We start from the raw sequence: 55,567 nt of genomic DNA, 5'->3' as shown, positions 1-55,567 counted from the left end.
GTCGCGCACCAGCGCCGAGACCTTGCCGCCGCGCTGCCAGGAAATGCTCTGCACCTCGCAGGCAGCAACCGCATGGCCGCGCCGCTGGGCTTCGCGCATCATGGCAAAGGTGGTGTCCTTGTGGATCTTGAAGGACTCGAGGGGGTCGGCAATGAAAAGAAGGTTCATGGTGGTGTCAACGGTTGCAGGCTCAGGCACGCGAGCGCCCTACTGTTGCACAAATAAGGGCGGCCTGCCGAAAGGCCAGCCCCCGGCCACTCACAGTTCGATCTTCGAGCCCAGCTCCACCACCGCATTGCTTGGCAGGTTCAGGAAATCCGACACGCGGCTGGCGTTGCGGTGCATCTGCGCAAACAGCTTCTCGCGCCACGGCGCCATGCCCTGGTTCATGCCCGGGATCACCATGTCGCGCGAGACGAAGTAGCTGGTGCCCATCGGGTCCAGCGGATAGCCCAGGCCCGAAAGCTGCCCCAGCGCCCGGGGCAGGTCGGGCTCGTTCTTGAAGCCGTAATGCACCGTCACCTGCCAGCAATGGCCGCCCACCGCTTCGGCCTGCACACGCCTGTCCATGCCCACCCAGGGAACTTCATGGGTGCGCACCGTGACGAACAGGTTCTGCGCATGCAGCACCTTGTTGTGCTTGAGGTTGTGCAGCAACGCCGGCGGCACCGTGCCGGGCTCGCCCGTGAGGAAGACGGCCGTGCCCGCAACGCGCTGCGGCGGGTGCAGCGCCAGCGAAGCAAGGAAACCCTCGAGCTCTATCGACTCGCTCTGCAGCCGGTCGTGCAGCAGCTGGCGCCCGCGCCGCCAGGTCATCATCAGCAGGAACACGCAGCTGCCGATCGCCAGCGGGAACCAGCCACCCTGGAACAGTTTCAGCAGGTTGGAGCTGAAGAAGGCGAAGTCGATCAGGAAGAAGCTGCCGGTGGCGGCCCAGCACAGCAGCCAGGGGTAATGCCAGCGGTAGCGGATCACGAAGAAGGTCAGCACGGTGGTGATCAGCATGTCCAGCGTGACCGCGATGCCATAGGCCGCCGCCAGGTTGCCGCTGGTGCGGAACAGCATGACGGCCAGCGCGATGGCGGCAAACAGGCTCCAGTTGACCAGCGGGATGTAGATCTGCCCGGCTTCCCTGGCGCTGGTGTGGCGGATTTCCAGCCGCGGCAGGTAGCCCAGCTGGATCACCTGGCGCGTGACGCTGAAGGCACCGGTGATCAGCGCCTGCGAGGCAATGACCGCAGCCAGGGTGGCCAGCAGCACCAGCGGCATCAGCGCCCAGGCCGGCGCCATGCGGAAGAACGGGTTCTGTACGGCATCGGGCTGGGCCAGCAGCAAGGCGCCCTGGCCGAAGTAATTGAGCGTGAGCGCGGGCATGGCGATCGCGAACCAGGCCAGGCGGATCGGTTTCTTGCCGAAGTGCCCCAGGTCGGCATACAGGGCCTCGGCGCCCGTGACGCACAGCACCACTGCGCCAAGGATGATGAAGGCCACGCCCGGCTGGCGCCAGATGAAGCCCAGCGCATGGTGCGGGCTCAGCGCGGCGAGGATTTCGGGGTGGCCCAGGATCTGCCGGATGCCCAGCAGCGCCAGGCAGCCGAACCACAGCAGCGTGATCGGGCCGAAGAAGCGGCCGATGCCCGCAGTGCCGCGCTTTTGCACGGCAAACAGCGCCAGCAGCACCAGCAGCGCCAGCGGCAGCACGAACCTGCGGAACTGCGGCGACACCACTTCCAGCCCTTCGACCGCCGACAGCACCGAGATGGCCGGGGTGATGACGCCGTCGCCATAGAACAGCGAGGTGCCGAAGATGCCTATGGGCAGCAGCACAGCGCGCAGCCGCGGCTGCTCCTTGACGGCCTGCGAGGCCAGCGCCAGCATCGCGACCAGCCCGCCCTCGCCGTTGTTGTCGGCGCGCAGCACCAGGGTCACGTATTTGAGCGAGACGATCAGCGTGAGCGTCCAGAACAGAATGGACAGCACGCCATAGACGTTGGCATGGGTGAAAGGCACATGGCCGGAGCCAAAGACTTCCTTGACGGCATACAGCACGCTGGTGCCGATGTCGCCGTACACCACTCCAATGGCACCCAGGGTGAGCGCCGCCAGCGAGGATTTTGAATTGGTCACTGCACGCACCCGCAGCCGCCTGGGCACCGGGTCTCCCTGTCTTGGTTCTGGGCCATGGGGTGCGGCCTGCCGGCGATGCGCCAGCCGGCCGCGTCAGCACATCAATCGTAGATCTCGGCGTCGGGGTTGGTGGCTTCGAGCTCGTAGCTCGCCGCCAGCATCGCCAGACGGCCGATGACACCGTACATGTAGAAGCGGTTGGGTGCGCTGGCGCCCGGGCGCGCGCCCAGCTGCGGCAGCTGGGTGCTGTGCTCGAAGGCCAGCGGCACGAAGCTCGAGCCGGGCGCGTTGAGGTTCTCGTCGATGCCGCGCTCGGGGTGCATGCGATAGAAGCCGCCGACCACATAGCGGTCCATCATGTAGACCACGGGCTCGGCCACCGCGTTGTTCATGCGTTCCTGGGTCGCCACGCCTTCCTGGATGATGACGTCGTGCACCGCCTGGCCGTCCTTGATGACGCCCATCTTGTTGCGCGACTTGCGCGTGAGCGCTTCCAGGTCCTTGGCATCGCGCACCGTCATCACGCCCATCCCGTACGTGCCATGGTCGGCCTTGACCACGACGAAGGGCTTTTCCTTGATGCCGTATTCCTTGTACTTGCGCCGCACCTTGGTCAGCAGCATGTCGACCTGGGTGCCGAGCGCTTCCATGCCCGTGCCCTCGTTGAAGTCCAGCCCCTCGCAGTGCGTGAACATCGGGTTGATCAGCCAGTGGTCGATGCCCAGCAGCTTGCCGAAGCGCTTGGAGACTTCCTCGTAGCTCTGGAAGTGGCGGCTCTTGCGGCGCACGCTCCAGCCCGCGTGCAGCGGTGGCAGCAGGTATTGCTCGTAGAGCTCCTCGAGGATGCCCGGGGCGCCGGCCGACAGGTCGTTGTTGAGCAGGATCGTGCAGGGATCGAAATCCTTGAGACCGAGGCGGCGCTTGCTGCGGATCACCGGCTCGAGCGTCACCGATTCGCCGCTGGGCAGGTCGATGACCGTGGTCTTCTTGATCTCGCGGCTGATCGAGCCCAGGCGCACGTTGAGCCCGGCCATCTTGAAGATGCGCTGCAGCTGGACCACGTTGTTCAAATAAAACGTATTGCGCGTGTGGTTTTCCGGAATGATCAGCAGGTTGCGCGCCTCGGGGCAGATCTTCTCGATCGCCGCCATCGCCGCCTGCACCGCCAGCGGCAGCATTTCCTCGGTCAGGTTGTTCCAGCCACCGGGAAAGAGATTGGTGTCCACAGGGGCAAGCTTGAACCCCGCGTTGCGGATGTCGACGGAAGAGTAGAACGGAGGCGTGTGCTCCATCCATTCGAGGCGGAACCAGCGCTCGATTGCCGGCATGGATTCCAGAATACGCTGTTCAAGCTCGTTGATCGGGCCGGTCAGAGCCGTGATGAGATGCGGAACCATTGGTGCCCTCGGGAGACGGTGGTGTATTGGATTGTAGGGATGTGGCAACGCCGTCGGAATTAATCCACCTGTAACCGTGGTCCGGCGGCGTTGCTTCAGCGTCGCCAGAAGGAGGGTGTCAGCAGCGCCATGAAGCTCAGGATCTCCAGCCGCCCCAGCAGCATGGCCAGCGTGCAGACCCAGATCTGGAAGTCCGTGAGCCCCGCATAGTTGGCCGCGGGCCCCACACTGCCCAGGCCCGGTCCCATGCAGTGCACACTGGCCAGGATGGCGGTGAACGCGGTCACGGGATCGAGGTCGGTGAGCAGCAGCAGCATGCTCAGGATGATCACCGTGGCGCCGTAGACCAGCATGAAGGCCAGCACGGAGAAGATCATGCGATTGTCCACCACTGCGGATCCCAGGCGCACGGGTTGCACCGCGCGCGGGTGTACCAGATGCGTCAGTTCGCGCCGTGCCTGCTTGAGCAGGATCAGCATGCGCACCATCTTGATGCCGCCGCCGGTCGAGCCGGCGCTGGTTGCCACCCCCGACAGCAGCAGCATCATGACCGGCAGGAACACCGGCCAGGCCAGGTAGTCGACGGTGGCAAAGCCCGTGGTCGTGGCTACCGAGACCACGTTGAACACGCCGTAGCGCAGCGCCTCGAGCGGCTCATAGACATCCTTGAGCCACAGCAGCAGCGCGCCGAACAGGCCGCTGCCCACGAGCACGCCGATGGTGGCGCGCATTTCCGGGTCCCGCCAGAAGCCGTGCAGCTGGCCCTTGCGCATGGCGACGAAGTACAGCGCGAAGTTGCAGCTCGCCAGCAGCATGAACACCAGTGCCACGGCTTCGAGCAGCGGCGAATCGAAATACGCGAAGCTGGCATCGTGCGAAGACAGCCCGCCCAGGCTCACGGTGGTGAACATGTGCATCAACGCATCCATCGGGCCCATGCCGCCGGCCCAGAAGGCCAGGCCGCAGGCGATGGAAAACACCGCGTACACGCCCCACAGGCCCTTGGCGGTCTCGGTCATGCGCGGGGTGAGCTTGGTGTCCTTGATCGGGCCCGCGGCCTCGGCGCGAAACAGCTGGCTGCCGCCCACGCCCAGCAGCGGCAGCACGGCCACGGCCAGGATCAGGATCCCCATGCCGCCCAGCCACTGCAGGAAGGTGCGCCAGATGTTGATGGACAGCGGCAGGTGGTCCAGCCCGACCAGCACCGTCGCGCCCGAGGTCGTGAGCCCGGAGACGGCCTCGAAATATGCATGGGTGAACGACACCGGGATGCCGATCCGGTGCAGCGCCAGCATCAGCGGCAGGCTGGCGCACAGCGGCAGCACCAGCCAGACCAGGCTCACCAGGATCACGCCGTGGCGCGGCTGCAGCTCGCGGCGGAAGCGGTTCATGCCCAGCCACAGCGCCCCGCCCACCACGGCCGTGGTGGCAATCGACAGCGGATAGACCAGCCAGATGCCTTCGTGCTGGTGCCATGACACGGCCAGCGGCAGCAGCATGGACAGCGCAAACATGACCAGCAGCATGCCCAGCACGCGCAGAACGGGAAACAGGTCGCGCATGGCCGGGCGTCAGAAGAAGGTGGCGCTCACGCGGAACAGCTTTTCCACGTCGCGCACCAGGCGCTTGTTCGGCAGGAAGAACACCACATGGTCGTTGCTCTCGATCACCGTGTGGCTGCGCGGGATGATGACCTGGGGCTCGCGCGCGTTCGGGTCGGCCTCGGCATCGTCGAGGCCGCGCACGATCAGGCCGATGTGCACTTCCAGCGGCAGGCGCAGTTCCTCGACGCGCCGGCCCACCACGCGCGAGCTCTTGCGGTCGCCGCGGGCGACGATCTCCAGCGCCTCGGCCACGCCGCGGCGCAGGCTGTGCACGGCCTGCACGTCGCCGCGGCGCGCATAGGCCAGCAGTTCGCCGAGCATGGCCTGCGCGGGCGACAGCGCGATGTCGATCTGCGTGCCGTGCATCAGGTCGGCGTAGGTGCGGCGGTTGATCAGCGACAGCACGCGCGTCGCGCCCATGCGCTTGGCCAGCAGGCAGGACATGATGTTGTCCTCGTCGTCGTCGGTCAGCGCCAGGAACAGGTCCACGTCCTCTATGCCTTCGTCGCCCAGCAGGCCCTCGTCGGTCGGGTCGCCGTGCAGCACCAGCACCTCGGTGGGCAGCGTGGCCGCCAGATCGGTGCAACGCTGCTCGTTCTCCTCGAGCACCTTGAGGTGGAACTGGCCTGGCACCTGCGACAGCTGGGCCGCCAGGCGCTGGCCCACGCGCCCGCCGCCGACGATCATGATGCGGCGCACGGGCTTGGTCCGCTGGCCGCGCGGGCGGTGCAGCGCGCTGAGGATCTGCGGCAGGTGGTCGCGCGCGGCCAGCACGAAGACTTCGTCGCCGGGCTCGATCAGCGTCGTGCCGTCGCAGCGCACGAAGCGGTCGGGTTCCTCGGCGAAGCGCCGGTAGATCGCGACCAGGCGCATGGCGACATCGGGCATGCTGTCGCGCAGCTCGCCGATGCGCAGGCCCACGGCCGGCGCTCCGGCGCGCGCGCGCGCCGATGCCAGGCAGGCGCGGCCACCGGCGAACTCGCGCACCTGCAGCGCCTCGGGGTACTCGATCAGCTTGCCGATGTAGCGCGTGAGCGACTCCTCGGGGCAGATGATGCGGTCGACGGCAAAGCCTTCCTTGCCCAGCAGCGGCGAGTCGGGCGCGAAGCCCGAGGAGCGCACGCGCGCGATGCGCGTGGGCACGCTGAACTCCATGTCGGCGACCTTGCAGCACACCAGGTTGGTCTCATCGAGCGCCGCGCAGGCGATCAGCAGGTCGGTATCGCGCGCGCCGGCCTCGGCCAGCACGGCCGGCTCGGTGCCGTTGCCGACCACGCCGCGCAGGTCGAAGCGGGTCTCGAGCTCGCGCAGCCGGCGGCTGTCGGTGTCGATGACGGTGATGTCATTGCGCTCGGACACCAGGCTCTCGGCCACACTGAAGCCCACGCGCCCCGCACCCAGGATGATGATTTTCATGGAGTTCGCTGGTGATGCCGGACGCGGGCAGCCTTCAGATGCGGATCTCGCCGTCGCCCAGCACCACGTATTTGAGCGAGGTCAGGCCCTCGATGCCCACCGGGCCGCGCGCATGGAACTTGTCGGTACTGATGCCGATCTCGGCGCCCAGGCCGTATTCGAAGCCGTCGGCAAAGCGGGTGCTGGTGTTGACCATGACGCTGGCCGAATCGACCTCGCGCAGGAACTGCTGCGCATGGCGGTGGTCGGTCGTGAGGATGGCCTCGGTATGGCCGCTGGAGTAGCGGTTGATGTGCGCGATGGCTTCCTCCACGCCCGCCACCACCTTGATGCTGATGATCGGCGCGAGGTATTCCTCGCTCCAGTCCTGCTCGCTCGCGTGCACGAGCTGCGCGCCGTCCACGCCCTGCAGCAGGGCCAGCGACTCGGCGCAGCCGCGCATCTCGACGCCCTTGGCGGCGAAGATCGCGCCGATGGCCGGCAGGAAATCGGCTGCCACGCCGCGCGCCACCAGCAGGCTTTCGCTGGCGTTGCAGGGACTGTATTTGCTGGTCTTGGCGTTGTCCGTCACCTTGACGGCCATGGCCAGGTCGCAGGGGTCGTCGACATAGGTGTGGCAGTTGCCGTCGAGGTGCTTGATGACCGGCACCTTGGCCTCGCGGCTGATGCGCTCGATCAGGCCCTTGCCGCCGCGCGGGATGATCACATCGACATATTCGGGCATGGCGATCAGCTGGCCCACGGCCTCGCGGTCAGTGGTCTGCACCAGCTGCACCGCCTGCTCGGGCAGGCCAGCCTCGGCCAGCGCCTGCTGCACCAGCCGGGCCAGCGCCTGGTTCGACGCTATGGCCTCGGAGCCGCCGCGCAGGATGCAGGCGTTGCCGCTCTTGATCGACAGGCTGGCGGCTTCGATGGTGACGTTGGGGCGGCTCTCGTAGATCATGCCGAACACGCCGATCGGCACGCGCATCTGGCCCACGCGGATGCCGCTGGGCTGCTGCTTCATGCCCAGGATCTCGCCGATCACGTCGGGCATGGCGGCCAGCTGCTCGCAGCCCTGGGCGCAGGTCTCGAGCACCTTGGGAGTCAGGCGCAGGCGGTCGACCATGGGCACCGACAGGCCATTGGCTTCGGCCGGCGCGAGGTCGCGGGCATTGTCTTGCTGCAGGGCGGCGGTGTTCTCCCGCAGCAGCCGGGCCAGCGCCAGCAGGGCCCGGCTCTTGGTGGCGGCCGAGGCGCGGGCCATCTGGGCCGAGGCGACTTTGGCCTGGGCCCCCAGGGTGTGGGTGTATTCCACGATATTGAGCGCGTTCATGGGCGCGATTTTGACCGAGTTGCAGTGCGCCGGGTGCCTGGTGGCGCAGAAGCCTCACTTCGGTATGCACGTCGCACGCCGGCTTGACGGCACCCAAGCCACGACACTCACGCCTTGAAGGATTGCACCGTTTCAAATGCCAGCCGGCGCAATGCCTGCCAGCCGTCCTGGGGCCAGCCGGGAGCCTTCAGGCCCTTGACGATGCCGTCCACCGTATGCGCGGACTGCAGCAGTTGCGCCACGGCCTGGTCGCCGAGCCGCGGCACGATGCGCTCGAACAGGCGCTCCTTCGCGCCCCAGATGCGCTGCTCGCGCAGCGCCATCGGCAGCGGCCGGCCGGCAGCCATGGCATCCTTGACGCGCTTGAGCGCGCGGATGTCCTCGGCCAGCGCCCAGTGCACCAGCACCTCGGCCACGCCCTCGGCCTGCAGGCCGTCGAGCATGCGCTGCACACGCGCCAGCTGGCCCGAGAGCACCGCGTCCGACAGCTTGAACACGTCATAGCGCGCGACGTTCAGCACCGCCTGCTCGATCTGTTCGGCCTGCAGCTCGCCGGCCGGATAGAGCAGCGCCAGCTTCTGTATTTCCTGGTGCGCGGCCAGCAGGTTGCCTTCCACGCGGTCGGCAAAGAACTGCAGCGTGCGCTGGCCCTCCTCGCCCGCTGCCACGCGCTGGCCCTGGGCCGCAAGCCGCTGCGCGATCCAGGACGGCAGCGCGGCGCGCTCGATCGGATCGATCTGCAGCGTGACGCCATTGGCATCGAGCGCCGAGAACCAGGCGCCGCTCTTGGTGGCCTTGTCGAGGCGCGGCAGCATGACCAGCGTCAGCGTACCGTCATTGCCGGCCGCGCTTTCGGCCAGCTGCTGCAGCGCCTGGCTGCCGTCCTTGCCCGGCTTGCCCGAGGGAATGCGGATCTCGAGGATCTGCCGGTCGGCAAACAGCGACAGCGAACCGCCTGCGGCCAGCACCGCGCTCCAGTCGAAATGCGCGCCGGCCACGGTATGGCTGCTGCGCTCGCTGTAGCCGGCGGCGCGCGCCGCCGCGCGGATGGCATCGGCAGCCTCCTGCTGCTGCAGCGGTTCATCGCCATGCAGGGTGTAGAGCGCGCGCAGCCCCTTGCCCAGATGGGCCTGGAGCTGGTTCAGGCCAAGCTGCATCGCGCGCTCACAGTGTCTTCACCGCCGCCAGCCGGCGCAGCAGCTGCTGCACCAGGTCGGTGCGCATGTTGCGGTAGAGCAGCTGCTCCTCGGCTTCCTTGGACAGCGCGAGGGTCTCGTTGTAGCTGATGTCGCGCTGCTGCAGCAGTTCGGTCTCGGGGATGAGTTCATCGCCATTGGGCTTGCGCAGCCTGAAGCGCAGGCGCAGCCGCAGCTGCAGCTCGCGCACCTGGCCCGAGGCGTTGAGGCCCACGACCGCGCGCTCCTGCTGCTCGCTCAGCAGCTCGAAGATGGCTTCGGCTTCATCGGGCGAACGCGGGTCGCGCAGCACCGTCAGCTGTTCATTGGCCGCGACCAGCGTGCGCTCGAGCTCGCGCGCCAGCAGCGAACCCCGGCTGGCCTGGATGAACAGCGAACGGAAGGCGAACTGCGGCACGCCGCGCAGGCGGAACCCGCACGCCGCCAGCACAGGCACCACGGACACCAGGGAGAGCAGCGTGCGTTTGCGCATGTCAGACCACCACGTTGACGAGACGGCCCGGCACCACGATCACCTTCTTCGGGGTGGCGCCAGCGGCCTGTTTCAGGAAGGCGTCGCTGGCCAGGGCCACGCGCTCGATTTCGGCCTTGTCGGCCGTTGCCGCCACATGGATCGAACCACGCAGCTTGCCGTTGACCTGCAGCATCAGCTCGATCTCGTCCTGCACCAGCGCCGCGGGGTCGACTTCGGGCCAGGCAGCGTCGAGCAGCTCGCCCAGATGCTGGCTGTAGCCCAGGCCGCTCCACAGCGCATGGGTCAGGTGCGGCGTGGCCGGGTACAGGCAGCGCAGCAGGATGCCGAAGCCTTCGATGGCCGCGATCCGGCCGTCGGGCGTGTCCGCGCCCTTGAAGCCTTCGAGCGCGTTGATCATCTTCATCGCGCCCGACACCACAGTGTTGTACTGCATGCGCTGGTAGTCGTAATCCACCTGCTTGAGCACCGTGTGGATCTCGCGGCGCAGCGCCTGCGCGTCCTTGCCGAACGTGACGTCCTGCAGGCCGCGCGCGCTCGCGCCGATCGCGTCGGCGACCACCGCATGCTCGCCGCCCAGCAGCTTGAAGCCGTAGTTGTAGACGCGGCGCAGGAAGCGGTAGCTGCCTTCGACGGCCGCGTCGTTCCACTCCAGCGTGGCCTCGGGCGGCGCGGTGAACATGGTGTACAGGCGGGCCGTGTCGGCGCCGTACTTCTCGATCAGCTCCTGCGGATCGATGCCGTTGTTCTTCGACTTGGACATGGTGCCCACGCCCTCGTAGTCGATGTCCGTGCCCACCGGCAGCAGGCCGTCGGCGCTCTCGACCTCGGCCTTGAGCTTGGCGCCGACGATCTTGCCAGCCTCGTCGAACACATGCTCGACGTCCTTGGGCCAGAAGTATTCCTTGGCGCCCTTGGCGGTGCGGCGGCTGTAGATGTGGTTGAGCACCATGCCCTGGGTCAGCAGCTGCGCGAAGGGCTCGTCGATCTGCACCAGGCCCAGGTCGCGCATCACCTTGGTCCAGAAGCGCGCATACAGCAGGTGCAGGATGGCGTGCTCGATGCCGCCGATGTACTGGTCCATGCCGCTGCCGCCGCGCGCCGCGTTGGGGTCGCGCATCCAGTAGTCGGTGCCGGCGCCGACCATCTGCTGGTGGTTCTGCGCATCGCAATAGCGCATGAAGTACCAGGAGCTGTCGACGAAGGTGTCCATCGTGTCGGTCTCGCGGCGCGCGCTCTTGCCGCAGCAGGGGCAGACCACGCCTGCATGGAAGGCCTCGCTCTTGACCAGCGGATTGCCCGAGCCATCGGGCACGAGGTCCTGCGGCAGCACCACGGGCAGGTCCTTCTCGGGCACCGGCTGGGCGCCGCAATCCTCGCAGTGGATGATCGGGATCGGCGTGCCCCAGTAGCGCTGGCGGCTCACGCCCCAGTCGCGCAGGCGCCAGGTGGTCTTCTTCTCGCCCAGGCCCTTGGCGGCCAGCAGCTCGGCGACCTTGTCGACGGCCTGCGCATGCGTCAGGCCGTCCAATTCACCGGAATTGACGCAGGCTGCCCGCTGCTTGTCGCCGTACCAGTCGGCCCAGGCGTCGGTCGAGAAGCTTTCGCCGGCCACGTCCACGACCTGGCGGATCGGCAGGCCGTACTTCTTCGCGAACGCGAAATCGCGCTCGTCATGCGCGGGCACGCCCATGACGGCGCCGTCGCCATAGCCCATCAGCACGTAGTTGCCGACCCAGACCTCGACCTGCGCGCCGGTCAGCGGATGGGTCACGAACAGGCCCGTGGGCATGCCTTCCTTTTCCTTGACCGCGAGCTCGGCCTCGGTGGTGCCGCCCTTCTTGCATTCCTCGATGAAGGCCGCCAGCGCCGGGTTGCCGGCCGCGGCATGCAGGGCCAGCGGGTGCTCGGGCGCCACCGCGCAGAAAGTCACGCCCATGATGGTGTCGGCACGCGTGGTGAACACGTACATCCTGCCGTCCTGGATCAGCCGGCCCTGCGCGTCGTGGATGTCATGCGTGAACGCGAAGCGCACGCCGCTCGACTTGCCGATCCAGTTCTCCTGCATCAGCCGCACCTTGTCGGGCCAGCCGGTGAGCGTCGCCTTGTCGTTGCCAACCTGCACGTGCTCGAGCAGTTCCTGCGCGTAATCGGTGATCTTCAGGTAGTAGCCGGGGATCTCGCGCTTTTCGACCAGCGCGCCGGTGCGCCAGCCGCGGCCGTCGATGACCTGCTCGTTGGCCAGCACGGTCTGGTCGACCGGGTCCCAGTTCACGACCTGGGTCTTGCGGTAGGCGATGCCCTTGTCGAGCATCTTCAGGAACAGCCACTGGTTCCAGCGGTAGTACTCGGGGTCGCAGGTGGCGATCTCGCGGCTCCAGTCGATGGCCAGGCCCATCGACTGCATCTGCTTCTTCATGTAGGCGATGTTGTCGTAGGTCCACTGCGCCGGCGGGACCTTGTTCTTCAGCGCCGCGTTTTCCGCGGGCAGGCCGAAGGCGTCCCAGCCCATGGGCATCAGCACGTTGTAGCCCTTCATGCGCAGCTGGCGCGTGAGCATGTCGTTGATGGTGTAGTTGCGCACATGGCCCATGTGCAGCTTGCCGCTGGGGTACGGCAGCATCGAGCAGGCGTAGAACTTCTTCTTGCTGTCGTCCTCGGTGACGCGGTAGGCGTCGCGCGCGGCCCAGTGCTCATGCGCTGCGCGCTCGAGCTCGATGTGGTTGTATTTGTCTTGCATGGTGGAGAGCGGGTTCCGGCCGCGGATGCGCCGGTGAAAGCCAAGGTCAGCCGGGATTTTAGGCCGTACGCCGCACCGCACCGCCGTGCGCGGCTATCTGCCGGCGCAAACGCGCGCGCGGCGCATGGAACTTGCACTGCGCGATCCGGTCTCACCGCCTTTTCTTTTCCCCCGTTTTCCGAGGAGCCACTTCCGGTGCGTTGGTCATTGTTTTTCGAACTCGAGCCATGGATGCAATCCGTCCTGGGCCTGGCCCTGCTGGCGCTGCTGGCCGTCGCCAGCCGCCATGTGGCGCAATTCCTGCTGCAGCGCGTCGCGCGCCGCGTGCGCCTGGGCCTGGCCGCGCACTGGGCCGACATCCTGCTGCACGACAAGGTGCTGCGCCGCCTCACGCAGGCCGTGCCGTGGCTGGTGGTGCAGATCGGCCTGGCGGACGTGCCGCATCTGCCGGCCCGCCTGCATGGACTGCTGCTGAACCTGGCGGCCGCGGTCACCATCGTGCTGGTGCTGCGCAGCTTCAACGCGCTTCTCGATGCAATGAACGAGACCCACGACCGCCGGGAGCGGCTCAAGCTCTCGACGCATTCGATCAAGAGCTATGTGCAGCTGGGCAAGCTGCTGGCGGCCATGGTGGCGATCGTGCTGATCCTGGCGACGCTGCTGGACCGATCGCCGCTGCTGCTGCTGTCGGGCCTGGGCGCGTTGTCGGCGGTGCTGATGCTGGTGTTCAAGGACACCATCCTGTCCTTCACCGCGGGCGTGCAGCTGGGCTCGAACGACATGATCCGCGTCGGCGACTGGGTCGAGATGCCCCAGGTCGGCGCCGATGGCTTCGTCATCGACATCGCGCTGAACATCGTCAAGGTGCAGAACTGGGACAAGACCATCACCACCATTCCCACCTGGAAGCTGATGAGCGACAGCTTCAAGAACTGGCGCGGCATGTCGCAGTCGGGCATGCGCCGCATCCGGCGCGCGCTGCGCATCGATGCCGACACCATCCGCGTGCTGGACGAGGCGCAGCTCGCACAGCTGTCGCGCATCGCGCTGCTGCAGGAGTATCTGGTCGAAAAGCGCGCGCAGGCCGCGGCGCTGCCGGCCTCGGCCCTGGCTGAAGCCGCGCCCTTCCATCCGCTGCAGCTCACCAACCTGGAGCTGCTGCGCGCCTATGCGTATGCCTATCTGAACGTTCATCCCGGCATCCAGCACGACACCTATCTGCTGGCGCGCACGCTCGAGCCGACCACCGAGGGCGTGCCGCTGGAGCTCTACTGCTATACCTCGACCTCGGTCTGGATCGAGTATGAAAACATCCAGGGCAGCATCTTCGACCACCTGATCGGCGTGCTGCCGGAGTTCGGGCTGCGGTTGTATCAGCGGCCTTCGGGCAGCGATGTGCTGGCGGGGGTTCGGGGGATGGGACTGGGGGCAGGGCCGGGCTGAGCGGCGCCGAAAGTGCGACCAGGAGCTTTCTTGAGGGCGGCCCTTCATCCTTCGACAGGCTCAGGACGAACGGTCGACATCCATTCGCCCGAACTTGGCGCGCAGCGAACGCAAAACACCGTTCGTCCTAATCCTGAGCCTGTGGAAGAATCGATGGGTGGGATTGACCGTTCGCCCTGAGCCTGTCGAAGGGTGGACGGCCGCACTATAGACAACCATTGCCTTGATCCAAGCTCACGCTCCTAGAGCAACGGTTTTCTTAACGTTTGCTCTGCGTTTGGGCAGGTTCCGCCACAAACCCAATGCGCGTAAGCCCCGCCGCATGCGCCCAGCCCATCACCGCCACCACGCGCCCATAGGGCACGGCGGCATCGGCGCGCAGTTGCAGTTCGGCCTGGGGATTGGCAGCTGCCAGTGAGGCCAAGCGTTCATGCAGCGCGGCTTCTTCCACTGCTTGGCCGTCGATCCACAAAATACCCTGGGCATTGATTTCAAGTGCCAGCGCCTGCTGCGCCGCCGGTGCTGCAATAGGTGCCGTGCCCTGGGCCTGCGGCAGCTGCACCCGCAGCGCGGCCGCCAGCACCGGCGCGGCCAGGATCAGTATGACCACCAGCACCAGCATCACATCCACCAGCGGCGTGACGTTGATGCCGCTCAGCGGTTCGGGCGCTGGCGTGGTGCGGTGATCGAAGCGGCCAAATGCCATGGAGCCTCCATCACGGGGCGGGCTGCGCAGGGTCCCCGAAAAACGCCTGCAGATCGTGCGCGAAGCCTTCGAGCTCGGCCTCGATGCGGCTGGCGCTGCGGCCCAGCAGGTTGTAGCCCAGCACCGCGGGAATGGCCACGGCCAGGCCGGCCGCGGTCATCACCAGCGCCTCGCCGACGGGCGCGGCGAGCTGCGCGATGCCTATGCTCTGCGCGTCCGCCAGCAGCGTCAGTGCATGGTGGATGCCCCAGACCGTGCCGAGCAAGCCGACAAAGGGCGCCAGCGTGCCGACCGAGGCCAGCAGCACCTGGCCCCATTGCAGGGGAACGCTTGCGCGCTGCAGCGCGGCGCGCAGGCCGCGCGTGAGTTGGGCCGGCGCCGCCCCTTGCTGCGCAAGCGGTGCGCCGCCCTGGGCGGAGGCGCGCGGGGCCTGCAGCGCATCGACCAGTGGCAGCACCAGGCCGCCGCCATCGAGCGCCGCGACCTGTGAGCGGGCCGTGGCCAGATCGGGTGCCTGCCAGAAGGCGGCCACGCAGCGCGGCACCTGGCGCCGGCTGCGCGCCAGCAGCCAGCCCTTGCAGGCCATGACCACCCAGCTCGCGACCGACAGCGCCAGCAGCAGCGTCGCCGTGCCCTGCGTGACCGCATCGCCTTGCTGAAGCCAGAGCCAGCGGTCCATGGGGTGGTTCAGCGCAGGCCGAGCACGTCGAACATGTCGAACATGCCCTGCGGTTTGTCGGCCAGGAAGCGCACGGCGCGCAGGCTGCCCTGGGCGTAGGTCTCGCGGCTCGAGGACTTGTGCGTGATCTCGATGCGCTCGCCGGTGCCGGCAAACAGCACCGTGTGGTCGCCGACGATGTCGCCGCCGCGCACCGTGGCAAAGCCGATCGACGAGGGGTCGCGCGCGCCGGTGTGGCCGTAGCGTTCGTAGACCGCGCACTCGTTGAGATCGCGGCCCAGCGCGTCGGCGATGACCTCGCCCATCTTCAGTGCCGTGCCCGAGGGCGCGTCGACCTTGTGGCGGTGGTGCGCTTCGACGATCTCGATGTCGTAGCCCGTGGACAGCGCCTTGGCCGCCATCTCCAGCAGCTTGAGCGTGACGTTCACACCCACGCTCATGTTGGGAGCGAGCAGCACCGCAACCTTTTCCGCACCTTCGGCCAGCGTCTTTTTCTGTTCGTCGCTGAAACCGGTGGTGCCGATGACCAGTTTCACGCCCAGTTCCTTGCAGGCCTCGAGGTGGGCGAGCGTGCCCTCGGGGCGCGTGAAATCGATCAGCACCTGCGCCCGGGCCAGGCCTTCGCGCAGGTCGGAGGTGATGGGCACGCCGCTGGCGCGACCCAGAAAGGCCGTGGCGTCGATGCCCAGGGCCGGGCTGCCGGGCACGTCGAGCGCGCCGGCCAGCACGCAATCATCGCTGTTGTGGATGGCTTCGATCAGCATGCGGCCCATGCGGCCGGAAGCGCCGGCAACGGCTACACGGTAGCGCCCGGAAGCGGGCGTGGAATTCGCGGTCATGGAGATTTTCCTGGGAAAGCGGCCGGCCGCGCACCCAGGCGCGATGCCGGCATGGGAACTCAGCGGCCGGGCGCTTCGAGCGGCGGGTACTGCCTGGGAGCATCGGCGGGCGCCAGCGCTTCGCTGCCGGCGGCCGGCTCGGCGGGGGCGGGGAAGCGCGCGAGCTGCTCGGGCGTGGCCTCGAGCACCGGCACCTTGCCGCCGGCGCGCTTCGAGCCCAGGGTCGCGACGAATTCGGATTCGGAGGGCATCTCGTCGCCTTCGTGGCGCACCAGCTGGTCGCCGTCGAAGAACACCGTGAGCTTGCGGGTCTGGATTTCCACGTCCTTGCGCTTGAGCGAGAACACATATTCCCAGCGATCCGCGTGGAACACGCTGGTCAGCAAAGGCGTGCCGAGGATGTCGCGCACCTGCTGGCGGCTCATGCCGGGCGCCAGGGCCTCGACCTGCTCCCGGGACACGAAATTGCCCTGGACCACTTCGACCTTGTAAGGAGTGACTGCGCTCGCGGCGCTGGCGATGCGTTGGCTCGCGTTGTCCAGGCTGCCACAGGCAGCCAGTACGGCAGAGACCACCACAGTCAGCGCCAGGCGGGCACTGCAACGGGCTTGGACATGCATGGGTATGGCTTAGGGGATATGATTCAAATCATTGTAGCGGCTGGTCCTTCCAGGGCTCGACATTCTCCACACCCTCGTGCGAGGGCCATTTTCCGTTGCCTGTGCTGCGCCGGTGCCGGATACGCGCAGGCACTCCCAAAAGACCCTGTCATGACGAATATCGACGAACTCAAAAGCACCGGCCTCAAGGCCACCCTGCCGCGGCTGAAGATCCTGGAGATCTTCCAGAAGGGCACGCAGCGCCACATGACGGCCGAAGACGTGTTCCGCGTGCTCCTGGACGAGCGCTCGGACATCGGCCTGGCCACGGTCTACCGCGTGCTCACGCAGTTCGAGCAGGCCGGCATCCTGATCCGCAGCAACTTCGAGAGCGCCAAGGCGGTCTACGAACTCAACGAAGGCCAGCACCACGACCATTTCATCTGCACCGTCTGCGGCAAGGTCGAGGAGTTCTACGACCCCGAGCTGGAAAAGCGCCAGGTGCAGATCGCTAAGGCCAAGGGCTGGGTCATCCACGACCATGCGATGTCGCTCTACGGCCAGTGCACGATCTGCGCCAAGGGCGCGGCGCCCGGCCACCGCTGAACTGGCCATCCGGATATGACCAAGGCGCCTGCGGGCGCCTTGTTAGTTTTTACCGCCCTGCTCCATCGCGCGCCGGTGGCGGTCGATGAATTCCTGGTAGGTATCGATGCCGCGCAGCTGCAGGATGGTGTTGCGCACCGCGGCCTCCACCAGCACGGCGATGTTGCGGCCGGCCACGACCTGGATCACTGCCTTGAGTACCGGCACGCCCAGCACGTCCTGGGTCAGCGGCTCATAGGGCATGCGCTCGTATTCGCGCTCCAGCGTCTCCTTGCGCACCAGGTGCACGATCAGCTTCAGTCGCATCTTGCGGCGCACCGCGGTCTCGCCGAAGATCGCGCGGATGTCCAGCAGGCCGATGCCGCGCACCTCGAGCAGGTTCTGCAGCAGCTCGGGGCACTTGCCCTCGATGGTCGCCTGGTTGATGCGGTACAGGTCGACGGCATCGTCCGCAACCAGGCCGTTGCCGCGGGAGATCAACTCCAGCCCGAGCTCGCTCTTGCCCAGCCCCGACTCGCCGGTGATCAGCACCCCCATGCCCAGGATGTCCATGAACACGCCATGCATGGTGGTGCGGTCGGCGAAGTGCTTGGACAGGTAGGCGCGCAGCACATCGATGACGAACGCCGAGTTCTCCTCGGTCGAGAACATCGGGATCTGCGCTTCCTCGCACATGGACAGCAGCTCGGGCGGCGCGGTCTGGCCATCGGCCAGCACCAGCACCGGCGGCTGCAGCGTCACGATGCGCGCGACGCGGCGCTGGCAGTCGAGCGAGGAGGATTTGCAGAGGTAGGCGATCTCGCGTTCGCCCAGCACCTGCATCCGGTAGGGATGGATGTAATTGAGATAACCGACCAGATCGGCGCCCGAGCGTGCCGAGCGCACGGCCATTTCATCGAAGCGCCGCTCGGAGGCGCCCAGGCCGGCGACCCACTCCCAGCGCAGCGACGAACGAAATGCCTGGAACAGCAGGTCGGCGCTGATGGCGTTGGGACGCATGGACCGTGCGGATCAGCGCTCAGGACAGCGGCGCCGCCGTCGATTGCCAGCGTGCCAGCATGTCGTGCAGCTGCTCGGCGTTGTCGCAGGCCTTGATCTTCTCGCGCAGGGTGGTGTCGCTGAGCAGCTCGGCGATCTCGGACAGGATCTCCAGGTGCTTTTGCGTGGCCGCCTCGGGCACCAGCAGGAAGATCAGCAGGCCCACGGGCTGCTCGTCGGGTGCATCGAAACCAATGGGGTTGGCCAGCTGGAACACCGCTGCCATGGGCGATTTCAAGCCCTTGATGCGGCCATGGGGAATGGCGACACCATGGCCCAGTCCGGTCGAGCCCAGGCGCTCGCGCGCAAACAGGCTGTCGGTGATCAACGCACGCGACAGGCCATGCAGGCTTTCAAACAACAGCCCGGCTTCCTCGAAAGCGCGTTTCTTGCTGGTGGCATCGACGCTCACGAGGACTTGAGCGGGAGGCAGGATGGAGGCTAGACGGTTCATGGTGTTAGGGAGGAATTATGCACGCTCCGCTTCCACAGTGCCGGGAATACCCGAGGGACACGAAAAAGCCGCCCTGCGGCGGCTTTTGCTGCTAGATGGCGCCCATAGCGCGCCAGGATGCTGAAGGAAAATGTATTTCAGGCCTCGGCCAACATCACTGCATCGCGTTTGGAGATGCCGAAACGTCCGGATTGCAGCCGCATCTTGTGCTCGACCACCTTGCGGTCCAGCTTGTCGACGAGTGCGTCGAGAGCGGCATACAGATCGAAGTGCGCGCTCTGGGCAAACAGATCGCTGCCCTTGACACGCACCGTGCATTCCGCGCGCTGGCGTTTTTCCTTTTCCCTTTTCTGTTCCACCTTCAACAGGACCTTGACGTCCACCACCTGATCGAAGTGCCGAAGAATCCGCTCCAGCTTGCTCACAACATAGTTGCGCAACGCCGGAGTCACCTCCAGGTGGTGACCACTGATAATCAAATTCATACGAAAGCCTCCTTGCCCAAGCCAAAGAAAGCCCCTGCCAGCAACAGAGTCACTGGCGGGCCGGCAAGCTGGAATGCGCATTCACCGCTTGGGTTTCACTATGCGCCGGGCGGCATCCAAATGCAAACCGATAACGGCATTCCAAGGCAGGTTTTGCGGCAGCTTTCGCCAAGCAGCGCAAAACCACGCACAATCCCGGAGGCGACGCAACGGCCCGGCCCACGGGCACAGGCCGGCCCCGGCCTTAAAATCCCGTCAGCCAAGGCCCCGCACCCTGCCCAGGCCTCGATCGCAACCATTCGTACCCATGAACCAGCCAAGCCCTTCCGCCCTGCATACCTCTGCCCTGACTTCGCTGCCCCTGCTGGCGCGCGGCAAGGTCCGCGACAACTACGCCGTGGGCGATGACCGCATCCTGATGGTGGCCAGCGACCGTCTTTCGGCCTTTGACGTGATCATGGGCGAGCCCATTCCCGGCAAGGGCGTGCTGCTGACGCAGATGGCGCTGTTCTGGTTCGACAAGCTGGGCCATATCTGCCCCAACCACCTGACCGGCGAGGCGCCCGAGAGCGTGGTCGCGCCCGCCGAGCAACCCCAGGTGCAAGGCCGCTCGATGCTGGTCAAGCGGCTCAAGCCGATCCTGATCGAAGCCGTGGTCCGCGGCTATCTGGCGGGCAGCGGCTGGAAGGAATACCAGGAATCCCGGTCGGTCTGCGGCGTGCCCCTCCCCGCGGGCCTCACCAATGCCGCCAAGCTGCCCGAGCCGATCTACACGCCTGCGGCCAAGGCCGAGATGGGCGACCATGACGAGAACATCACGTTCGAGCGCACGGTCGAGATGGTCGGCGAGGAGCTGGCCACGCGCATCCGCGACCTGAGCATCCGGATCTACCGCGAAGCCGCGGAGATCGCGCTGGCCAAGGGAATGATCATTGCCGACACCAAGTTCGAGTTCGGCCTGACCGATGAGGGCGAGCTGGTGCTGATGGATGAAGTGCTGACGCCGGACAGCTCGCGCTACTGGCCTGTCGAAGGCTACGCCGATGCGCTGGCTGCGGGCGAGAATCCGCCGAGCTATGACAAGCAGTTCGTGCGGGATTGGCTGGAGCAGGCGAAGGTCAATGGGAAGGCCTGGGACAAGACGGCGCCGGCGCCGCGGTTGCCGCAGGAGGTGATTGCCAAGACGGCGGCGAAGTATCGTGAGGCGCTGGATCGTTTGACGGCTTGAAGCTTTCTGGCTTTCTTTCAAACCGGCCCTTTGTGGCCGGTTTTTGTTTTGGCTAATGCCTTAGAGGGGAAGCGGCGTCTCAGACGACATGCCAGTGCCTTGGGCAGGGGCCGGGTCTCGGCCCGGCGGCCGACTTCATTTTCTTGTACGCACAAGAAAACGAAGCAAAAGAAAGCGGCCCAACTGTCTGCGACCCTCCGCTGCGCTACGGGCAACCTGCCGTGCTCGGTTCCGGGCTGCACCGCGGAACTCGCTGCGCGGCTACGCCGCTTCGCTCGGACAACCGCGGTGAGTCAGTTTACGCAGCAGGTGTGTCCTTCGGCACACCTGCCAGCCCGGACCCTGAGCGCGGCAAGCGCAGCCAGATGGGCAGGGACAGGGATAGCTTCTTGGTGTACCAGCGACGTGCCGCTTTCACTAGTCCGATTCAGTTCAACGCCATGCTCAACTTGCGTCGATAGCTATTGAGCATCGCCGTGGTCTCGTCCTCCTGCTGCGCCGATTTGCCCATGAGTTCGATGCCGCCGGCAGTCTTGCCGGGGATGTTGGCTTCGGCCTTGGGCTTCGGGGGGGTCAGCAGTTCGAGCACGGCGACATAGAGCTTGCGCGCCGCGTCCTGGTTCCAGGTCTTGTCGCGCATGATGATTTCCAGCAGCTCGTCCATGGCTTCGGTCCACTGGCCTTCGGCGACCAGCACGCGGGCCTTGTCGAAGCGGGCCTCGAAATCGCGGCGGTTGGCGGCGATCAGGGCGTCGAATTGCTCGAGGGGCCAGTTGCCGCGCTCGTTGCCGTCGACGAACTGCAGCGCATCGAGCCAGCGCGACAGCGCGTCGAAACGCAGCGGCAGCGGGATGCGCTTGAGCGGCTCGCGCAGCAAGGCCTGGGCTTCCTCGAAGCCGCCGGTGGCGATCAGCAGGCGCAGGTAGTCGAAGCGCGCATCGTCGTTGTTCGGGTCGGCGGCCAGCGCGTCGGCGAGCTTTTGCAGCGCTGCGCCGGTGTCGCCGGACTCGAGCAACTGGTGGGCTTCGTCGACATCGGATTCGGCATCCAGGGCGGCTTCGGAAGGCAGGTGCTTGTCGAGGAAGGCGCGCAACTGGCCCTCGCCTTGCGCGCCCATGAAGCCGTCGACCGGGCGGCCGCCGATCATCAGCACGCAGGTGGGAATCGAGCGGATGCCGAACATGCCGGCGAGCTGCTGCTCCTGGTCGGAGTCGACCTTGGCGAGCTTGAAGCGGCCGCCGTAGGCCTCTTCCATCTTGTCCAGCAGCGGCCCCAGGGTCTTGCACGGGCCGCACCAGGGCGCCCAGAAGTCCACCAGCACGGGCACTTCCATCGAGGCGGCAACCACCTCGGCTTCAAAATTCTCTAGCGTGACATCGATCATGGCTCGAAGCCCTTTGACGGGCTGGTGGATGAGGTAAAAGTAAAATCGCGGGTTCCACTTTGGCGGGCGGCTGCGCAGCTGCCCCACTTGACATGAAACCCATTCAAATCGGCGTGGTCATGGGCTCCAGCAGCGACTGGGACACCATGCAGCACGCAGTGCAGATTCTCCAGCAATTCGGCATCGCCCACGAAGCCCAGGTCGTCTCGGCGCACCGCATGCCCGATGATATGTTCGCCTATGCCGAGGCGGCTGCAGGCCGAGGCCTCAAGGCGATCATCGCCGGCGCGGGCGGCGCGGCCCATCTGCCGGGCATGATTGCCGCCAAGACCACGGTGCCGGTGCTGGGCGTGCCGGTCGCCAGCCGCCATCTGCAGGGTGTCGATTCGCTGCACTCGATCGTGCAGATGCCCAAGGGCATCCCCGTCGCGACCTTTGCCATCGGCCAGGCCGGCGCGGCCAATGCCGCGCTGTTTGCCGTGGCGCTGCTGGCCGGCGAAGACCCGGCCCTGCGCGCGCGGCTCGAAGCCTTCCGCGCCGAGCAGACCGCCGCGGCCCGCGCCATGACGCTGCCGCCGGTGGCCGCATGAGCGCGCCCATCCTGCCCGGCGCGACGCTGGGCGTGCTCGGCGGCGGCCAGCTCGGGCGCATGTTCGCGCATGCGGCGCAGTCCATGGGCTATTTCACGGCCGTGCTGGATGCCGACCCGACCAGCCCCGCGGGCCTGGTCAGCCACCACCATGTGCGCACCGGCTACGAAGATCCCAAGGGCCTGGCCGAACTGGCGCAGCTGTGCGCGGCCGTGACCACAGAGTTCGAGAACGTGCCCGCCGCCGCGCTGCAGAAGCTGGCGCGGACCCTGCCGGTGTCGCCCGCCGGCGAATCCGTGGCCATTGCCCAGGACCGCGCCGCCGAGAAGGCGCATTTCGTGCGCTGCGGCGTGCCCTGCGCGCCCTATGCGGAGATCACCACGCCCGAGCAGCTCGCGGCCGTCTCCGCGGACCTGCTGCCCGGCATCCTCAAGACGGCGCGCATGGGCTATGACGGCAAGGGCCAGGCGCGCGTGCGCACGGCGGCCGAGCTCGCCGCGGCCTGGGACGGGATGGGCCGCGTGGCCTGCGTGCTCGAGAAGATGCTGCCGCTGGCGCATGAATGCTCGGTGATCGTGGCGCGCGGGCGCGACGGCGCCATCGTCAACCTGCCGGTGCAGCGCAACCTGCACCGCGACGGCATCCTGGCCGTGACCGAAGTGCATGCCGGCAACGTGCCTGCCTCGCAGGCGCAGCAGGCCGTGGCCGCAGCGCAGTCGGTGGCCCAGGGCCTGGACTACGTGGGCGTGCTGTGCGTCGAGTTCTTCGTGCTCGAGGACGGCAGCCTGGTGGTCAACGAGATCGCCCCACGCCCGCACAACAGCGGCCACTACAGCCAGAACGCCATGGATGTGTCGCAGTTCGAGCTGCAGGTGCGCTGCATGGCCGGCCTGCCGCTGGTGCAGCCGCGCCAGCACAGCGCCGCCGTCATGCTGAACCTGCTGGGCGACCTGTGGTTCAAGGACGGCGCCGAAGCCGCCACGCCCGCCTGGGACCAGGTGCTGGCGCTGCCCGGCACCCATCTGCACCTCTACGGCAAGGCCGAAGCCAAGCCGGCTCGCAAGATGGGGCACCTGAACGTCACCGCCGCCACGCCCGAACAGGCCCGTGCCGTGGCGCTGCAGGCCGCTGCCATCCTGGGCATCGCGCCCTTCTAGTCTGGAGCTGCAATGATCCTGCCAGGCAATTCGCCCGCGGCCATCGACGAAGCGGCGCAGGCGCTGCAGCGCGGCGCGCTGCTGGGCCTGCCGACCGAGACCGTGTATGGCCTGGCGGCCGACGCCGACAACGATGCGGCCGTGGCCGCGATCTTTGCCGCCAAGGGCCGGCCCAGCAACCACCCGCTGATCGTGCACGTGGCCGATGCCGCCGCCATCACGCGCTTTGCCAAGGAAGTGCCGGTGTTCGCGCAGCAGCTGATCGACGCCTTCTGGCCCGGCCCGCTGACCCTGATCCTGCCGCGCCGCGCGGACATGGTGGCCGCGGCCACGGGCGGCCAGGACAGCGTGGGCTTGCGCTGCCCTTCACATCCGGTTGCACATTCCTTGTTGCAAGCCTGTACGCAATTGCAACCACCGGTATGGGGCGTCGCCGCGCCCAGCGCCAACCGCTTCGGCCGCGTGAGCCCGACCACTGCCGCGCATGTGCAAAGCGAATTCGGCGAGGAGCTGCTGGTGCTCGACGGCGGCGAATGCGCGGTAGGCATCGAATCGACCATCGTCGACTGCACGCGCGGCGTGCCGGTGCTGCTGCGCCCGGGCGCGGTCACGCGCGCCGACATCGAAGGCGCCTGCGGCATCCGCCCGCTTTCGAAAGAGGAGCTGCCGGCGCACACACCGCGCGCCTCGGGCACGCTGCTGGCGCATTACGCACCCGACGCCAAGGTCCGGCTGATGGATGCACAGCAGCTGCAGGCCGGCCTGGATCTGCTGGGCGCAGATGCCGCGCATCTGGGGGTGTATGCTCGGAGCCCTCTGCAGGTGCCGCCCCCGGTGGTGCTGCGCCGCATGCCCGATGATCCCGCGGCCGCCGCCCGGGAGCTGTTTGCCATGCTGCGCGAATTCGACGCTGCCGGCGTGCGCCTGCTCTGGATCGAAACCCCGCCTGCCACGCCCGCGTGGGAAGGCGTGCGTGACCGTCTGCAGCGCGCCGCGGCCGCCTAGGCGCATGGGCGCGCTCGTTAAACTCTTGTCCATATCCCTTACGGAGAATCTCATGGCAGCAAATTGGATGCGTCGGACCGCCCTGGTCACCGCCTGTGCAACGGCGGTGCTGCTGGCAGCCTGCGGCTCAAGCACCACCGAATCGGCACTCAAACCCAGCCGCTTCATTGCCTTCGGCGACGCGGTCACCGACCTCGGCCAGAACGGCAGCAGCTACACGGTCAACAACGGCTCGGTGAATATCTGGACCCGCTACGTGGCCTCGCAATACGGCATGGAAATCAAGCCATCGAGCCAGGGCGGGCTGAACTACGCCTTCGGCAACGCGCGCATCGCGGTTACGCCCGATGCCGCGGGCAATGCCGCCACGCCCACGCTGGCCGCGCAGATCGACAGCTTCCTGGCGGCCAACACGCTGCAGGGCGACGATGTGGTGCTGCTGAATGCCGGCCTCAGCGACATGGTGGTCGGCCTGCGCGCAGTGATCGACGGCACGCAGACCGCAGACCAGTACATTGCCTCGGCCCGCGCGCTCGGCAAGCAATACGCGGACCAGATCCGCCGCCTGACCAACGCCGGCGCCAAGCACGTCGTGTTCTCCGGCGTCTACAGCCTGGGCAGGACGCCATGGGCCATCGAGCGCGGCCAGGCGGCCAACGCCGATCAAGCCACCCGGGCATTCAACGATGCACTGTTGATCGGCGTCACCGACCTGGGCAATTCCACGCTGTACGTGGAGCTCGAGTACTACGTCAACGAATACGTCGACCATCCCGGTAACTACGGCTTCTCGAACGCCACCACCCCGGTCTGCACCTCGGTGGATCCGGGCCCGGGCATCGGCATCGGCGCCGGCGAGGTCAACTCCGCGCTGTGCACGAATTCGACCCTGGTGGCAGGCGCCGATCCGGAGAAGTTCGTGTTCGCCGACAAGGTCTACCTCGCGCCTTCGGCCAACCGCCAGTTCGGTGCGCACGCCTACGACAAGCTGCGCTTCCGCTGGTAAGCCGGCGCACGCCGCCTTGCAAGCAACCGGCCTGCGGGCCGGTTTTTCATTGGCCTGACGCCAGCACGCGCTCGAAGAAGCCGCGCGCCGCGAGATGGCAGAACGGCGCCACCAGCACGGCGTGGTACAGCAGCAGCGCGGAGGCCGGCCCGCCTTGCGCCGCGGCCGTGGCCTTGGACAGCGCAAAGCCGGTCTTGGCCGCGGCAAACGGGTCGTCGAAGCCGCTGACCGGCGCATCGAGATCGAGCACGGTGAGCAGACCCGCTGCCATCGCCGAGGCCGAAGGCGCGGACCAGAACGCCTGCATCGCGCCGGTGTTGAGCGCGAAGAACACCGTCGGGTCGGCCCGGCCGCCGCACAGCAGCACCGGCCGATCCGGTACCCAGTTGCGCAGGTCGTTGGCCTTGAGCGCCTGGCGCACCGGATGCTGCGGCGCGGCCGCGGGCAGCCCGGTGCTGCGCTCGGGCACCAGGCCATCGGGATGGGCTTTTGCATCCTCCAGATAGGCCAGGCGCAGTCCGTTGCCCAGCAGCGGATCCAGGCCGAAGCCCAGCGCGAACAGCGGCGCCTCGGCCGGCGGCGTGCGCGGCGGCGTGATCGGCTTGAGCCCGGGTGCGGGCGCCACGCTGCTGAACAGGGCGCTGACCGGCAGGCGCCCCTCGGCCCAGAGCTGGGGCAGTGGGACCTCGGCCGGCAGCAGCGTGGGCAGGTGCGGCGCAAAGCGCGGCGCATAGATATCTTCCGGCTGGCGGTAGATGTTGCCGTAGGCCTGCTGGTAGGAGCGCACCAGCAGCGGTGCCAGCACCGTGCTGCCCAGCGGGACGCGGCCATAGAAGATCGCATCGCCATAGCTGGCCAGCGCGTAGGGGCCGGACATCGGCGCCGAGGCGGTCACGCGCACGCCCGCCGCCTGCAGCGCGCGCTGCGTCGCCAGCGCCACATAGCCGCCCTGGGAGTTGCCCGACAGCAGCAGCTGGCCGCCATCGCGCGCACCCAGCGCGGGCAGCGCCTGGCGCGCGGCCGCCAGCGCATCGATCATGTCCTTGGACTGCTGGTCGGCCACCAGATACGGGTGGTAGCCGAGCCGCGAACGGTCATAGCCGGCGTAGTTGGGCGCCACCACGATGTAGCCATGCGCCGCAAACGTGGCCGCCAGTTGCTGGCCGGCCAGCGCGCCGGGCCGGGTCAGATCGGTGATCTGCGCCTGGTTGTAGGCGCGCTGGGGATCCGTGCCATGGCCGTAAAGAAGGATCGGGCGGGCGCCCGAGCAGACCGCGCCCGGCCCCTCGGGCAGCATCAGCGCCGCGGTGGCATTGGTAGCCTCGCCCTTCGCGCCGACGGTCGCGTACTCGATGGAGTGCACCTGCACGCCGCAGACCGGCGGGCCCGCCTGCGCCAGCAGCTCGCGCCCGGCCGGCATGGCTGAAAGCTGCTCGAGCAGGTCTGGCGCCGAGGCATTGAAGGTGCGCGGCGGCGGGCTCTGCAACAACGCGCCGCGCTGGGTGCCAGGGTCACCGTCGTCAGCGCCCCCACAGGCCAGCAGCGCCGCGGCGGCCAGGGCGGCGGCCGTTCTCCAGATCGCCTTCCATTGGATCAACATGCTGCACCTCTCGATGCGGTATCGGACGCGGCAAGACGCCGGCCCCACCCCACCTTATAGCGGTGCGAGATCGCTGACCACCCATTCCACCAATGCCTCCAAGGCCGGGCGGGCGACGGATGCGCGCGGGTCGTTGACCAGCGCGACCATTACATAGCGCCGGCCACTGGCCGCATGCACGAAGCCTGCAAGCGCTGATACATCGCGCAGCGTGCCGGTCTTGAGGTGGGCCCGGCCGGTGACGAGCGTCTGGCTGTGGCGCAGCGAGCCATCCACGCCCAGCACCGGCAGCGAGGCCAGGAATTCAGGCATCACGGGCGAGGCCCAGGCCAACTGCAGCATGCGCGCCAGGCCCTGGGCGGTGACGCGCTCCTGGCGGCTCAGACCTGCGCCGTTTTCCACGATGAGCACCCCCTGGCTGCCCACGCGCTGTTGCCACCACTGGCGCAGCGCCGCCTGCGCGCTGTCCCAGCTGCCCACGCCCGCACGCTCCCGGCCCATGGTCAGCAAAACCTGCTGAGTCATGACGTTGCTGCTATTTTTATTGATATCCCTGACGATCTGCGCAAGCGGATCCGACTCGACCACCATGGCCGGCTCGAGCCCCGCCGGCACGCGGCCGTCGCGCACCGTGCCGCCAAGCTGGCCGCCCAATTCGCGCCACATGCCCTCGATCGCGCGTGCCGCGAAACGTGCATAGTCGACCGGCGCCACCGCCCAGTTGCGCTCACCGCACGCGGCCGGATAGCTGCCCGCGAAATCCATCCGTGTCGGCAGCTCCAGAGCCGCCTGCAGGCCCATTTGCCAGTCGCCGCAGGAGGTGCCCTCGGGTGCCAGCGGCACGCTCGGCTGCAGCTCCATGCCAGCCAGCGGCGGGTTGTACTGGATCCGCGCCACGCCGGCTGCCACATCAGGCACAAAGCCCATCACCAGCGCCTTGTAGTTGACCAGCAGCGCATCGGGCGCCACGTTGTACGGACGCAACGGCTCGCCGTCGAACAGGCCCGGGTCATGCGCGGGCAGCGCAAAGGCCGAGCGGTCGAGCACGATATCGCCCTCGATCGCGCGCACGCCCAGCGCCTGCAGCCGGCGCAGCGCAAGCCACAGCCGCTCCATCACCAGCCGCGGGTCCCCCTGGCCCTGGATATAGAGCGGGCCGCGCAGCACCCCCGCCTCCACCGGCCCGCCAAAGTAGAACGGCGTGCTCCAGGTATATGCCGGGCCCAGCTGGTCCAGCGCGGCAAAGGTGGTCACGAGCTTCATGACGGAAGCCGGGCTCATTGGCCGGTCCGGATGCCAGGCCAGGCGCGGCGCGGCGGCGCCTTCGGCCTCCACGACCAGCACCGACAGCGCGTCGGCCGGCAGCTGGGCACGCGCCAGTGCGGCGACCACTGCGGGCGGCAGCGGGGTGGCCGCCGGAGCCTGGGAGGCCCACAGCGCCAGGGAAAGGGAGAGGCCCAAAAGGACGCGCACACGCATGCGCCGCAGGATGGACAGCAATGACATGGCAAGCAGTCTAGCCCGCGCGGCGGTCTTTGCAACCACGGCGCGCAGGCCGTGGCGCGGGCGCCGATAATCAAGGGCTTGCACGCTTGCGCCCCGCCGCTCCTTCTGGCATCTCCCATGAACCTGCTTGCCTTCGATACCAGCACCGACACCCTTTGCATTGCCGTCCAGCGCGCCGACGCGCTGTGGCAGCACCGCGGTCCCGGCGGCGCCCAGTCGTCGGCGCAGCTGCTGCCGGCCATCCGCCGGCTCATGGCGGAAGCCGGGCTGGAATTCCAGGCGCTCGACGCCATCGTCTTCGGCCGCGGCCCGGGCTCGTTCACCGGCCTGCGCACCGCCTGCGCCATTGCCCAGGGCCTGGCCTTTGGCGCCGATGTGCCGGTGCTGCCCGTCGACACGCTGCTGGCGGTGGCCGAGGCGGCGCGCGCCGAGCATGGCTGCACCGAAGTCGTGGCGGTGCTCGACGCACGCATGAACGAGGTCTATCACGCCCCCTACCGCTGGCAGGGCGGTGCCTGGCAGGCCGCGGGCGAGACCGGGGTCTGCGCACCCGAGCTGCTGCAGGTCCCTGCGGGCTGGGCCGTGGCCGGCAATGCCCAAGCGGCCTATGGCGAGCGTCTCGCGCCCGGTGCCCGGCACCTGGCGGCGCTGCCGACGGCCGCGGCGTTGCTGCGCCTGGCGCCCACGCTGCTTGCCGCCCAGGGCAGCGCGCCGGCCGCCGCGGCACTGCCCTTGTATATCCGCGATAAAGTGGCGCAAACTACCGCCGAACGTGCCGCCGCACGCCTTGCCGCCCCGCCCCATCCATGATTCCCGCCAGCCTGCCTGCCCGCGAAACAGCCGTCCGCTTTGCGCCCCTGACCGTGGCTTGGCTCGATACGCTGCTGCCCATCGAACAGCAGGCCTACAGCCATCCCTGGACGCGCGGCAACTTCATCGACGCGCTGGCCGCGGGCTACGAGGCGCAGCTTCTGCTCGATGCCGATGACCAGCTGTTGGGCTATTTCGTGGCCATGACGGTGCTCGACGAGGTGCACCTGCTCAACCTTACCGTCGCGCCCGCGCACCAGGGCCGGGGCTGGGCCCGCGTCATGCTCGATGCCCTGGCGCTGTGGTCGCGCCAGCGCCAGGCGCTGTGGCTGTGGCTGGAGGTGCGCGCCAGCAATGCACGTGCACGGGCGATCTACGAAAGGCATGGCTACCAGCGGATTGCCGAGCGCAAGAACTATTACCCGGCGGCCGATGGCCAACGCGAGCACGCCATCATCATGAGCCTCAAGCTATGGCCCTGAACCTCGATGCGCGCCAGCGCGCCATGCTGCAGGAAATGGGCATCACGGTCTGGCAGCCCGGCCCGGTGGCGGACATTGCCGGCGCCGCGCCCGCCATGGAAGAACGTGCTGCCCCGCGCGCCGCGCAGACAGCGGCCAACCCGCCGCCACGCGCCGCCAGCCAGCCTGCGGCCCGCCCACCGTCCGTTCAGCCCGCACCGGCTGCGCCGCAGCCCGAAGCTGCCGCGGCCCTGGGCTGGCGGCTGCACCCGGCGCGTCCGGTCTACGGCCCGGGCGATGCCACGGACGCCACGGCGGACGCGGCCGATGGCGGCTGGCTGATCCTGCTCGAGCATCCCACGGCGCAGAGCCTGCCCGCAACGGTCGCCACGGCGCCAGTCCGCGGCACGGTGCTCGAAGGCGATGCCGCGCGCCTGCTCGACAACATGCTGCGCGCGCTGCGCCTGCACCGGCATCCGCGCGTCTGGAGCGCGGCGCTCGAGCGCGACAGCGCGCCGGCCTCGTCCCCCGACTGCATGCCGCTCGACAGCGGCCTGCGCGCCATGGTGCAGCAGCTGCAGCCGGCGCGCGTCCTGGTGCTCGGACTGGCCGCGGCCCGCGCCGTGCTCGGCCGCACCGACGCGCTGGGCCGGCTGCGCGCCGAGCCGCACCAGGTCGCAGGCCGGCCTGCCGTGGTCACCTACGATCCCGGCTACCTGCTGCGCGCCGCGCATGCCAAGCCCGCAGCCTGGGCCGACCTGTGCCGGGCGCAGGCACTGGGCCGCAGCGTGACAGCGCGATGAAAGCCGCGCCGCCGCCCGTCCGGCGCGGGCTTTTGCGCGCCGCGCGGCGCGGCGCGTGCGCAATGCGATAATTCCCGGCTTCAAGAACACTGGAGACTGCTCCATGGAAACCTACCCCAGTCGGTAGCTTTCAACTCCCGGCATCGCTGCGGGGGTTGAAAGCATGACCTCTTTCACCGCCGCCGCAGAAAAATGACATGGGAGTGAGCAATGCTCAACATCTTTACGCTGACCAATGGCCGCCTGGTCCAGGGAGAGATCGACTCGCTGGAAGACCTGGCCCGGTTCCAGCCCATCTGGGTCGACCTCGAATCGCCCACGCTCGAGGAAAAGCGCTGGATCAAGCAGCACTTCGGCCTGTCGATTCCCGAAGACGCGATGGACGAGGACATCGAGGAGTCGGCGCGTTTCTACGAAGAAGACAATGGCGAGCTGCACATCCGCAGCGACTTCCTGATCGATGACGACGAAGACCCGCGCTCGGTGCGCGTGGCCTTCATCCTGAACCAGCACAACGCCGAGCTCAGGAGCCGCGGCGTGCTGTTTTCCATCCACGACGAGGACGTGCCGGTGTTCCGCCTGCTGCGCATGCGCGCGCGCCGCGCTCCGGGCCTGCTCGAGGATGCCAAGGAAGTGCTGCTCAAGCTCTTCGATGCCGACGCCGAGTACTCGGCCGACACGCTCGAGCGCATCTACGACGCGCTGGAAAAGGTCAGCACCCAGGTGCTGTCCGGCGAGGTCGACGACGCGCGCGCCAGCGAGGTGCTCTCGGCCATTGCGCGCCAGGAAGACATGAACTCGCGCATCCGCCGCAACGTGATGGACACGCGCCGCGCCGTGAGCTTCATGATGCGCAGCAAGATGCTCAACGCCGAGCAGTTCGAGGAGGCGCGCCAGATCCTGCGCGACATCGAATCGCTCGACAGCCACACTGCCTTCCTGTTCGAGAAGATCAACTTCCTGATGGATGCCACCGTCGGTTTCATCAATATCAACCAGAACAAGATCATCCGCATCTTCTCGGTGGCCAGCGTCGCGCTGCTGCCGCCGACGCTGGTGGCCAGCGCCTACGGCATGAACTTCAAGTTCATGCCGGAGCTGGACTGGACGCTGGGCTACCCGTTCGCGCTGGCGCTGATGGCGGCCAGCGCCGTGGGGCCGATGCTGTACTTTAGGAAGCGCGGCTGGTTGAAATAAGCCTCAGGCCCTGGGCAACGGCCCGATGCGCTGCAAAAATCCGGTGAGGATCTCCTGCGCATACCGGCTCGCCACATTGCGCACGAAGTCGGAGAAGTCCACCGCCGCGCTGTCATCCGCGCAATCGGAGATCGTGCGCATGGCGGCAAACGGCACGCCATAGTCATGGCAGGTCTGGGCCACGGCCGCGCCCTCCATCTCGACGGCCAGCACCTCGTGGCCCGCTGCCGCCAGGCCCGTGCGCAGCGCCTGCGAGGCCTGGGCGCTGCCGACGAATTGGTCGCCGCTCGCCACCAGCCCGCAATGCGCGCGCCCGGCTTCGCTCACGCAGTCCCGGCTGGCCGCATGCAGCGCCGCGCTCATCACCGCATCGCAGGCCAGGCGCGTGCGGCCATAGCCGGGCAGCTCCCAGCGCGGGAACAGCGGCGAGGCATCGAGGTCATGCTGCAGGTAGTCGCTGGCCACCACCACGTCGCCCACGCGCACGCCCGGACCGAGCCCGCCCGCCACGCCGGTGAAGACGATGCGCGTGGCGCCAAAGCGCTCGATCAGCGCCGCGGCCGTGGTCGCGGCAGCCACCTTGCCGATGCCCGACAGCGCGCAGACCAGCTCGTGCGCCACGCCCGCGCCCTGCCAGCGCCCCTGCCAGAACTGCCGCCCCGCATGCCGCGTGGCGCGCACGTCCTGCAGGCCCTGCACCCAACCGGCCTGCTCTTCGGGCAAGGCACTCAAAATCGCAATCGTCATGTATTTCCAGGCATGAAAAAGAAACCGCCGCGTGGCGCGGCGGTCTGCGATTGTGGAGGGATTGCCGTGCGCCGGCACTGCGCAGGTTTTTAATGGCTGCGGAGCTCGCGGCGCAGGATCTTGCCAACCGGGGTTTTAGGCAGCTCCTTGCGGAACTCGATCACCCGCGGCTGCTTGTAGCCCGTCAGGTTCGAGCGGCAGAAATCGCGCACCGCCTGCTCGGTCAGCGCCGCGTCCTTCCTGACGATCACCAGCTTTACGGCCTCGCCGGTCTTCTCGTCGGGAATGCCGACCACCGCGCATTCCAGCACGCCCGGGCAGCGCGCCACCACGTCTTCGACTTCATTCGGATAGACATTGAAGCCGCTGACCAGCACCATGTCCTTCTTGCGGTCCACCACCTTGAAGAAGCCGTTGGCATCGACGGTGCCGATATCGCCGGACTTGAAGAAGCCGTCGGCCGTCATGGCCCTGGCGGTTTCATCCGGCCGCTGCCAGTAGCCGGCCATGACCTGCGGCCCCTTGATGGCAATCTCGCCCGCAGCGCCCGGCTGCGTCACGTCGTTGCCGGCGTCGTCGATCAGCTTCATCCAGGTGCTGGGCAGCGGCACGCCGATGGTGCCGGTGAACTGGCTGTTGGTGACCGGGTTGCAGCTGACCGAGGGGCTGGTTTCCGACAGGCCGTAGCCTTCGCAGATCGGGCAGCCGGTCTTCTCCAGCCACAGCTGCGCCACGGCGCCCTGCACCGCCATGCCGCCGCCCACCGAGACCTTGAGGTGCGACCAGTCGACGGTGCCGAAGTCCGGGTGGTGCGCCAGGCCGTTGAACAGCGTGCTCACGGCCGGGAAGCTGTGGAAGCGCTGCCTGGACAGCTCCTTCAGCGTCGCCTTGAGGTCGCGCGGATTCGGAATCAGGATCGTCTTGCCGCCCGTGCGCATGGACAGCATCATGTTCACCGTGAAGGCGAAGATGTGGTAGAGCGGCAGCGCACAGACGCTGGCGGGCTGCTCGCCAGCCGGGATCTTGTCCATGACCGGCGCGTTCCAGGCTTCGGACTGCAGCACGTTGGCAATGACGTTGCGATGCAGCAGCACCGCCCCCTTGCTCACGCCGGTGGTGCCGCCGGTGTATTGCAGCAGCGCGATGTCGTCGGGCCCCAGCATGGGCGCCTCGAAGTCCGTTCCCACCCCCTTGGCCAGCGCGTCGTTGAAGCGCACGGCGCCGGGCAGCTGGAACGGCGGCACCAGCTTCCTGACCTTGCGCACCACGTAATTGACCAATGCCCCGCGGAACAGGCCCAGCTGGTCGCCCATCGCGCACAGCACCACATGCTTGACGGCGGTGGCGGGAATGCAGGCCTGCAGCGTGGCCGCGAAGTTCTCGATGATGACGATGGCCTTGGCGCCCGAGTCGCGCAGCTGGTGCTCGAGCTCGCGCGCGGTGTACAGCGGATTCACGTTGACCACCACGAACCCCGCGCGCAGCACCGCGGCCACCGCGACCGGGTACTGCGGCATGTTGGGCATCATCAGCGCCACGCGGTCGCCCTTGGCCAGCCCCAGCCCCTGCAGGTAGGCGGCCAGCGCCCGGCTTTGCACGTCGGTCTGCGCAAAGCTCAGTTCCTTGCCCATGAAGCTGTATGCCACCCGGTCACGGTATTCAGTGAAGGCCTCTTCCATCAAGGCCACCAGCGACTGGTATTGGGTCGCGTCGATTTCCGCAGGCACCCCTTGGGGATATGCGCTCAGCCAGGGACGATCACTCATGCTCTTGGGGCCTCCAGTAGTTCTTGCCGACACTGCAAAGATTGTCAGCCGAGCTCTGGATCCCCGCAGCCTGTGATTACCCTAGCGTCGGCCGACTCAGATCGACCCCGGGAATGCGGGCAGCACCAGCTCGCCATTGAGGGACGACAGGCTGTCGCGCGCCGCGCTGGCCACCGCCTGCGCCCAGTCGCGCAGCTGCCGGCCCTGGCTGCCCTGGCTGCCCTTTTCCGGTTGCAGCAGGCGCTGATCGGCAAGGATCTGCAGCTCCACCATGCCGCCGTCGACCGTGGCGAAGCGGTAGCTCAGGTGGCTGTAGGGCAACGTGGGCAGCTGCTGGCGGCGTTCGAGCCAGGCCTGGGTTTCGGGCTTGGTGCGCTTGAGCCACTGCTGCGCCTGGGCATTGCGGCGCAGTCGCAGGCAGTCCATGCGGTCGGAGCTGCCGGCGGCATCGTCGAACATCAGCACATCGAGCTCGCGTGGGCAGTTCAGGCCCCAGGACACGGAGCGCCAGAACAGGTTCGAGGCATTGGTGCGCACGAGCACCACCGCCAGGGGCTCCTGCCCGGGGCCCTTGAGCACCAGCGCGCGGCTTTGCAGCGCCACGGGGCTGGAGCTGGGCAGCGGCGCCCAGGCCTCATCGGCCGCGCCCAGATCGGTCCAGGCGCCCGCGGGCAGCGCCAGCTGCGCGCGCCCCGCCGCGTATTGCCCGGCAACCGGTGCGGTGGCCGTCTGCGTGGCGCATCCCGCCAGGGCCAGCACCAGCCCGGCCCCCCAAAGCGCACAGCGCGCTCCCATCTTCTTCATTGCGAGTCCTCTCTGCGCAAGGGCCCAGGCACGCAGCCCGGCCCCATGATTTTTCCAGCCAACCCCGATGCTGCACGCAGGTCGGGAAAAAGGCAATTGGAATGCTTCTGATAATGAAGAAATAGACCCCCACCACCTTTTGCCTTGGGGCGGCCCGGCGGCAAAAAAAAGCCCCCGGGCCAGGAGCCAGGGGGCTTTGCATCTGCCTGCGTCGGCGTGCTCAGTTCACGACCTGCTTGAGCACGCCGTCGGCGTACATGCCGGCGATGACCTGCAGGTTGTGGCCCTTGATCTTGCCGGCCTGGCCTTCGCAGCCGAATTCCACATAGCGCTGCTTGCAGATCTGCTTGGCGGCCTCGCGCGCGGGCTTGAGCCATTCGCGCGCATCGAACTTCTCGGGGTTCTCGAACAGGAACTTGCGCACCGCGGCCGTCATGGCCAGGCGGATGTCGGTGTCGATGTTGATCTTGCGCACGCCGTACTTGATGGCTTCCTGGATCTCCTCGACCGGCACGCCGTAGGTTTCCTTCATGTTGCCGCCGTACTGGCGGATGATGGCCAGCAGTTCCTGGGGCACCGACGACGAGCCGTGCATCACCAGGTGGGTGTTGGGCAGGCGCGCGTGGATTTCCTTGACGCGCTGGATCGACAGGATGTCGCCGGTGGGCTTGCGCGTGAACTTGTAGGCGCCATGGCTGGTGCCGATGGCGATGGCCAGCGCGTCGAGCTGCGTGGCCTTGACGAACTGCGCGGCTTCCTCGGGGTCGGTCAGCATCTGGCTGTGGTCGAGCTTGCCCGCGGCGCCGATGCCGTCTTCCTCACCGGCTTCGCCGGTTTCCAGCGAACCCAGGCAGCCGAGCTCGCCTTCGACCGTGACGCCCACGCGGTGCGCCATCTCGACGACCTTGCGCGTCACGTCGACGTTGTAGTCGAACGAAGCCGGCGTCTTGCCGTCTTCCATCAGCGAGCCGTCCATCATGACCGAGGAGAAGCCCAGGTCGATGGCGCCCTGGCAGATCGCGGGCGACTGGCCGTGGTCCTGATGCATGACCAGCGGAATGTGCGGGTACTGCTCGATAGCGGCCTGGATCAGGTGCTTGATGAAGGCCTCGCCCGCATACTTGCGCGCGCCGGCGCTCGCCTGCAGGATCACGGGGGCGCCGACTTCATCGGCCGCAGCCATCACCGCCTGGACTTGCTCCAGGTTGTTGACGTTGAAAGCAGGAATGCCATAGCCGTTTTCTGCAGCATGGTCGAGCAGTTCGCGCATCGAGACGAGGGACATGTGTGGATCCAATTCAGGTGGGTAAACAGCGCCCCGGACTGCAACGCACGCGGCCCACCCGCGCCGCGGCTCAATCCGGGCCCAGCGGCGGTAACCGCTGTGTAACCCGGGATTTTATCTCGACTGCAATGCCCGTACCAGGGCTATTGCGCACTCACCTTGCCTATTGCCTGCGGCCATCCTTACGCTTGCTTAGCCCGCAGCATTTGAAACCGGCGCAGCCCCACTCAGGGCAGCGAGGAAGGGCCGCACCTGGGCGCCCCCCCGCACCGAGGCTGCCGTCCCTGGACGGGCCGCCCTCTCCACCGAAGGATGAGAGGGGGGAAGCCGCGGCCCGCGCAGGGGGCCCGCCCAGGACGTAAGCGGCTCAGGGATGCTTTTTATCTCGCCCTGCAGATCTGCAGCATGTTCGTGCCACCAGGCTGGCCCATGGGCAAGCCGCAGGTGATCGCATAAACATCGCCCTGCTGCACGATGCCGCGCGCCTTGAGGTGGGCTTCGGCTTGCTCGAGCGCGGTGTCGCGGTCCGCAGAGGTGTCCATCAGCAGCGGGCGCACGTTGCGGAACAGCGCCATGCGCCGCTGGGTCTGGACCTTGGGCGTGAGCGCGTAGATCGGGATGTGGATGCGCCGGCGGCTCATCCACAGCGCGGTCGAGCCGCTGTCGGTCATGGCCACCAGGGCCTTGGCGCCCAGGTGGTGGGCCGTGAACAGCGCGCCCATGGCGATGCTCTGGTCGATGCGGCCGAAGGTGCGGCCGGTGAAGTCGGCATCGCGCTCGGGGTCTTCCGCGGCCTCGGCGGCGGTGCAGATGCGCGCCATTTCCTCGACGGTCTCCAGCGGGTACCTGCCGGCCGCGGTCTCGGCGCTGAGCATCACCGCATCGGTGCCGTCGAGCACGGCGTTGGCCACGTCGCTGACCTCGGCGCGCGTCGGCACGGGGTTGGTGATCATGCTTTCCATCATCTGCGTCGCGGTGATCACCACCTTGTCCATCTCGCGCGCCATGCGGATCATCTTCTTCTGCAGTGCCGGCACTGCGGCATTGCCGACTTCCACCGCCAGGTCGCCGCGCGCCACCATGATGCCGTCCGACACGCGCAGGATGTCCTCGAGGTGCGGAATCGCCTCGGCGCGCTCGATCTTGGCGATCAGGCCGGGCTTGTGGCGCCAGGGCGTGCCCGCGACGTTGCACAGCTGGCGCGCCATCTCCATGTCGGTGGCGTTCTTCGGGAAGCTCACGGCCACGTAGTCGGCCTGCAGGCTCATGGCGGTCTTGATGTCCTCCATGTCCTTGGCGGTGAGCGCCGGTGCCGTCAGGCCGCCGCCCTGCTTGTTGATACCCTTGTTGTTGGACAGCTCGCCGCCGAGCTTGACGGTGGTGTGCACCTCCTCGCCCAGCACCGCATTGACGGTGAGCACGATCAGGCCGTCGTTGAGCAGCAGCAGGTCGCCGGCCTTGACGTCGCGCGGCAGCTCCTTGTAGTCCAGGCCCACGCCCTGCACGTCGCCGGGCTCGGTGCGCGAGGCGTCGAGAACAAAGGGCGCGCCGGCCACGAGCATGACGCGGCCTTCGGCAAACTTGCCGACGCGGATCTTCGGTCCCTGCAGGTCGGCCATGATGGCCACCTCGCGGCCCGCGCGCTGGGCGGCGGCGCGCACCATCTCGGCGCGGTCGATATGGTCCTGCGCCGTGCCATGGCTGAAGTTCAGCCGCACCACGTTCACGCCGGCCCGCACCATCTGTTCAAGCAGTTGCGGGTCGCTCGAGGCGGGCCCCAGGGTGGCAACAATCTTCGTGGCGCGGGTCAACGGTTTGGTCATGGAGCTTTCGCGAAAGAGGGTGATCGGAATTCGATTCTCACACGGAAGCGGTTACATGACGGGTACGAAAAATGGGGCTACAGGACGGGGCCGATCAGCTCGTGCGACAGCAGATAGGTCACCATGTGCGCCAGGATCGCCGCCTCGAGGCCGAAGCGCCAGCTCAGGAAGCCCGCCAGGAAACCATAGGCCAGCTTGCCCAGCAGCACATGCAGGAGCAGCATGCCGGGCAGCGGGCCAAGCAGCCAGCGGGCCAGCATCCAGTGCAGGAGCGCCCAGAGCAGCGCGCTCAGCATGACCGCCATCCAACCCGTTTTGGCCGACAGCGGCGCATCGCGCCCGACCAGCCGCCACAGGCCCCAGAACACGCAGGCCAGCATGCCCCAGCGCAGCAGCAGCTCGCTGGTCAGGCTGCCGTAGAGCAGCTTGGACAGCAGCGGCATGGTGTAGAGCGGCTCGGCCACCTTGAGGCTGTCGGGCCAGAGGATTGCCAGGGTCACGAGGCAGGCGGCCCCGGCCACGCCGCCGGCAATGCCCGGCAGCCACATGCGCCGCAGTGCCTCGCGCGGCGAGCGCCCCGCCACCCAGGTCGTGAGGATGGGTGCAGCCAGGCCGACGCGCGGCGCCAGCAGCACGCCGATGCCCACCGCCAGCGCCAGCCATGCGGACACCATCACCATCTGCAGCACCGGCGGATGGTCCCATTGCGGCGCCAGCCCATGGAGGTGGCGCCACTGGGGGATGATGGACCACACCAGCACCGACACGCCTGGCATGCCCAGCAGCCAGAGCACCGTGAAGATGCGCCACTGCAGTCGCGGGGGTGCGGAGGGCGTGGCGGGAGCGTCGGACATGGGAGACGGTGAGAGAAAGGAAGGATGCAAGCCGCGGCCTAGGCCGGTCGGGTCGTGGCTCACGCCAGATCGCGCATCAGCGCCTCGATCTCGTCGGCCTTCACCGGCACGTCGCGCGTGATCAATTCGCAGCCCTCCTCGGTGACGATGGCGTCGTCCTCGATGCGGATGCCGATGTTGTGGAAGGCCTCGGGCAGCTCGGCGCTGGCGCGCAGATACAGCCCCGGCTCGATGGTGGTGCACATGCCTGGGCGCAGGATGCGGCTCGGGCGCTGGCGCAGCGCCTCGCCGGACACCGGGTCGCTGCGCGGCGGAGCCGTGTCGTCGGCGCCAGGCTCGATGTAGCTGCCGCAGTCGTGCACGTCCATGCCCAGCCAGTGGCCGGTGCGGTGCATGTAGTAGGGGAAATAGGCGCGCGTGTCGATCACGTCCTGGGCCGTGCCGACGCGGTTGGCGTCGAGGATGCCGAGGTCCAGCAGGCCCTGGGCCAGCACCGCGAGCGTGGCGTCGTGCGCATCGCTGAAGCGGTTGCCGGCGCGCGTGGCGGCGACGGCCGCGTCCTGGCTGGCCAGCACCAGGTCGTAGACCGCGCGTTGCGGGCCGGTGAAGCGGCCGTTGGCGGGGAAGGTGCGCGTGATGTCGCTGGCGTAGCCGTCAAGCTCGCAGCCGGCGTCGATCAGCACCAGCTCGCCGTCGCGCACCGGCGCCTTGTCGGCCTGGTAATGCAGCACGCAGGCGTTGGCGCCGGCGGCAACGATCGAGCCATAGGCCGTGGACTGGGAGCCCTGCTGGCGGAATTCATGCAGCAGCTCGGCGTCGAGGTGGTATTCGCGCACCTCCTCGCCGGCGCGCAGCATGCGCGCCGAGCGCTGCATGGCGCGCACATGGGCGCGGGCGCTGATGCGCGCGGCGCGGCGCATGATGTCCTGCTCGTGCGCGTCCTTGACCAGGCGCATCTCGTCGAGCAGCGCGCACAGGTCGCCCTGGTGCGTCGGCGACTGCACGCCCATGCGCACGCGACCGCGCACCTGCGCCAGCCAGCCCTCGACCTGCGCGGCCAGCCCGGCGTGGGTGGCAAAGGGAAACCACACGCAGTGCGTGTTGTCGAGCAGGCGCGGCAGCCGGGTGTTGATGTCGGCGCTGGAGAAGGCCTGGGTCACGCCCAGCGCGGCCACGGCGGCCTCGGGGCCGAGGCGGTAGCCGTCCCAGATCTCGCGCTCGAGGTCCTTGGGCTGGCAGAACAGCGTGCTCTCGCCATTGCCCTTGAGCACCAGGCAGGCTTCGGGCTCGGTGAAGCCGGTCAGGTAATAGAAGTAACTGTCATGCCGGTAAAGGAAATCCGTGTCGCGGTTGCGCTGGCGCACCGGTGCAGTGGGAATGATGGCCACGTCCTGGGCGCCGAGCTGGGCAGCCAGGCGCGCGCGGCGCTGGGCATAAACAGAGGTCATGCCGGCTATCGTACTGCGCAGTTGCTTGCAAATGTATCCCGTGCATTGGAGGATTGACCACTATTTGCAATCTGTACGGTACAGCGTCAAGTACGCGACATTGTCCTACACAACCGAACCGGCCGCCGCGGAGTTCAGGCGCTGCAGCCTCTCGGGCGTGCCCACATCGGTCCAGCGCCCTTCGTAAATGGAAGCCTTCACCCGCCCGGCCGCCATGGCCCGGCGCAGCAGCGGCCCGAGCGCGGCGCGCCTGCCTTCGGGGTTGCCAGGGGGAATATCGCACCAGGGCGCGGCAAACAGCTCGGCGCGCAGCAGCGCGATCGTGCTGTAGGTCCAGCGTGGGCGCGGGTCATCCTCTGGCAGGTCCAGCGCCAGGCCGTCTTCGCCCAGGCCGAAGTCGCCCCGCGGATGGTGCTCGGGATTGGGCACCAGCCAGACATGCGCCAGCGCTTCGCCGGCCGCGAAACGCGCCGCTGCATCCGCATCGAAGCTGAAATCCGGCGCAAACACATCGCCCGCGGCCAGCCAGAACACCTCTGCCAGCTGCGGCAGCGCGCGCGCGATGCCGCCCGCGGTTTCCAGCGCCGGGCCCTGGCCCGAAGGATCCTCGTCCGAATAGACCAGGTCCAGCGCAACGCCCGCCTGCGCGAAGCGCGCACCCAGCCGCGCGGGAATCTGCGCCCCCAGCCAGCCCAGATTGATGACCGCGCGCGGCACACCGGCGCGCGCCAGCGCCTGCAGATGCCACTGCAGCAGCGGCTGGCCCTGCACCTCGAGCAGCGGCTTGGGACAGTGGTCGGTCAGCGGCCGCATGCGCTCGCCCCGGCCCGCGGCCAGCAGCATGGCAGGAGGCTGGAGCGCGGATGAAGAGACTTCGGAAGGCATCCCCGAGGGAGTCCCTGAGGGAATGGGAAAGGAAGCAGAAGGCATGCGCTGGGGACTCCGGAAATGCACTCTGGCCAGGGTTTTGACCATGGCCAGCACTGTAGTGCATTGCCCCGCGTTGCCGTGCAAAACCAGCCACCGCTTAAAATGGCGGGCTTCTCCTGACAAACAACCTCCTTTTCGGAGCGCCCCGATGGCCAACACTCAACAAATGGCGAATGCGATCCGCGCACTCGCAATGGATGCCGTTCAACAAGCCAACTCCGGTCATCCCGGCGCCCCGATGGGCATGGCCGACATGGCCGTGGCGCTGTGGAGCCGCCACCTGCAGCACAACCCGGTCAACCCGCAGTGGGCCGACCGCGACCGTTTCATCCTGTCGAACGGCCACGGCTCGATGCTGATCTACGCGCTGCTGCACCTCACCGGCTACGACCTGCCGATGAGCGAGCTGAAGAACTTCCGCCAGTTGCACAGCAAGACCGCAGGCCACCCGGAAGTCGGCGTGACCCCGGGCGTCGAGACCACCACCGGCCCGCTGGGCCAGGGCATCACCAATGCCGTGGGCTTCGCACTGGCCGAGAAGCTGCTGGCCGCCGAGTTCAACCGCGAAGGCCACGAGATCGTCAACCACAACACCTATGTGTTCATGGGCGACGGCTGCCTGATGGAAGGCATCTCGCACGAAGCCGCCGCGCTGGCCGGCGCCTGGAAGCTCAACAAGCTGATCGCGCTGTACGACGACAACGGCATCTCCATCGACGGCCAGGTCGCGCCTTGGTTCATCGACAACACCGCCCAGCGTTTCGAGGCCTATGGCTGGAACGTGGTCGGCCCCGTGGACGGCCATGACGTCGAAGCCATCGACGCCGCCATCGCCCACGCCAAGCAAAGCGCCACCAAGCCCACGCTGGTGATCTGCAAGACCAGCATCGGCAAGGGCTCGCCCAACCGCCAGAACACCGCCAAGGCCCACGGCGAGCCCCTGGGCGGCGAGGAAATCGGCCTGACGCGCACCGCGCTGGGCTGGGCGCACACGCCCTTCGAGATTCCCGCGGACGTCTACGGCGACTGGGACGCGAAGACCGCCGGCGCCAAGACCGAAGCCGAGTGGGACCGGAAGTTCGCCGCCTACGCCAAGGCCTACCCCGAACTGGCGGCCGAATTCACGCGCCGCATGGCCGGCGACCTGCCGAAGAACTTCGCCCAGGTCGCGGTCAACACCGTGGTCGACACCATCACCAAGGGCGAGACCGTGGCCAGCCGCAAGGCCAGCCAGATGGCGCTCGAAGCCTTCACCGCCGCGCTGCCCGAAATGCTCGGCGGCTCGGCCGACCTGACCGGCTCGAACCTCACCAACACCAAGAGCACGCCGCCGCTGCGCTTCGACGAGGAAGGCGCCGTGGTCAAGAACGAATACGGCGTCGGCGGCCGCCACATCAACTATGGCGTGCGCGAATTCGGCATGGCCGCAATCATGAACGGCATCGCGCTGCATGGCGGTTTCATCCCCTACGCCGGCACCTTCCTGACGTTCAGCGACTATAGCCGCAACGCCATCCGCATGGCGGCGCTGATGAAGCAGCGCGTCATCCACGTCTTCACCCATGACTCCATCGGCCTGGGCGAAGACGGCCCGACGCACCAGTCGATCGAGCATGCCGCCAGCCTGCGCCTGATCCCCGGCCTCGACGTCTGGCGCCCCGCCGACACCACCGAAACCGCGGTCGCCTGGAGCGCCGCGCTGTCGCAGCGCAACAAGCCCACGGCGCTGCTGCTGAGCCGCCAGAACCTGGCCTATGCGCACAAGCGCGACGCCGGCGACATCAGCCGCGGCGCCTATGTGCTCAGCGAGCCGGCCGACATCGGCCTGAAGCAGGCTGCCCAGGCGGTGATCATCGCCACCGGCTCGGAAGTGCAGCTGGCGCTGGCCGCGCAAAAGCTCCTGGCCATCAAGAAGATCGCCGTGCGCGTGGTCTCCATGCCCAGCACCACGACCTTCGATCTCGAAGACGTGCGCTACAAGACCAAGGTGCTGCCCGCCAACCTGCCGCGCATCGCGGTGGAGATGGGCGTGACCGACTTCTGGTGGAAGTACGGCTGCGCGGCCGTGGTCGGCATCGACAGCTACGGCGAATCGGCACCGGCCAACGTGCTGTTCAAGCACTTCGGCTTCACCGAGGACAATGTCGCGGCCACGGTCCAGGCCGTGCTGCGCCAGCAGAAGAAAAAGTAAGCAGGTTTCGTCATTTCACATCAAGAGGCAAATATGACCATCAAAGTAGGTATCAACGGGTTCGGCCGCATCGGCCGCATGGTGTTCCGCGCGGCAGTGCAGAACTTCGGCAGCGACATCGAGATCGTCGCCATCAACGACCTGCTGGAACCCGATTACCTGGCCTACATGCTCAAGTACGACAGCGTGCACGGCCGCTTCCAGGGCACCGTGGCCGTCGAAGGCAACACGCTGGTGGTCAACGGCAAGTCGATCCGCCTGACGCAGGAACGCGACCCGGCCGCCCTGAAGTGGAACGAAGTCGGCGCCGATGTCGTGATCGAAGCCACGGGCCTGTTCCTGACCAAGGAAACCGCGCAGAAGCACCTCGACGCGGGCGCGAAGAAGGTCATCCTGTCGGCGCCTTCCAAGGACGACACCCCGATGTTCGTGTTCGGCGTGAACTGCAAGACCTACGCCGGCGAAGCGATCATCTCGAACGCCTCGTGCACGACCAACTGCCTGGCTCCCGTGGCCAAGGTGCTCAACGACAAGTGGGGCATCAAGCGCGGCCTGATGACGACCGTGCACGCCGCCACCGCCACACAGAAGACCGTGGACGGCCCCTCGAACAAGGACTGGCGCGGCGGCCGCGGCATCCTGGAGAACATCATTCCCTCGAGCACTGGCGCCGCCAAGGCCGTGGGCGTGGTCATTCCCGAGCTGAACAAGAAGCTCACGGGCATGTCCTTCCGCGTGCCGACCTCCGACGTGTCGGTGGTCGACCTGACGGTGGAACTCAACAGCGAAGCCACCTACGCCGAGATCTGCGCCGAAATGAAGGCCCAGTCCGAAGGCGCGCTCAAGGGCGTGCTGGGCTACACGGAAGACAAGGTGGTGGCCACCGACTTCCGCGGCGAGTCCTGCACCTCGGTGTTCGACGCCGAAGCCGGCATCGCGCTGGACAAGACCTTCGTCAAGATCGTCAGCTGGTACGACAACGAATGGGGCTACTCGAACAAGTGCCTGGAGATGGTGCGCGTTGTAGCTGCCAAGTAAAAGCTTTCTGCGCTGACGAGCGCAGGATCTTTGCAAAGCGCCAGTCCTGCAAGGGGCCGGCGCTTTTTTCATGGGCGAAGAATGTTTTGCGCATTTGCTCATGCAAAAGAATGCGTTGGCCGGGCGCCTTCAGGTTCATAGACTGGCTGGTTCACACCGCTTTGAATCCACGCCCATGCAACTGTCCGCCCTGTCCCGCCGCCGCCTTCTGGCCTTCACTGCTTTTGCCTGGGGCATCAGCGCCGCCGGTTTGGCCCACGCCGCCGACCGCACCATCCATATCGTCGTGCCCTTCGGCGCCGGCGCGGTGCAGGACACCGTGCTGCGCGCCTTCAGCAACGAGCTGGGCCAGGCGCTGCGGGCGAGCATCGTGATCGAGAACAAGCCCGGCGCCGGCGGCACGCTGGGCACGCTGGGCGTGGCGCGCGCCAGGCCCGATGGCAACACACTGGTCATGGCCGCTGCCAGCCACCATTTCACGGGCCATATGTACCCGAAGCTGGGCTTCCATCCGGTCAACGACTTCGAACCCGTGGCGCTGGTGGCCTCCTCGGGCTACGTGATTGCCGCGCCCGCGGGCGCGGCGCGCACGCTCGGACAGTGGGTCGAAGCCGCCAAGGCCAGTCCCACGCCCTGGAACTACGCCTCGGCCGGCAACGGCAGCGCCTCGCATCTGGGCATGGCCTCGTTCCTGGCGCAGGCCAGGCTCGAGCAGCAGCACATCCCCTACAAATCCACGGGAGACGCCGTGCGCGAGCTGCTGGCCGGCCGCGTGCAGGGCGTGACCGCCGCCACCACCGGCCTGATTGCCTTCAAGGATGACCCGCGCGTGCAGCTGCTGGCCTATACCGGCCCGAAGCGCTCGCCCTTCCTGCCCGATCTGCCCACGGTGGCCGAATCGGGTTTCCCGGGTTTCCAGTTCGACACCTGGTATGGGCTGCTGGCACCGGCCGGCACGCCGGCAGAGGAAGTGCGCAAGATCAATGCGGCCGTCAACAAGGTGCTGGCCGATCCCGTGGTGCAGGAACGCGTGCGCAAGCTCGGCGCCGAAGCCGCAACGGATACGCCCGCGGGCTTCAAGGCACTGCTGGCGAAGGATTGGACGACTGCGGGGAATGTGGTGCGGGTGTCGGGGGCGCGGGTGGAGTGACGGGCTTGCGCTGCTATAGGGCAGGCCCGTCATCCTTCGATCCTTCGACAAGCTCAGGATCAGGACGAACGGTTTACGCCCGGTTCGTGGTGAGCCTGCCGAACCATGAACGGCCTGCGCTACCGGAAAGACACCGCCCTTCGTCAGGCTCAAGGCTTGGGTAAAAGAGCTGCCATTTTCCTTGAGCCTGCCTGGGCAGCCGCGTCGAAGGGTGCCTTGTGAACAGGCACCAGAAAGGGCCCTCGCAGGCCCCTTTGGCTCAAACCTGAACCGTCTTGTGCTCGCCCATTCCCTTGGGCGGCTCGCCGGTCACCGCGGCCTTGGCCATCTTGAACAGCTGCACCAGCTGGTTCTCCTTGACGTTCCAGTACTCGGCCGAAGACACGGGCGCGACCAGCACCGCGAGGTCCGGGTCCTCGACGCCGCCCGGGAACCAGGCCTGGGCCTGCGTGGACCAGAGCTTTTCCTTGAGCGCGCGGTCTTCGCTCAGGTGGGCCGAGCTGCTCACCGACACATAGCTGTCTTCCTCGGGATCGGCAAAGCTGATCTGGATCTGGGCGTCATTGCCCACGCACTGCGCCAGATCGTGCTGCTTGTTGATCAGGAAGTAGAAATGCACGTGTTCGTCCATGCCTTCCTTGTTGGCCATGGTCATGGGACAGGCACGCAGCGTGCCATCCGGGTGGCGGTGGGTGATCATGGCAAAGCGGATCTCCTTGACCAGCTCCCAAAGGGTTTCGCGCGGATTCTTGTCGTCGGCCATATGCATCTCCTGGTGAACGGGTGAACGGTTTGATCCTTGACTCTATTGGTCCTACCCATCCTGGTCTGTCAGAGAAGGGCCCCTGCGGTTGTCCCCAGCTCCAGGCCGAAAAAAAGCCCCTTGCGGGGCTTCATTGACGGCAGTGGGCAACCGGCGTCATGCGGAAGCGGCGGCCGTGGTGGCGTTGGAGCCCTGCACTTCGATGTCGCCCTGGGACACATACAGATCGAATTCCTCCTTGGCCAGGGTCACCGTCACGGGCTGGCCTTCGGATTCCCACGACAGCACCAGGCTGGCGATGGCGGTGGCCACGTCGACCTTCTGGCCGACGGGGATGTCCTCGAGGGCGCCATCGCCGACGCGGTGCTGCACATGGCCGCGGATGACGGCCTGGAAATGCTCGGGATAAGCGGTGCGAGGCTCAGTGCTGGGAGTAGACATGTAAAGCTCCTGAAAAATGAAAAGCGCTGGGTCTGGAAGGCACCGAAAGGCCGGGCCTGCCAGCGCGGCAGCAGACCAGGACCGAAAGATATGGATGCATCTGTTAATTTAATGCCTGCACGCCGAGCTGTTTGTCAGCCATGTGCTTCTTACGTATCTCCCTGAAGGAAACCCCATGTCCGCTGATGTCTCCTCCCCCGAGCGCCTGGCCACCCGCATGGCCGATGTCGGCGGACTGCCGGTGCACCGTGCCGTGCCGCAGCGCGCCTTGCGCAAGGTCGGCGCCTGGTGCTTTCTCGACCACCTCGGCCCGGCGGTGCAGCATGGCGAGCGCAGCCTGCAGGTCGGGCCGCACCCGCATATCGGCCTGCAGACCTTCACCTGGATGATCGAGGGCGAGGTGCTGCACCGCGACAGCCTGGGCTCGGAGCAGGTGATCCGCCCCGGCCAGGTCAACCTGATGACCGCCGGCCATGGCATTGCCCATTCCGAGGAAAGCCTGGGCAGCCCGCGCATCCACGCGGCCCAGCTGTGGATCGCGCTGCCTGGCAGCGAACGGGGGATGCCGCCGCGCTTCCAGCACTATCCCGACGTTCCACGCTGCAGCCAGGACGGGCTGGACATCAGCGTGCTGGCCGGCGAGGCCTTGGGCCAGGTTTCGCCGGTGCAGGTGCACAGCCCGCTGGTGGCGCTGGACCTGAGCCTGCGCGCCGATGCCCCGTCCCCGGTCACGGCCGAGCTGCCGCTGCGCGCGGATTTCGAGTACGCGGTGCTGGGGCTGACGGGCGGCATCACGGTCGATGGACTGGCCGCCGCGCCCGATGAGCTGCTGTTCCTGCCCGCGGGCCGCGGCGTGCTGCGGCTGCAGTGCACGCCCGGCACGCGGCTGCTGCTGGTGGGCGGCGCGCCCATGCATGAGGACGTCGTGGTGTGGTGGAATTTCGTCGGCCGCACGCAGGAGGAAATCGCGCAGGCGCTGGCCGATTGGGAGGCGGGCACGGGCCGCTTCGGTGCGCCCGTGGCCTCGCCCCTGGCGCCGTTGCGCGCGCCCGCGCTCGAAGGCCGGCTGCGCGCGGGCTGAGCCTTACTCGTCGAGGGGTTCCTGCGTACGGATGGTCTCGCGGCCGTTCTTGTCCTTGAGGCGGCCCAGCTCGGATTCCAGCGCACGCATCAGCTTCTCGGTCGCGGCATTCACGGCATCGGCGATCTTCTCGGCTTCGGCGTTCACCGCGGTGGGCTGGCGGCCGTTGACCCGGGTTTCGAGCACGCAGCGCGTGAGGCCGCCCTGGGTCTTGCGCGCATCGGTATCCGAGAGGAAGACGTCGACCCGCGTCGTGTATTCCTTGAAGCGCGACAGGCGCCCTTGAAGCTCCCCCTGGACCCATTTCGCGAGCGCTTCCCCGCCTTCGATGAGATGGTCCGTGTGCACCTGGATCTGCATGTTTTCTCCTTTTGCCTGGTTGGTTCGGTAAACCATCCTAGCCCCAAAACCTGCTCCAGTCATGACCCTGACAGCAGCTAGCGGTGGACGCTGACCTCGGTTTGGCCTACACGCAAAGCCCTTGGGCCGGCGCCATAATCCCATCCATCCGCAGCGACCTGGCGCCTCGGCGCCTGCTTCCCAGCCATGTCCCAGCCCGCCTCAAGACGCCTCAAGATCGGCCTGTCGGCCTGCTTTTCCCACGCCGACCCCGACCGCTCCCTGTTCACCGGAAAGACCCTGCAGTACGTCGAGCAATCCATCGCCCACTGGATCATGTCGGCCGGGGCCATGGTGGTGATGGTGCCCTGCCCCACGGGCGAGACCGCGCGCGGCGACGTGACGCTGGCGCACTATGCCGAATGGCTCGATGGCGTGGTGATGCATGGCGGCGCCGATGTCTGGCCCGGCAGCTATGGCGAGGAGCCGCTGCGCCCGGAATGGCTGGGCGACCGCGTGCGCGACCTCTACGACCTGGCGCTGGTCGAGGCCTTCTCCCAGGCCGGCAAGCCGATCTTCGGCGTCTGCCGCGGCCTGCAGCTGATCAACGTGGCCTTCGGCGGCACGCTCTACCAGGATCTGTTGACCCAGGTGCCGGGCGCGCAGGTGCACCGCGATGCCAAGCAGTACGACCGCCATGCGCATGACATCGCGCTGGTGTCCGGTTCACGCCTGTCGCAGCTCTACCCTGGCCAGCTGCGCGCGCGCGTCAACAGCATCCACCACCAGGGCATCAAGCAGATCGCACCGAATTTCGAGGTCGAGGCCTGGAGCATTCCCGACCACATCCCCGAAGCCATCCGCCGCGCGCCGCGCCCGGGCGGCGGGTATATCGCCGCGACGCAGTGGCACCCGGAATTCCGCAGCGAGGACGGCAGCACGCTGGACGATTCGGCGCTGCTGGGCGACTTCCTGCAGGCCTGCAGCCGCAGCCGGGCCTTCCCCTTCCCGGGGCACAGCCCGTTCCAGATCAGGGACCGGGCGGCGCGGTTGCTCAAGAGGGCGTTGCTGCGCAGGAGGTAAATAACGGCTTGGGTTATTTCTCGGGCAGGCCCTTCACCCTTCGATCCTTCGACAAGCTCAGGATCAGGGCGAACGGTTAAAAATCCGTTCGTCCTGAGCCTGTCGAAGGATGGACGGCCTCTCGAGCAAGTGGCACTGATGCAAGCTCTTGAGCGCCGCAACTACCCATCAATGATGGTGCCCATGCCCCCCATGCACATGCCGGTGGCTGATTTCCTCGGAGGTCGCGGCGCGCACGTCGTTGACCTTGCAGCTGAAGCGCAGCGCCATGCCGGCCAGCGGGTGGTTGCCGTCGAGCAGCACTTCCGGGCCCTTGATCTTCATCACGTGGTAGATCTGCGGCTCGCCGCGGTCGTTGGTGCCGCGCAGCTGGCCGCCGACCTTGACGCCCGGGGGGAACTCCGACTTCGGGATGCTGCGCTTGAGGCTTTCGTCGCGTTCGCCGAATGCGTCCTCGACGGCCAGGTCCACGGTCAGCGTGGCGCCCACGGCCTTGCCTTCGAGCGCTTCCTCGACCTTGGCAAACAGGTTGTCGTAGCCGCCCTGCAGATAGGCCACATCGCCCTCGTCCAGGCGCTTGCCCTGCGTATCGGTGATGGTGTAGTGGATGGTGACCGCGGTGTCTTTGCTGATGTTCATGGAATAGTGGTCCTTCAAAGGGCTGCGTCCAGCCCGGCTTGCGGATTGTCCCCGATTGCGGCCGCGGCGGGCGGCAATTCGTCCTCGCTGCAGCCCGGGTAGCGCGCGAAGCGGCGCGGGGCGCTGCCATGCACCGGGTCCTGCTGCGGCCAGGGCCAGCCACCGAACTGGGTGCGGCGGTAGTCCTGCAGCGCCTGCATGATCTCCTGCTGGGTGTTCATCACGAAGGGCCCGTATTGCGCCACCGGCTCGTTCAGCGGCTGGCCCTGCAGCAGCAGGCACTCGACCGGAGTGCTGCCGGGGTTGCTCAGCTGCCAGTCCTGGCCGGCGACGATTTCCAGCGCCGCATGCGCGTCGGCCTGCTGGTTGCCGATGCGCAGTTGCTCGCCGGCAAAGAAATACAGCATGCGGCGCGTGCCCTGGCCGCGCGCCGCGGGCAGGGTCCAGGTGGCGCCGGGCTCCAGCAGCAGCGTCCAGATCGCCAGATCCGACGCATCCTTGGCGGCCCAGGATTCGGGCGGCGGCGCCAGCGCGGGATCGGCCCCTTCCAGTGCGCCAGCAACGACCGTCACCGTGGTGCGCGCGCCGTTTCCATCGGTGTGCACCAGGCGCGGAATGCGCTCGTCCCAGAACATGGTGAAGTGCGGCGCCACCATCTTCGAGGCCGCGGGCAGGTTCAGCCAGATCTGGAACAGCTCCAGCGGGTTGGGCGCTTCGGTGTCGAGCAGCGGAAACATCTCCGAGTGCACGACGCCCTGCCCGGCCGTGAGCCACTGCACGTCGCCGCGGCCGAAGCGCGCGGCCGCGCCCAGCGAATCCGCATGGTCGATCAGGCCCTTGCGCACCAGCGTCACGGTCTCGAAGCCGCGGTGCGGATGGCCGGGAAAGCCGGGCACGCTGTCGCCGTGGTACATGCTCCAGCCGTCCTTGCGGCTGAAGTCGCTGCCCATCTGCCGGCCCTCGAATTCCACCGCCTGCACGCCCATGCGGCCGTCGCCGGCCGGGTAGCTGTCGTCATGGTGGGCGCAGAACAGGAAGGGATCGAGCGTGGGCCACTGGTGGCCCAGCGGCTGGGCCTTGAGGACGGGTTGGGTGGCGGTGATGGTCATGGGCGGCTCCTGGGATGGCGCGGCCTGCGGCAGATGCGCCGCAGGCCAACATGGGGATATGCCATTAGATGCGAGCACCCGGGGCAAAGAGAAGGGCCACCGGTGGGACGGTGTGTCGCGCGGAGCGGCGATCAAGCTTTGCCAGCTCGACCCGGAAGCCCTCTATCCGTTCGCCCTGAGCTTGTCGAAGGGTGGAGGGTCTCCCCCAGACAATCCCAGGCTTCGACAAGCTCAGCCCGAACGGGGGATGGGAAGTGCGGCTGCGCCCCGCTAGGCCCGCGCCGCTACCCGCGCGGCGGAATCTCCAGCCCGCGCTGCACTGCCGGCCGCTCCAGCCATTTCTCCAGCACGCGGCGCAGCTGACCGTATTGCTCCCAGCCCACGATGTCCGCGGCCTCGTAGAAACCGACCAGGTTGCGCACCCAGGGCAGGATCGCGATGTCGGCCACGGTGTAGTCGCGGCCCATGATCCAGTCGCGGCCCTCGAGGCGCTGGTCCAGCACCTTGAGCAGGCGCTGCGCCTCGGCCACATAGCGGTCGCGCGGGCGCTTGTCCTCGTAGTCCTTGCCGGCAAAGCGGTGGAAGAAGCCCAGCTGGCCGAACATCGGCCCGACGCCGCCCATCTGGAACATGAGCCATTGCAGCGTCTCGTAGCGCGCGATGGCGTCCAGCGGCATGAACTGCCCGGTCTTTTCGGCCAGGTAGATCAGGATCGCGCCCGACTCGAACAGCGCCAGCGGCTGGCCGCCCGGGCCATGCGGGTCGAGGATGGCGGGAATCTTGTTGTTCGGGTTCAGCGACAGGAAGGCCGGCGACAGCTGGTCCTGGCTGTCGAAGCGCACCGTATGCGCTTCATAGGCCAGGCCGGTTTCCTCGAGCATGATCGACACCTTGACGCCGTTGGGCGTGGGCAGCGAGTACAGCTGCAGGCGTTCGGGGTGCCGGGGCGGCCATTTGCGGGTGACGGGAAAGACGGACAGATCGGTCATGGGCATCAAGGCTGGTTGCACTGGACCAATGACTGCCGCCGCCGGCGCGGCAGTCCTTGCAGACCGGCGCTCATCGCAGGCCCGCTTGCATGTTACGCGCCTTCAGCGCGTCTGTGGCTTGCGCTCCAGCGCGATCTCCAGGCCCCGGGGCGTGACGCGCATCGCGCCCGGCTGCATGTCCAGCGCATCCATCAGCGCCAGGTCCTTCTGCTCCATCTGGTAGAGCACCAGCTCGCCCAGCGCCTGCTCCGCAATGGAGGGGCCGTAGGTGTTGAGCATGTCCGCCAGCGCCGGTGGCAGGCCGTCCAGCGTCAGGCTGTGGACCTTGACGCGCTGCGCGCGCACGCTGCGGTCCGTGGGTTCGTAGCGCAGCCCGAAATCCGCCTCCATGCGCCCGTCATAGGTCTGCTGTTTGAGCACCGGCCCCGAGAGGCGGGCCGTGAGCTGCGCCTTGATCAGATCGGTTTCAGGCAGCAGCTGCAGCCGCGGCGCCTGCAACTCCAGCTGCAGCAGCCCCGCCACCGGATAGGGCCGCGGAAAACGCGTGGCCACCGCCTGCTGGAGTTTTTCGGGGGAAACGACCACATGCTTGGGCAGCGCCTTGCCGGAGCAGGCGGTGGACAGCAAGGCAGTGGACCCCAGGGAGGCAAGCAGGAAACAGCGGCGCAGCATGGCAAACGAAACTCGTGTTAAGACAACAGGGACCAACGAAGATAGCGGCCACACCAACCATTGGAGTAGGCCTGCATCGCCATTTCGTGCAGGAATGTCTTACAAAGTTCCCGCTATCGCCTCACTGGGGCGCGATTTTCGCGGCCTGTATCACGCTGCCCCAGCGCTTGACCTCCGATGCCAGCAGCGCCGCCGCCTCCTGCGGGGTGCTGGACTGCGCGTCCACATTCAGCTCCCTGAGCTTTTTCTTCACCTCGGGCGCATCGAGCGCCGCCACGATCGCCTGGTTCAACCGCGCGATGACCGGCGCCGGCGTCTTCGCGGGCGCCGCCAGGCCGTTCCAGCTGCGCGCCACGTAGTTGGACAGGCCGGCCTCGCGGGTGGTGGGTACCTGGGGCAGCGCGGCCGCGCGCTTGTCGCTGGCCACCGCCAGCGCGCGCAGCGCCCCAGACTGTATCTGCGTGAGCACCGGCGCGACGATCTCCACCGCCGCGTCGATCTGGCCGCCGCGCAGTGCGGTGACCACCGCCGGCGTGCCGTTGAACGGCACCACCTGCACCTGCACGCCGGCCGCCGACTTGAACATCTCGGCCGTCAGATGCTGCGTGCTGCCGACATTGATCGAGCCCAGGTTCAGCTGGCCGGGATGGGCCTTGGCAAATGCCAGCAGCTCGCCCAGGTTCCTGAAGCGCGAATTGCCGGCAGTGACCACCGCCAGGTCGAAGTAGCCCAGCGTCGAGACCGGCGCGAAGTCCTGCAGCGTCTTGAAGGGCAGGGCCCGGAACAGGCCCTCGCTGACCGCGGTGGCGTTGGACATCAGCAGCAGGGTATGGCCGTCGGGCGCGGCCTTGGCGACGGCGTCGCCCGCGGCGATGCCGCCCGCGCCCGGCTTGTTCTCGATCACCACCGGCTGGCCCAGCGTACCGGCCATCTTCTGGGCCACGACCCGCGCCGTGACGTCGGCCACACCGCCGGCGCCAAAAGGCACCACGATGCGCACCGGCTTGGTGGGAAATTTCTGGGCAAAAGCCGGCGGCGCGAAAAGCGCCGCCACTGCCAGGGCGCCGAGCATATGCTTGAATTTCATGATGTCGTCCGTAGTCAGGGTTTAAGGCTATCACGCGCCGCGTAGGCACAATGAAGCTCTCCCAGCTTTCTGAAAAACCCTTCCATGCCAGTTGCATCCTCCAACGCCGATCCCCGCATTGACGAACTGCTGAGCTACTGGCTTGGTGCTCCGTATCCCACCGATGCCGACGCGCTCGCGCGCCAGTCGCTGTGGTTCACCAAGTCGGCCGCCACCGATGCCGAGATCGGCACGCGCTTCGGGCCGCTGGTGGAGCAGGCCCTGGCTGGCACGCTCGATGGCTGGGCGCAGACTCCACGCGGCCGGCTGGCGCTGATCGTGCTGCTGGACCAGTTCACGCGCAACCTGTTCCGCGGCACGGCCAAAAGCTTTGCCGGCGATGCGCACGCCCTGCAGCTGGCGCTGGACGGCATCCTCGAGGGCCATGACGTGGACCCCGGCGTGCCGGACGTGGCGCGCATCTTCTTCTATCTGCCGCTGGAGCATGCCGAGGACGGCCCGCTGCAGGAGCAGAGCGTGGCCCTGTTCAAGAAGCTGCACGAGCTGGCGCTGCCGCAGACGCGCAGCTTCCTTGCCGGCACGCTGGATTACGCGCACCGGCACCAGGAGGTGATCAAGCGCTTCGGCCGCTTTCCCCACCGCAACCCGATACTGGGCCGGGAAAGCACACCGGCTGAACTGGAGTACCTGGCCCAGCCGGGTTCAGGGTTCTGACCCTCAGCCCGCGGTGGCGGGCACGCGGCGCCCATCGGACGCGCCCTTGGGCCGGTCGCGCCAGCGCAGGGCCCAGCGCTCGATGGTGTAGAACGACAGCGCCGACAGCGCCACCGAGATCGCCAGGCCCGCGACCACGACCACCGGCCACGAATACTCGGCGCGCAGATAGCGCACCACCGGGTAGTGCCACAGGTACACGCCATAGGACAAACGGCCCAGCTGCACCAGCAGCGGCGCGCGCAGCATCTCGAAGACCAGGCCGCGCTGCTGCTGCACCGCCACCAGCAGCACCAGCGCCGCGCATTCGACCACCGTCAGGCCCCAGATCATGACTGCCTGGTTGTCCCATTCGAGGCGCATGAGCAGCGGGATCGCCAGCGGCAGCCACATGACATGGGGAATGCGTTTTTGCAGCGCCTGGATCCATTGCGGCTTTTCGGTCACCACCGCGGCCAGCAGGCTGCCGGCCAGCAGGCCCGAAGCGCGGGTGTCGAAGCGGAAGAAGATTTCATAGAAGTGCTGCCCCTGGCCGACCCAGAACAGGCGCCACAGCGTGGTCAGCATCCACAGCAGCAGGATCGACCGCCACAGGTTGCCGGCCTGGGTCTTGCGCAGCATCAGCACCAGCAGCGGCGGCCAGACCAGATAGAAATGCTCCTCGACCGACAGCGACCACATGTGCAGCAGCGTTTCGGGGCTGTCGAAGAAGGCGATGCCGTAGTCGGCCAGATACAGCGCCGACACCAGC

At 67.5% G+C, this 55,567-nt stretch carries 53 protein-coding genes (2 of these 53 running past the window's edge); 17 read left to right on the top strand and 36 right to left on the bottom strand.

From position 1 onward, the window contains the following. The 9 genes from gshB to leuS form a co-directional block, all read right to left on the bottom strand. Positions 1 to 168 carry the 5' portion of a glutathione synthase gene (gshB, locus tag M9799_RS09300; RefSeq protein ID WP_231042730.1) on the bottom strand. 783 nt of this gene lie to the left of the window's left edge, so 168 of the gene's 951 nt are visible here — the first part of the coding sequence; it begins with the start codon at positions 166 to 168; its stop codon lies beyond the left edge, outside the window. Positions 169 to 258: 90 nt separating this feature from the next. Further along, positions 259 to 2,127, bottom strand: a complete 1,869-nt coding sequence (locus M9799_RS09295) for a potassium transporter Kup (RefSeq protein WP_231043221.1) — start codon at positions 2,125 to 2,127, stop codon at positions 259 to 261. Positions 2,128 to 2,228: 101 nt separating this feature from the next. Continuing rightward, on the bottom strand, positions 2,229 to 3,524 hold the full coding sequence (gene gshA, locus M9799_RS09290) for a glutamate--cysteine ligase (RefSeq protein WP_231042731.1): 1,296 nt from the start codon (positions 3,522 to 3,524) through the stop codon (positions 2,229 to 2,231). Positions 3,525 to 3,619: 95 nt separating this feature from the next. Continuing rightward, positions 3,620 to 5,086 carry a TrkH family potassium uptake protein gene (locus tag M9799_RS09285; RefSeq protein ID WP_231042732.1) on the bottom strand — a complete coding sequence of 489 codons (1,467 nt, stop codon included), beginning with the start codon at positions 5,084 to 5,086 and terminating at the stop codon, positions 3,620 to 3,622. A 9-nt stretch (positions 5,087 to 5,095) separates the two neighbouring features. Continuing rightward, positions 5,096 to 6,544, bottom strand: a complete 1,449-nt coding sequence (gene trkA / locus M9799_RS09280; protein ID WP_231042733.1) for a Trk system potassium transporter TrkA — start codon at positions 6,542 to 6,544, stop codon at positions 5,096 to 5,098. A gap of 34 nt (positions 6,545 to 6,578) precedes the next feature. Then, a complete protein-coding gene (locus M9799_RS09275) occupies positions 6,579 to 7,859 on the bottom strand; it encodes a glutamate-5-semialdehyde dehydrogenase (RefSeq protein WP_231042734.1) in 1,281 nt (426 codons plus the stop codon). Between the two features lie 107 nt (positions 7,860 to 7,966). After that, entirely contained in the window at positions 7,967 to 9,016 is a 1,050-nt protein-coding gene (gene holA / locus M9799_RS09270) for a DNA polymerase III subunit delta (RefSeq protein ID WP_231042735.1), read from the bottom strand. A 7-nt stretch (positions 9,017 to 9,023) separates the two neighbouring features. Next, the gene (locus M9799_RS09265) at positions 9,024 to 9,527 is read right to left on the bottom strand and encodes an LPS-assembly lipoprotein LptE (RefSeq protein WP_231042736.1); all 504 of its coding nucleotides are present in this window, start codon (positions 9,525 to 9,527) and stop codon (positions 9,024 to 9,026) included. 1 nt (position 9,528) lies between these two features. After that, positions 9,529 to 12,267, bottom strand: a complete 2,739-nt coding sequence (leuS, locus tag M9799_RS09260; protein ID WP_231042737.1) for a leucine--tRNA ligase — start codon at positions 12,265 to 12,267, stop codon at positions 9,529 to 9,531. A gap of 231 nt (positions 12,268 to 12,498) precedes the next feature. On the opposite strand from leuS, the gene M9799_RS09255 reads away from it, so the two are divergent. Further along, positions 12,499 to 13,710 carry a mechanosensitive ion channel family protein gene (locus M9799_RS09255; RefSeq protein ID WP_231042738.1) on the top strand — a complete coding sequence of 404 codons (1,212 nt, stop codon included), beginning with the start codon at positions 12,499 to 12,501 and terminating at the stop codon, positions 13,708 to 13,710. 259 nt (positions 13,711 to 13,969) lie between these two features. Here the strand turns inward: M9799_RS09255 and M9799_RS09250 are convergent, their stop codons facing one another. The 4 genes from M9799_RS09250 to M9799_RS09235 are packed head-to-tail and all read right to left on the bottom strand — an operon-like array spanning position 13,970 to position 16,554. Continuing rightward, positions 13,970 to 14,416 (bottom strand): ExbD/TolR family protein, encoded by a 447-nt coding sequence (locus M9799_RS09250; protein WP_231042739.1) that lies wholly within the window; start codon positions 14,414 to 14,416, stop codon positions 13,970 to 13,972. Positions 14,417 to 14,426: 10 nt separating this feature from the next. Further along, positions 14,427 to 15,095 (bottom strand): MotA/TolQ/ExbB proton channel family protein, encoded by a 669-nt coding sequence (locus tag M9799_RS09245; protein ID WP_231042740.1) that lies wholly within the window; start codon positions 15,093 to 15,095, stop codon positions 14,427 to 14,429. An 8-nt stretch (positions 15,096 to 15,103) separates the two neighbouring features. Then, entirely contained in the window at positions 15,104 to 15,934 is an 831-nt protein-coding gene (gene dapB / locus M9799_RS09240) for a 4-hydroxy-tetrahydrodipicolinate reductase (RefSeq protein ID WP_231042741.1), read from the bottom strand. Positions 15,935 to 15,993: 59 nt separating this feature from the next. Then, positions 15,994 to 16,554, bottom strand: a complete 561-nt coding sequence (locus M9799_RS09235) for an outer membrane protein assembly factor BamE (RefSeq protein ID WP_231042742.1) — start codon at positions 16,552 to 16,554, stop codon at positions 15,994 to 15,996. A 150-nt stretch (positions 16,555 to 16,704) separates the two neighbouring features. Between M9799_RS09235 and fur the strand changes: the two genes are divergently transcribed. Further along, on the top strand, positions 16,705 to 17,139 hold the full coding sequence (gene fur, locus M9799_RS09230) for a ferric iron uptake transcriptional regulator (protein WP_231042743.1): 435 nt from the start codon (positions 16,705 to 16,707) through the stop codon (positions 17,137 to 17,139). Between the two features lie 42 nt (positions 17,140 to 17,181). On the opposite strand, the gene hprK is transcribed toward fur, so the two are convergent. From hprK to hpf, 3 genes are all read right to left on the bottom strand, one after another. Continuing rightward, positions 17,182 to 18,138 (bottom strand): HPr(Ser) kinase/phosphatase, encoded by a 957-nt coding sequence (gene hprK / locus M9799_RS09225; protein ID WP_231042744.1) that lies wholly within the window; start codon positions 18,136 to 18,138, stop codon positions 17,182 to 17,184. Between the two features lie 19 nt (positions 18,139 to 18,157). After that, positions 18,158 to 18,631 (bottom strand): PTS sugar transporter subunit IIA, encoded by a 474-nt coding sequence (locus tag M9799_RS09220; RefSeq protein ID WP_231042745.1) that lies wholly within the window; start codon positions 18,629 to 18,631, stop codon positions 18,158 to 18,160. 137 nt (positions 18,632 to 18,768) lie between these two features. Beyond that, positions 18,769 to 19,116 carry a ribosome hibernation-promoting factor, HPF/YfiA family gene (gene hpf, locus M9799_RS09215; RefSeq protein WP_231042746.1) on the bottom strand — a complete coding sequence of 116 codons (348 nt, stop codon included), beginning with the start codon at positions 19,114 to 19,116 and terminating at the stop codon, positions 18,769 to 18,771. 307 nt (positions 19,117 to 19,423) lie between these two features. On the opposite strand from hpf, the gene M9799_RS09210 reads away from it, so the two are divergent. Further along, complete coding sequence (locus tag M9799_RS09210; RefSeq protein ID WP_231042747.1) at positions 19,424 to 20,344, top strand: phosphoribosylaminoimidazolesuccinocarboxamide synthase; 921 nt, start codon at positions 19,424 to 19,426, stop codon at positions 20,342 to 20,344. A 427-nt stretch (positions 20,345 to 20,771) separates the two neighbouring features. Here M9799_RS09210 and M9799_RS09205 read toward each other — a convergent pair whose 3' ends face one another. Further along, positions 20,772 to 21,728, bottom strand: a complete 957-nt coding sequence (locus tag M9799_RS09205; RefSeq protein ID WP_231042748.1) for a tetratricopeptide repeat protein — start codon at positions 21,726 to 21,728, stop codon at positions 20,772 to 20,774. A gap of 92 nt (positions 21,729 to 21,820) precedes the next feature. On the opposite strand from M9799_RS09205, the gene purE reads away from it, so the two are divergent. The 4 genes from purE to M9799_RS09185 are packed head-to-tail and all read left to right on the top strand — an operon-like array spanning position 21,821 to position 25,486. Beyond that, entirely contained in the window at positions 21,821 to 22,318 is a 498-nt protein-coding gene (purE, locus tag M9799_RS09200) for a 5-(carboxyamino)imidazole ribonucleotide mutase (protein ID WP_231042749.1), read from the top strand. Beyond that, the gene (locus tag M9799_RS09195) at positions 22,315 to 23,475 is read left to right on the top strand and encodes a 5-(carboxyamino)imidazole ribonucleotide synthase (protein WP_231042750.1); all 1,161 of its coding nucleotides are present in this window, start codon (positions 22,315 to 22,317) and stop codon (positions 23,473 to 23,475) included. Before purE ends, M9799_RS09195 begins: the two co-directional genes overlap by 4 nt. Positions 23,476 to 23,487: 12 nt before the next feature. Continuing rightward, entirely contained in the window at positions 23,488 to 24,480 is a 993-nt protein-coding gene (locus M9799_RS09190) for an L-threonylcarbamoyladenylate synthase (protein WP_231042751.1), read from the top strand. A gap of 52 nt (positions 24,481 to 24,532) precedes the next feature. Continuing rightward, on the top strand, positions 24,533 to 25,486 hold the full coding sequence (locus tag M9799_RS09185) for an SGNH/GDSL hydrolase family protein (protein WP_231042752.1): 954 nt from the start codon (positions 24,533 to 24,535) through the stop codon (positions 25,484 to 25,486). Between the two features lie 46 nt (positions 25,487 to 25,532). On the opposite strand, the gene M9799_RS09180 is transcribed toward M9799_RS09185, so the two are convergent. Together M9799_RS09180 and dacB are read right to left on the bottom strand one after the other, a co-directional pair. After that, complete coding sequence (locus M9799_RS09180; RefSeq protein WP_231042753.1) at positions 25,533 to 27,086, bottom strand: alpha/beta hydrolase family protein; 1,554 nt, start codon at positions 27,084 to 27,086, stop codon at positions 25,533 to 25,535. A gap of 54 nt (positions 27,087 to 27,140) precedes the next feature. Further along, positions 27,141 to 28,592: a D-alanyl-D-alanine carboxypeptidase/D-alanyl-D-alanine endopeptidase gene (dacB, locus tag M9799_RS09175; RefSeq protein ID WP_231042754.1), complete on the bottom strand. Its 1,452-nt coding sequence runs from the start codon at positions 28,590 to 28,592 to the stop codon at positions 27,141 to 27,143. A 117-nt stretch (positions 28,593 to 28,709) separates the two neighbouring features. Here dacB and tsaB point away from each other — a divergent pair, with 117 nt between their 5' ends. From tsaB to corA, 4 genes are all read left to right on the top strand, one after another. Beyond that, positions 28,710 to 29,402 (top strand): tRNA (adenosine(37)-N6)-threonylcarbamoyltransferase complex dimerization subunit type 1 TsaB, encoded by a 693-nt coding sequence (gene tsaB, locus M9799_RS09170; RefSeq protein ID WP_231042755.1) that lies wholly within the window; start codon positions 28,710 to 28,712, stop codon positions 29,400 to 29,402. Next, positions 29,399 to 29,884 carry a ribosomal protein S18-alanine N-acetyltransferase gene (rimI, locus tag M9799_RS09165; protein WP_231042756.1) on the top strand — a complete coding sequence of 162 codons (486 nt, stop codon included), beginning with the start codon at positions 29,399 to 29,401 and terminating at the stop codon, positions 29,882 to 29,884. The genes tsaB and rimI overlap by 4 nt, the downstream gene beginning before the upstream one ends. Next, the gene (locus M9799_RS09160; RefSeq protein ID WP_231042757.1) at positions 29,875 to 30,666 is read left to right on the top strand and encodes a uracil-DNA glycosylase family protein; all 792 of its coding nucleotides are present in this window, start codon (positions 29,875 to 29,877) and stop codon (positions 30,664 to 30,666) included. Before rimI ends, M9799_RS09160 begins: the two co-directional genes overlap by 10 nt. Before the next feature lie 210 nt (positions 30,667 to 30,876). Continuing rightward, complete coding sequence (corA, locus tag M9799_RS09155; RefSeq protein WP_231042758.1) at positions 30,877 to 31,863, top strand: magnesium/cobalt transporter CorA; 987 nt, start codon at positions 30,877 to 30,879, stop codon at positions 31,861 to 31,863. 3 nt (positions 31,864 to 31,866) lie between these two features. On the opposite strand, the gene M9799_RS09150 is transcribed toward corA, so the two are convergent. From M9799_RS09150 to M9799_RS09115, 8 genes are all read right to left on the bottom strand, one after another. Continuing rightward, positions 31,867 to 32,610, bottom strand: a complete 744-nt coding sequence (locus M9799_RS09150) for a 5'-methylthioadenosine/adenosylhomocysteine nucleosidase (RefSeq protein WP_231042759.1) — start codon at positions 32,608 to 32,610, stop codon at positions 31,867 to 31,869. An 89-nt stretch (positions 32,611 to 32,699) separates the two neighbouring features. Next, positions 32,700 to 34,376, bottom strand: a complete 1,677-nt coding sequence (locus M9799_RS09145; RefSeq protein ID WP_231042760.1) for a long-chain-fatty-acid--CoA ligase — start codon at positions 34,374 to 34,376, stop codon at positions 32,700 to 32,702. Positions 34,377 to 34,472: 96 nt separating this feature from the next. Beyond that, positions 34,473 to 35,180 (bottom strand): hypothetical protein, encoded by a 708-nt coding sequence (locus M9799_RS09140; RefSeq protein ID WP_231042761.1) that lies wholly within the window; start codon positions 35,178 to 35,180, stop codon positions 34,473 to 34,475. Positions 35,181 to 35,400: 220 nt separating this feature from the next. Next, entirely contained in the window at positions 35,401 to 36,465 is a 1,065-nt protein-coding gene (gene fba, locus M9799_RS09135) for a class II fructose-bisphosphate aldolase (RefSeq protein WP_231042762.1), read from the bottom strand. Between the two features lie 380 nt (positions 36,466 to 36,845). Next, positions 36,846 to 38,288: a pyruvate kinase gene (gene pyk / locus M9799_RS09130; RefSeq protein ID WP_231042763.1), complete on the bottom strand. Its 1,443-nt coding sequence runs from the start codon at positions 38,286 to 38,288 to the stop codon at positions 36,846 to 36,848. A 77-nt stretch (positions 38,289 to 38,365) separates the two neighbouring features. Then, complete coding sequence (locus tag M9799_RS09125; protein ID WP_231042764.1) at positions 38,366 to 39,142, bottom strand: abortive infection protein; 777 nt, start codon at positions 39,140 to 39,142, stop codon at positions 38,366 to 38,368. A 59-nt stretch (positions 39,143 to 39,201) separates the two neighbouring features. Further along, positions 39,202 to 40,590: an aminopeptidase P N-terminal domain-containing protein gene (locus tag M9799_RS09120; protein WP_231042765.1), complete on the bottom strand. Its 1,389-nt coding sequence runs from the start codon at positions 40,588 to 40,590 to the stop codon at positions 39,202 to 39,204. Positions 40,591 to 40,695: 105 nt separating this feature from the next. Then, the gene (locus M9799_RS09115) at positions 40,696 to 41,475 is read right to left on the bottom strand and encodes a nucleotidyltransferase family protein (protein ID WP_231043222.1); all 780 of its coding nucleotides are present in this window, start codon (positions 41,473 to 41,475) and stop codon (positions 40,696 to 40,698) included. Positions 41,476 to 41,668: 193 nt separating this feature from the next. Between M9799_RS09115 and tkt the strand changes: the two genes are divergently transcribed. From tkt to M9799_RS09100, 3 genes are all read left to right on the top strand, one after another. Beyond that, a complete protein-coding gene (gene tkt, locus M9799_RS09110; protein ID WP_231042766.1) occupies positions 41,669 to 43,711 on the top strand; it encodes a transketolase in 2,043 nt (680 codons plus the stop codon). A 33-nt stretch (positions 43,712 to 43,744) separates the two neighbouring features. Beyond that, positions 43,745 to 44,749, top strand: coding sequence for a type I glyceraldehyde-3-phosphate dehydrogenase (gene gap, locus M9799_RS09105; RefSeq protein WP_231042767.1), 1,005 nt, complete (start codon positions 43,745 to 43,747; stop codon positions 44,747 to 44,749). Between the two features lie 175 nt (positions 44,750 to 44,924). Then, positions 44,925 to 45,899, top strand: a complete 975-nt coding sequence (locus M9799_RS09100; RefSeq protein ID WP_231042768.1) for a Bug family tripartite tricarboxylate transporter substrate binding protein — start codon at positions 44,925 to 44,927, stop codon at positions 45,897 to 45,899. Between the two features lie 259 nt (positions 45,900 to 46,158). Here M9799_RS09100 and M9799_RS09095 read toward each other — a convergent pair whose 3' ends face one another. Beyond that, on the bottom strand, positions 46,159 to 46,662 hold the full coding sequence (locus M9799_RS09095) for a pyridoxamine 5'-phosphate oxidase family protein (protein WP_231042769.1): 504 nt from the start codon (positions 46,660 to 46,662) through the stop codon (positions 46,159 to 46,161). A gap of 156 nt (positions 46,663 to 46,818) precedes the next feature. Beyond that, positions 46,819 to 47,103, bottom strand: coding sequence for a hypothetical protein (locus M9799_RS09090; RefSeq protein ID WP_231042770.1), 285 nt, complete (start codon positions 47,101 to 47,103; stop codon positions 46,819 to 46,821). Between the two features lie 175 nt (positions 47,104 to 47,278). Here M9799_RS09090 and M9799_RS09085 point away from each other — a divergent pair, with 175 nt between their 5' ends. Next, a complete protein-coding gene (locus tag M9799_RS09085) occupies positions 47,279 to 48,184 on the top strand; it encodes a pirin family protein (protein ID WP_231042771.1) in 906 nt (301 codons plus the stop codon). A 3-nt stretch (positions 48,185 to 48,187) separates the two neighbouring features. On the opposite strand, the gene M9799_RS09080 is transcribed toward M9799_RS09085, so the two are convergent. Beyond that, a complete protein-coding gene (locus M9799_RS09080) occupies positions 48,188 to 48,544 on the bottom strand; it encodes an HPF/RaiA family ribosome-associated protein (protein ID WP_231042772.1) in 357 nt (118 codons plus the stop codon). A gap of 186 nt (positions 48,545 to 48,730) precedes the next feature. Here M9799_RS09080 and M9799_RS09075 point away from each other — a divergent pair, with 186 nt between their 5' ends. Further along, positions 48,731 to 49,606, top strand: a complete 876-nt coding sequence (locus M9799_RS09075; RefSeq protein ID WP_231042773.1) for a gamma-glutamyl-gamma-aminobutyrate hydrolase family protein — start codon at positions 48,731 to 48,733, stop codon at positions 49,604 to 49,606. Positions 49,607 to 49,774: 168 nt separating this feature from the next. On the opposite strand, the gene M9799_RS09070 is transcribed toward M9799_RS09075, so the two are convergent. The 5 genes from M9799_RS09070 to M9799_RS09050 form a co-directional block, all read right to left on the bottom strand. Continuing rightward, a complete protein-coding gene (locus M9799_RS09070) occupies positions 49,775 to 50,245 on the bottom strand; it encodes an FKBP-type peptidyl-prolyl cis-trans isomerase (RefSeq protein WP_231042774.1) in 471 nt (156 codons plus the stop codon). Between the two features lie 14 nt (positions 50,246 to 50,259). After that, entirely contained in the window at positions 50,260 to 51,354 is a 1,095-nt protein-coding gene (locus M9799_RS09065) for a pirin family protein (RefSeq protein WP_231042775.1), read from the bottom strand. A 284-nt stretch (positions 51,355 to 51,638) separates the two neighbouring features. Next, positions 51,639 to 52,343, bottom strand: a complete 705-nt coding sequence (locus M9799_RS09060; protein ID WP_231042776.1) for a glutathione S-transferase N-terminal domain-containing protein — start codon at positions 52,341 to 52,343, stop codon at positions 51,639 to 51,641. A 102-nt stretch (positions 52,344 to 52,445) separates the two neighbouring features. Beyond that, a complete protein-coding gene (locus M9799_RS09055) occupies positions 52,446 to 53,015 on the bottom strand; it encodes a DUF1439 domain-containing protein (protein WP_231042777.1) in 570 nt (189 codons plus the stop codon). A gap of 121 nt (positions 53,016 to 53,136) precedes the next feature. Then, positions 53,137 to 54,102 carry a tripartite tricarboxylate transporter substrate-binding protein gene (locus M9799_RS09050; RefSeq protein ID WP_231042778.1) on the bottom strand — a complete coding sequence of 322 codons (966 nt, stop codon included), beginning with the start codon at positions 54,100 to 54,102 and terminating at the stop codon, positions 53,137 to 53,139. Positions 54,103 to 54,186: 84 nt separating this feature from the next. Between M9799_RS09050 and M9799_RS09045 the strand changes: the two genes are divergently transcribed. After that, positions 54,187 to 54,816: a DUF924 family protein gene (locus M9799_RS09045; protein ID WP_231042779.1), complete on the top strand. Its 630-nt coding sequence runs from the start codon at positions 54,187 to 54,189 to the stop codon at positions 54,814 to 54,816. A 3-nt stretch (positions 54,817 to 54,819) separates the two neighbouring features. Here M9799_RS09045 and M9799_RS09040 read toward each other — a convergent pair whose 3' ends face one another. Further along, positions 54,820 to 55,567, bottom strand: partial view of an acyltransferase family protein gene (locus M9799_RS09040; protein WP_231042780.1) — the 3' portion only. 326 nt of this gene lie beyond the right edge of the window; the window shows 748 of its 1,074 coding nt (coding positions 327–1,074); the start codon falls outside the window, past its right edge; it ends in the stop codon at positions 54,820 to 54,822.

It is taken from the genome of Comamonas endophytica (genome assembly GCF_023634805.2).
Lineage (GTDB): Bacteria > Pseudomonadota > Gammaproteobacteria > Burkholderiales > Burkholderiaceae_C > Comamonas > Comamonas endophytica.
This window is presented reverse-complemented; position numbering and strand designations above follow the sequence as displayed.

Coding starts and splice junctions, on each gene's coding strand:
- gshA (WP_231042731.1), bottom strand. CDS start 3,524: ATGGTTCCGCATCTCATCACGGCTCTGACCGGCCCGATCAACGAGCTT.
- M9799_RS09285 (WP_231042732.1), bottom strand. CDS start 5,086: ATGCGCGACCTGTTTCCCGTTCTGCGCGTGCTGGGCATGCTGCTGGTC.
- trkA (WP_231042733.1), bottom strand. CDS start 6,544: ATGAAAATCATCATCCTGGGTGCGGGGCGCGTGGGCTTCAGTGTGGCC.
- M9799_RS09275 (WP_231042734.1), bottom strand. CDS start 7,859: ATGAACGCGCTCAATATCGTGGAATACACCCACACCCTGGGGGCCCAG.
- holA (WP_231042735.1), bottom strand. CDS start 9,016: ATGCAGCTTGGCCTGAACCAGCTCCAGGCCCATCTGGGCAAGGGGCTG.
- M9799_RS09265 (WP_231042736.1), bottom strand. CDS start 9,527: ATGCGCAAACGCACGCTGCTCTCCCTGGTGTCCGTGGTGCCTGTGCTG.
- leuS (WP_231042737.1), bottom strand. CDS start 12,267: ATGCAAGACAAATACAACCACATCGAGCTCGAGCGCGCAGCGCATGAG.
- M9799_RS09255 (WP_231042738.1), top strand. CDS start 12,499: ATGCAATCCGTCCTGGGCCTGGCCCTGCTGGCGCTGCTGGCCGTCGCC.
- M9799_RS09250 (WP_231042739.1), bottom strand. CDS start 14,416: ATGGCATTTGGCCGCTTCGATCACCGCACCACGCCAGCGCCCGAACCG.
- M9799_RS09245 (WP_231042740.1), bottom strand. CDS start 15,095: ATGGACCGCTGGCTCTGGCTTCAGCAAGGCGATGCGGTCACGCAGGGC.
- dapB (WP_231042741.1), bottom strand. CDS start 15,934: ATGACCGCGAATTCCACGCCCGCTTCCGGGCGCTACCGTGTAGCCGTT.
- M9799_RS09235 (WP_231042742.1), bottom strand. CDS start 16,554: ATGCATGTCCAAGCCCGTTGCAGTGCCCGCCTGGCGCTGACTGTGGTG.
- fur (WP_231042743.1), top strand. CDS start 16,705: ATGACGAATATCGACGAACTCAAAAGCACCGGCCTCAAGGCCACCCTG.
- hprK (WP_231042744.1), bottom strand. CDS start 18,138: ATGCGTCCCAACGCCATCAGCGCCGACCTGCTGTTCCAGGCATTTCGT.
- M9799_RS09220 (WP_231042745.1), bottom strand. CDS start 18,631: ATGAACCGTCTAGCCTCCATCCTGCCTCCCGCTCAAGTCCTCGTGAGC.
- hpf (WP_231042746.1), bottom strand. CDS start 19,116: ATGAATTTGATTATCAGTGGTCACCACCTGGAGGTGACTCCGGCGTTG.
- M9799_RS09210 (WP_231042747.1), top strand. CDS start 19,424: ATGAACCAGCCAAGCCCTTCCGCCCTGCATACCTCTGCCCTGACTTCG.
- M9799_RS09205 (WP_231042748.1), bottom strand. CDS start 21,728: ATGATCGATGTCACGCTAGAGAATTTTGAAGCCGAGGTGGTTGCCGCC.
- purE (WP_231042749.1), top strand. CDS start 21,821: ATGAAACCCATTCAAATCGGCGTGGTCATGGGCTCCAGCAGCGACTGG.
- M9799_RS09195 (WP_231042750.1), top strand. CDS start 22,315: ATGAGCGCGCCCATCCTGCCCGGCGCGACGCTGGGCGTGCTCGGCGGC.
- M9799_RS09190 (WP_231042751.1), top strand. CDS start 23,488: ATGATCCTGCCAGGCAATTCGCCCGCGGCCATCGACGAAGCGGCGCAG.
- M9799_RS09185 (WP_231042752.1), top strand. CDS start 24,533: ATGGCAGCAAATTGGATGCGTCGGACCGCCCTGGTCACCGCCTGTGCA.
- M9799_RS09180 (WP_231042753.1), bottom strand. CDS start 27,086: ATGTTGATCCAATGGAAGGCGATCTGGAGAACGGCCGCCGCCCTGGCC.
- dacB (WP_231042754.1), bottom strand. CDS start 28,592: ATGTCATTGCTGTCCATCCTGCGGCGCATGCGTGTGCGCGTCCTTTTG.
- tsaB (WP_231042755.1), top strand. CDS start 28,710: ATGAACCTGCTTGCCTTCGATACCAGCACCGACACCCTTTGCATTGCC.
- rimI (WP_231042756.1), top strand. CDS start 29,399: ATGATTCCCGCCAGCCTGCCTGCCCGCGAAACAGCCGTCCGCTTTGCG.
- M9799_RS09160 (WP_231042757.1), top strand. CDS start 29,875: ATGGCCCTGAACCTCGATGCGCGCCAGCGCGCCATGCTGCAGGAAATG.
- corA (WP_231042758.1), top strand. CDS start 30,877: ATGCTCAACATCTTTACGCTGACCAATGGCCGCCTGGTCCAGGGAGAG.
- M9799_RS09150 (WP_231042759.1), bottom strand. CDS start 32,610: ATGACGATTGCGATTTTGAGTGCCTTGCCCGAAGAGCAGGCCGGTTGG.
- M9799_RS09145 (WP_231042760.1), bottom strand. CDS start 34,376: ATGAGTGATCGTCCCTGGCTGAGCGCATATCCCCAAGGGGTGCCTGCG.
- M9799_RS09140 (WP_231042761.1), bottom strand. CDS start 35,180: ATGAAGAAGATGGGAGCGCGCTGTGCGCTTTGGGGGGCCGGGCTGGTG.
- fba (WP_231042762.1), bottom strand. CDS start 36,465: ATGTCCCTCGTCTCGATGCGCGAACTGCTCGACCATGCTGCAGAAAAC.
- pyk (WP_231042763.1), bottom strand. CDS start 38,288: ATGACCAAACCGTTGACCCGCGCCACGAAGATTGTTGCCACCCTGGGG.
- M9799_RS09125 (WP_231042764.1), bottom strand. CDS start 39,142: ATGTCCGACGCTCCCGCCACGCCCTCCGCACCCCCGCGACTGCAGTGG.
- M9799_RS09120 (WP_231042765.1), bottom strand. CDS start 40,590: ATGACCTCTGTTTATGCCCAGCGCCGCGCGCGCCTGGCTGCCCAGCTC.
- M9799_RS09115 (WP_231043222.1), bottom strand. CDS start 41,475: ATGCCTTCCGAAGTCTCTTCATCCGCGCTCCAGCCTCCTGCCATGCTG.
- tkt (WP_231042766.1), top strand. CDS start 41,669: ATGGCCAACACTCAACAAATGGCGAATGCGATCCGCGCACTCGCAATG.
- gap (WP_231042767.1), top strand. CDS start 43,745: ATGACCATCAAAGTAGGTATCAACGGGTTCGGCCGCATCGGCCGCATG.
- M9799_RS09100 (WP_231042768.1), top strand. CDS start 44,925: ATGCAACTGTCCGCCCTGTCCCGCCGCCGCCTTCTGGCCTTCACTGCT.
- M9799_RS09095 (WP_231042769.1), bottom strand. CDS start 46,662: ATGGCCGACGACAAGAATCCGCGCGAAACCCTTTGGGAGCTGGTCAAG.
- M9799_RS09090 (WP_231042770.1), bottom strand. CDS start 47,103: ATGTCTACTCCCAGCACTGAGCCTCGCACCGCTTATCCCGAGCATTTC.
- M9799_RS09085 (WP_231042771.1), top strand. CDS start 47,279: ATGTCCGCTGATGTCTCCTCCCCCGAGCGCCTGGCCACCCGCATGGCC.
- M9799_RS09080 (WP_231042772.1), bottom strand. CDS start 48,544: ATGCAGATCCAGGTGCACACGGACCATCTCATCGAAGGCGGGGAAGCG.
- M9799_RS09075 (WP_231042773.1), top strand. CDS start 48,731: ATGTCCCAGCCCGCCTCAAGACGCCTCAAGATCGGCCTGTCGGCCTGC.
- M9799_RS09070 (WP_231042774.1), bottom strand. CDS start 50,245: ATGAACATCAGCAAAGACACCGCGGTCACCATCCACTACACCATCACC.
- M9799_RS09065 (WP_231042775.1), bottom strand. CDS start 51,354: ATGACCATCACCGCCACCCAACCCGTCCTCAAGGCCCAGCCGCTGGGC.
- M9799_RS09060 (WP_231042776.1), bottom strand. CDS start 52,343: ATGACCGATCTGTCCGTCTTTCCCGTCACCCGCAAATGGCCGCCCCGG.
- M9799_RS09055 (WP_231042777.1), bottom strand. CDS start 53,015: ATGCTGCGCCGCTGTTTCCTGCTTGCCTCCCTGGGGTCCACTGCCTTG.
- M9799_RS09050 (WP_231042778.1), bottom strand. CDS start 54,102: ATGAAATTCAAGCATATGCTCGGCGCCCTGGCAGTGGCGGCGCTTTTC.
- M9799_RS09045 (WP_231042779.1), top strand. CDS start 54,187: ATGCCAGTTGCATCCTCCAACGCCGATCCCCGCATTGACGAACTGCTG.